This window comes from Photobacterium gaetbulicola, from assembly GCF_003025515.1.
Lineage (GTDB): Bacteria > Pseudomonadota > Gammaproteobacteria > Enterobacterales > Vibrionaceae > Photobacterium > Photobacterium gaetbulicola.
This window is the reverse complement of record NZ_PYME01000004.1, coordinates 223369-274098: the sequence shown is the minus strand read 5'-3', so window position 1 is coordinate 274098 and position 50730 is coordinate 223369. Positions and strand designations below refer to the sequence as shown.

Annotated in this window: 39 protein-coding genes, 1 tRNA gene, 4 pseudogenes and 2 riboswitches (1 of these 46 only partly in view); of the genes and pseudogenes, 27 read left to right on the top strand and 17 right to left on the bottom strand. The window is 52.0% G+C overall.

All coding sequences use genetic code 11. The features are described from left to right. The 9 genes and pseudogenes from C9J03_RS27155 to thiH form a co-directional block, all read left to right on the top strand. Positions 1-89, top strand: a pseudogene (locus C9J03_RS27155) (group II intron maturase-specific domain-containing protein); the annotation flags it as partial. A 233-nt stretch (positions 90-322) separates the two neighbouring features. Then, positions 323-399, top strand: a tRNA-Trp gene (locus tag C9J03_RS05460). 293 nt (positions 400-692) lie between these two features. Next, positions 693-756, top strand: a riboswitch (Fluoride riboswitch). 82 nt (positions 757-838) lie between these two features. Next, complete coding sequence (locus tag C9J03_RS05455; RefSeq protein WP_044622227.1) at positions 839-2206, top strand: voltage-gated chloride channel family protein; 1368 nt, start codon at positions 839-841, stop codon at positions 2204-2206. Between the two features lie 110 nt (positions 2207-2316). Beyond that, positions 2317-2414, top strand: a riboswitch (TPP riboswitch). A gap of 115 nt (positions 2415-2529) precedes the next feature. Beyond that, entirely contained in the window at positions 2530-4452 is a 1923-nt protein-coding gene (gene thiC / locus C9J03_RS05450) for a phosphomethylpyrimidine synthase ThiC (protein ID WP_044622228.1), read from the top strand. Beyond that, positions 4452-5681, top strand: a complete 1230-nt coding sequence (gene thiE / locus C9J03_RS05445) for a thiamine phosphate synthase (protein ID WP_044622229.1) — start codon at positions 4452-4454, stop codon at positions 5679-5681. Before thiC ends, thiE begins: the two co-directional genes overlap by 1 nt. Positions 5682-5691: 10 nt before the next feature. After that, positions 5692-6453: a HesA/MoeB/ThiF family protein gene (locus C9J03_RS05440; protein WP_044622230.1), complete on the top strand. Its 762-nt coding sequence runs from the start codon at positions 5692-5694 to the stop codon at positions 6451-6453. Between the two features lie 7 nt (positions 6454-6460). Further along, positions 6461-6679 (top strand): sulfur carrier protein ThiS, encoded by a 219-nt coding sequence (gene thiS, locus C9J03_RS05435; protein ID WP_044622231.1) that lies wholly within the window; start codon positions 6461-6463, stop codon positions 6677-6679. Next, positions 6680-7450 carry a thiazole synthase gene (locus C9J03_RS05430; protein WP_044622232.1) on the top strand — a complete coding sequence of 257 codons (771 nt, stop codon included), beginning with the start codon at positions 6680-6682 and terminating at the stop codon, positions 7448-7450. Between the two features lie 10 nt (positions 7451-7460). Further along, entirely contained in the window at positions 7461-8573 is a 1113-nt protein-coding gene (thiH, locus tag C9J03_RS05425; protein ID WP_044622233.1) for a 2-iminoacetate synthase ThiH, read from the top strand. A 139-nt stretch (positions 8574-8712) separates the two neighbouring features. Here the strand turns inward: thiH and C9J03_RS05420 are convergent, their stop codons facing one another. Together C9J03_RS05420 and C9J03_RS05415 are read right to left on the bottom strand one after the other, a co-directional pair. Next, positions 8713-10500 carry an aminopeptidase P family protein gene (locus C9J03_RS05420; protein WP_044622234.1) on the bottom strand — a complete coding sequence of 596 codons (1788 nt, stop codon included), beginning with the start codon at positions 10498-10500 and terminating at the stop codon, positions 8713-8715. A gap of 155 nt (positions 10501-10655) precedes the next feature. After that, a complete protein-coding gene (locus tag C9J03_RS05415; protein ID WP_044622235.1) occupies positions 10656-11603 on the bottom strand; it encodes a LysR substrate-binding domain-containing protein in 948 nt (315 codons plus the stop codon). 122 nt (positions 11604-11725) lie between these two features. On the opposite strand from C9J03_RS05415, the gene C9J03_RS05410 reads away from it, so the two are divergent. Then, entirely contained in the window at positions 11726-12922 is a 1197-nt protein-coding gene (locus C9J03_RS05410; protein WP_039465105.1) for a multidrug effflux MFS transporter, read from the top strand. Between the two features lie 120 nt (positions 12923-13042). On the opposite strand, the gene C9J03_RS05405 is transcribed toward C9J03_RS05410, so the two are convergent. Continuing rightward, positions 13043-13942 (bottom strand): DMT family transporter, encoded by a 900-nt coding sequence (locus tag C9J03_RS05405; protein WP_044622236.1) that lies wholly within the window; start codon positions 13940-13942, stop codon positions 13043-13045. A gap of 222 nt (positions 13943-14164) precedes the next feature. Here C9J03_RS05405 and rmuC point away from each other — a divergent pair, with 222 nt between their 5' ends. From rmuC to tatC, 7 genes are all read left to right on the top strand, one after another. Continuing rightward, positions 14165-15697 carry a DNA recombination protein RmuC gene (rmuC, locus tag C9J03_RS05400; protein ID WP_044622237.1) on the top strand — a complete coding sequence of 511 codons (1533 nt, stop codon included), beginning with the start codon at positions 14165-14167 and terminating at the stop codon, positions 15695-15697. 98 nt (positions 15698-15795) lie between these two features. After that, positions 15796-16551 carry a bifunctional demethylmenaquinone methyltransferase/2-methoxy-6-polyprenyl-1,4-benzoquinol methylase UbiE gene (gene ubiE, locus C9J03_RS05395; protein ID WP_044622238.1) on the top strand — a complete coding sequence of 252 codons (756 nt, stop codon included), beginning with the start codon at positions 15796-15798 and terminating at the stop codon, positions 16549-16551. Positions 16552-16558: 7 nt separating this feature from the next. After that, positions 16559-17170, top strand: coding sequence for a ubiquinone biosynthesis accessory factor UbiJ (locus C9J03_RS05390; RefSeq protein ID WP_044622239.1), 612 nt, complete (start codon positions 16559-16561; stop codon positions 17168-17170). Then, positions 17170-18804, top strand: coding sequence for a ubiquinone biosynthesis regulatory protein kinase UbiB (gene ubiB / locus C9J03_RS05385; protein WP_044624346.1), 1635 nt, complete (start codon positions 17170-17172; stop codon positions 18802-18804). The genes C9J03_RS05390 and ubiB overlap by 1 nt, the downstream gene beginning before the upstream one ends. 68 nt (positions 18805-18872) lie before the next feature. Beyond that, positions 18873-19121, top strand: a complete 249-nt coding sequence (gene tatA / locus C9J03_RS05380) for a Sec-independent protein translocase subunit TatA (protein WP_039465119.1) — start codon at positions 18873-18875, stop codon at positions 19119-19121. Between the two features lie 3 nt (positions 19122-19124). Then, positions 19125-19466, top strand: a complete 342-nt coding sequence (tatB, locus tag C9J03_RS05375; protein WP_039465123.1) for a Sec-independent protein translocase protein TatB — start codon at positions 19125-19127, stop codon at positions 19464-19466. Positions 19467-19477: 11 nt separating this feature from the next. Beyond that, a complete protein-coding gene (tatC, locus tag C9J03_RS05370) occupies positions 19478-20230 on the top strand; it encodes a Sec-independent protein translocase subunit TatC (protein WP_044622240.1) in 753 nt (250 codons plus the stop codon). 70 nt (positions 20231-20300) lie between these two features. Here tatC and C9J03_RS05365 read toward each other — a convergent pair whose 3' ends face one another. The 4 genes from C9J03_RS05365 to C9J03_RS05350 form a co-directional block, all read right to left on the bottom strand. Beyond that, a complete protein-coding gene (locus tag C9J03_RS05365) occupies positions 20301-21662 on the bottom strand; it encodes a hypothetical protein (RefSeq protein ID WP_044622241.1) in 1362 nt (453 codons plus the stop codon). Positions 21663-21966: 304 nt separating this feature from the next. Then, the gene (locus tag C9J03_RS05360; protein WP_044622242.1) at positions 21967-23331 is read right to left on the bottom strand and encodes a YjiH family protein; all 1365 of its coding nucleotides are present in this window, start codon (positions 23329-23331) and stop codon (positions 21967-21969) included. A 651-nt stretch (positions 23332-23982) separates the two neighbouring features. Next, positions 23983-24225, bottom strand: coding sequence for a hypothetical protein (locus tag C9J03_RS05355; RefSeq protein ID WP_044622243.1), 243 nt, complete (start codon positions 24223-24225; stop codon positions 23983-23985). An 872-nt stretch (positions 24226-25097) separates the two neighbouring features. Further along, the gene (locus tag C9J03_RS05350; protein WP_044622244.1) at positions 25098-27314 is read right to left on the bottom strand and encodes an AAA family ATPase; all 2217 of its coding nucleotides are present in this window, start codon (positions 27312-27314) and stop codon (positions 25098-25100) included. A gap of 563 nt (positions 27315-27877) precedes the next feature. On the opposite strand from C9J03_RS05350, the gene istA reads away from it, so the two are divergent. Continuing rightward, a complete protein-coding gene (istA, locus tag C9J03_RS05345; protein ID WP_044622245.1) occupies positions 27878-29410 on the top strand; it encodes an IS21 family transposase in 1533 nt (510 codons plus the stop codon). Positions 29411-29419: 9 nt separating this feature from the next. Continuing rightward, complete coding sequence (istB, locus tag C9J03_RS05340; RefSeq protein WP_044622246.1) at positions 29420-30160, top strand: IS21-like element helper ATPase IstB; 741 nt, start codon at positions 29420-29422, stop codon at positions 30158-30160. Between the two features lie 257 nt (positions 30161-30417). Here the strand turns inward: istB and C9J03_RS05335 are convergent, their stop codons facing one another. The 7 genes and pseudogenes from C9J03_RS05335 to C9J03_RS05305 all read right to left on the bottom strand — a co-directional run bounded on the left by C9J03_RS05335 (position 30418) and on the right by C9J03_RS05305 (position 38744). Continuing rightward, entirely contained in the window at positions 30418-30876 is a 459-nt protein-coding gene (locus C9J03_RS05335; RefSeq protein ID WP_044622247.1) for a hypothetical protein, read from the bottom strand. 76 nt (positions 30877-30952) lie between these two features. Continuing rightward, positions 30953-31159 (bottom strand): annotated as a pseudogene (locus C9J03_RS05330) (hypothetical protein); the annotation flags it as partial. Positions 31160-31161: 2 nt separating this feature from the next. Further along, complete coding sequence (locus C9J03_RS05325; protein ID WP_044622249.1) at positions 31162-33207, bottom strand: hypothetical protein; 2046 nt, start codon at positions 33205-33207, stop codon at positions 31162-31164. Further along, positions 33204-34955: a hypothetical protein gene (locus C9J03_RS05320; protein ID WP_044622250.1), complete on the bottom strand. Its 1752-nt coding sequence runs from the start codon at positions 34953-34955 to the stop codon at positions 33204-33206. The genes C9J03_RS05325 and C9J03_RS05320 overlap by 4 nt, the downstream gene beginning before the upstream one ends. Then, positions 34948-36273, bottom strand: coding sequence for a tyrosine-type recombinase/integrase (locus C9J03_RS05315; RefSeq protein WP_044622251.1), 1326 nt, complete (start codon positions 36271-36273; stop codon positions 34948-34950). Before C9J03_RS05315 ends, C9J03_RS05320 begins: the two co-directional genes overlap by 8 nt. Before the next feature lie 97 nt (positions 36274-36370). Continuing rightward, positions 36371-37729, bottom strand: coding sequence for a glutathione-disulfide reductase (gene gorA, locus C9J03_RS05310; RefSeq protein ID WP_044622252.1), 1359 nt, complete (start codon positions 37727-37729; stop codon positions 36371-36373). A gap of 175 nt (positions 37730-37904) precedes the next feature. Beyond that, positions 37905-38744: a 23S rRNA (adenine(2030)-N(6))-methyltransferase RlmJ gene (locus tag C9J03_RS05305; protein ID WP_044622253.1), complete on the bottom strand. Its 840-nt coding sequence runs from the start codon at positions 38742-38744 to the stop codon at positions 37905-37907. Between the two features lie 210 nt (positions 38745-38954). On the opposite strand from C9J03_RS05305, the gene prlC reads away from it, so the two are divergent. After that, on the top strand, positions 38955-40997 hold the full coding sequence (gene prlC / locus C9J03_RS05300; protein WP_044622254.1) for an oligopeptidase A: 2043 nt from the start codon (positions 38955-38957) through the stop codon (positions 40995-40997). Positions 40998-41192: 195 nt separating this feature from the next. Here the strand turns inward: prlC and gppA are convergent, their stop codons facing one another. Beyond that, the gene (gene gppA / locus C9J03_RS05295) at positions 41193-42683 is read right to left on the bottom strand and encodes a guanosine-5'-triphosphate,3'-diphosphate diphosphatase (protein ID WP_044622255.1); all 1491 of its coding nucleotides are present in this window, start codon (positions 42681-42683) and stop codon (positions 41193-41195) included. A 15-nt stretch (positions 42684-42698) separates the two neighbouring features. Next, complete coding sequence (rhlB, locus tag C9J03_RS05290) at positions 42699-44003, bottom strand: ATP-dependent RNA helicase RhlB (protein ID WP_044622256.1); 1305 nt, start codon at positions 44001-44003, stop codon at positions 42699-42701. A 113-nt stretch (positions 44004-44116) separates the two neighbouring features. Here rhlB and trxA point away from each other — a divergent pair, with 113 nt between their 5' ends. The 7 genes and pseudogenes from trxA to fre all read left to right on the top strand — a co-directional run bounded on the left by trxA (position 44117) and on the right by fre (position 50233). Next, the gene (trxA, locus tag C9J03_RS05285; RefSeq protein ID WP_039468439.1) at positions 44117-44443 is read left to right on the top strand and encodes a thioredoxin TrxA; all 327 of its coding nucleotides are present in this window, start codon (positions 44117-44119) and stop codon (positions 44441-44443) included. Between the two features lie 196 nt (positions 44444-44639). Next, positions 44640-45905 carry a transcription termination factor Rho gene (rho, locus tag C9J03_RS05280; RefSeq protein WP_039468437.1) on the top strand — a complete coding sequence of 422 codons (1266 nt, stop codon included), beginning with the start codon at positions 44640-44642 and terminating at the stop codon, positions 45903-45905. Between the two features lie 210 nt (positions 45906-46115). After that, on the top strand, positions 46116-47147 hold the full coding sequence (locus tag C9J03_RS05275) for a hypothetical protein (protein WP_231580697.1): 1032 nt from the start codon (positions 46116-46118) through the stop codon (positions 47145-47147). Between the two features lie 170 nt (positions 47148-47317). Then, positions 47318-48701 (top strand): annotated as a pseudogene (ubiD, locus tag C9J03_RS05270) (4-hydroxy-3-polyprenylbenzoate decarboxylase); the annotation flags it as partial. A 71-nt stretch (positions 48702-48772) separates the two neighbouring features. After that, a pseudogene (locus tag C9J03_RS27270) lies at positions 48773-49174 on the top strand (4-hydroxy-3-polyprenylbenzoate decarboxylase); the annotation flags it as partial. A 75-nt stretch (positions 49175-49249) separates the two neighbouring features. Further along, on the top strand, positions 49250-49513 hold the full coding sequence (locus C9J03_RS05265; protein WP_039468430.1) for a 2Fe-2S iron-sulfur cluster-binding protein: 264 nt from the start codon (positions 49250-49252) through the stop codon (positions 49511-49513). A 9-nt stretch (positions 49514-49522) separates the two neighbouring features. Then, a complete protein-coding gene (fre, locus tag C9J03_RS05260) occupies positions 49523-50233 on the top strand; it encodes an NAD(P)H-flavin reductase (RefSeq protein WP_044622259.1) in 711 nt (236 codons plus the stop codon). Positions 50234-50492: 259 nt separating this feature from the next. Here the strand turns inward: fre and C9J03_RS05255 are convergent, their stop codons facing one another. Then, a protein-coding gene (locus C9J03_RS05255; protein ID WP_044622260.1) for a carboxylate/amino acid/amine transporter crosses the window boundary here: on the bottom strand, positions 50493-50730 show its end. It continues 635 nt past the right edge of the window; the window shows 238 of its 873 coding nt (coding positions 636-873); its start codon lies off the right edge, out of view; its stop codon occupies positions 50493-50495.

Sequence of the window (50730 nt, the reverse complement as noted above, 5' to 3'; positions counted from 1 at the left end):
TGGGCATGTACTCATTGAGAGATGGGTATGAGTCACTGAAAATATATTCGGAACCGCCGTATGCGACCCACGCTTGTACGGTGGTGTGAGAGGACGGAGGCCGTGAGGCCTCCTCCTACTCGATTGTGCAATTGGCATAGCAGCGGATTCTGCCAATACCAAAACAGCGCGTGTTGGGAGTTGGATTTCCGCCAGCCCGCTTGAAGGCTAGTCCCACCGAATGTTGTAATTATTATTTTTCCTTTATCTATCAATACTGTGACTCGGTTTGAGAAAATCAGTTTGATCTGCCGTGATTTGTCAGTAGAATAATTAACACATTAGGGGTGTAGCTCCAATTGGCAGAGCAGCGGATTCCAAATCCGCGTGTTGGGAGTTCGAATCTCTCCACCCCTGCCATCTACGAAGCCTCAGCAGAAATGCTGGGGCTTTTTTGCGTCTGTTTCTTTTGCGAAGCAATGTTGGGAGGACTCGGCGTCCCCCTGACCCGCTAGCCTGCTTGTAGGTAAGTCCCCTGGAGCACCAACCTGGTCAAGTCTCCGGGATGCCGGCTCAATCTGCTCCTGCTCCCCTCAATATTCTATACTGCGTTCCCAGAAGCAGTGCGGAACTTTTTTCGTTCCTAATTGATTATTTCCACTTGTTGTCAGTAGGGATAAGCGATAGCATTTGGTCATTGTCATCGTCTTCGGGGGATGACGGGTGATGGAGTTCCACCTTTAACCGCTCAACCGAGATAATGACTCCTGCTGTAGTAGGATAGATCCGTCTATGGTGGGGCTTGTTATTTGCCATAGCACCTATCCTTGATAGTAATTCGAGATAAGATAGACATGGTATGGCGCATCCATTAAGTTCAAATCCCAAAATATTCGTTCAAATTCTCCGTTGGACGCTTCTCATTATTCCCGTTGCCGTTATTGTCGGCTCGCTCAATGCTTTTTTCCTCTGGATCCTCAGTGTCGCTACAGCGACCCGGATTGATAATCCTTGGCTGATTTATCTTTTACCGCTGGCCGGGATTGTGATTGTTTATTGCTACCGTAACCTAGGGAAAAACTCCGAGGGGGGCAACAATCTCATTATGGATGAGATCCATGAGCCCGGTGCCGGAATTCCTGCCCGTATGGCTCCCTTGGTATTGATAACAACAGTGATCACCCACCTATTCGGGGGATCGGCTGGCCGTGAAGGAACCGCAGTACAAATCGGTGGGGCATCGACTCACTGGCTGGCTCGCAAGTTCAGGCTCAATGAAGCGGATACCCGGTTGATTTTGATTGCCGGTGTGGCGGCAGGTTTTGGTGCCGTATTCGGTACGCCGCTAACAGGCGCAATCTTTGCCCTAGAAGTGCTGGCTATAGGACGCCTGCGCTATGATGCAATTATTCCTGCCTTGTTTGCTGCTATCTTGGCAGATGTCGTGTGTTCCGCTTGGGGAGTGCACCATACCCACTACCGGATAGATTTCCTCGAAACCATTACCCTGTTTGAACATGCTGTCAAAGTAGACCTGCTGATGATCGCCAAGATTGTGATTGCTGCCGTGGCTTTTGGTCTAGCGGGATACCTATTCGGAGAACTGACCCATGCCTTTAAAGATATCTTCAAAGCGACACTCAAAAACCCGTACCTGATAGTGGTTGTTGGTGGCTTGATTGTTATAGCGGCCGTGCAGCTGATCGGTAACTATGATTATATCGGTTTGGGGGTTTACTCGAGCAGGGAGGGAGGTGTCAGTATCTTAACGGCCTTTCAGGAGGGGGGAGCAGAGTGGTACAGCTGGCTACTCAAGTTGCTGCTAACGGCGATTACCCTAGCTGCCGGTTATAAGGGCGGGGAGGTCACACCGCTGTTCTTTGTCGGAGCAACATTGGGCAATACCATGGCATGGGTGCTGGGTGCACCGGTTGATTTGTTTGCTGCATTAGGCTTTCTAGCTGTATTTGCAGCTGCGACCAACACGCCGTTGGCCTGTACCATCATGGGCATCGAGTTATTTGGTGCCGAGCACATGCTGTATTTCGCCATTGCCTGTTATACCGCTTACTACTTCAGCGGACACACCGGGATCTACTCTTCGCAGCGAGTGGCGGTACCTAAGCTGTTTGATTTGGAGGGGGCACCCAAGATCCCCCATAAACTGGGTGAGTTGAGGGAAACCCATTCTTCTTTGCTGAAGACACTTGTGAAGCGTTTCAAATAAATTTGTCGTGCTAAACGGAGTTATGCAAAAGTAGCAAGGCTTTTGCCTTTTAAGTATTAATTTTTGGGGTTCTGCCTTGCCGAGGCGGAACCCCTTTCATATACTGCAAATTCAACTTGTCGGAGTGCCACTTGGCTGAGACCGCATTGCGGGATCCGTAGAACCTGATCAGGCTAATACCTGCGAAGGGAACAAGAGAGACCATCTGTATCACTGTATTCACAGTGGCTGTTTCAGACGACACTATACAGCCTACGTATAGCCTCTTGTTTACGCACCCATCCGCCAAGCAACTTCCCTGTTATGGACCAAAGGAAATTGCTATGTCGAATCGCAAACAAGCGAGATTGGACGCGAAACAATTTATCGACTCATTGACCACCCAGGCTTACCCGAACTCCCGGAAAGTCTATGTCACCGGGAGCCGCGAAGATATCCGCGTGCCAATGCGTGAGATTGCCCTGGCCGATAGCTTGGTCGGTGGAACCAGAGAAGCCCCTGTTTTTGAAACTAATGAACCGGTACGGGTCTATGATACCTCCGGTTTCTATACCGATCCTGAGCAGCCTGCAAATATCTACACTGGCCTGCCTAAGCTTCGTGAAGGCTGGATCGAGGAACGGGGGGACACCGAGTTGTTGGGCGAGCTGAGTTCTCAGTTTTCCAAAGAACGCCTGGCCGATGACACCCTTGATGAACTGAGGTTTGAGCAACAGGCGCGCATTCGCCGTGCCAAGCCAGGCAAAAATGTCACCCAGCTGCATTATGCCCGCCAGGGGATCATCACTCCTGAGATGGAGTTTATTGCCATTCGTGAAAACATGGGCCGGGCGAAATACCGTGATGAGGTACTAAACCAGCAGCACCCGGGCATGGCGTTTGGTGCCAACCTGCCAAAAGAAATCACCCCTGAATTTGTCCGCCAAGAAGTCGCTGAAGGCCGGGCAATTATCCCATCGAATATCAATCACCCTGAAACTGAGCCGATGATCATCGGCCGTAACTTCCTGGTCAAGGTCAACGCCAATATCGGTAACTCGTCTGTCAGTTCGTCGATTGAAGAGGAAGTGGAGAAGTTGGTGTGGTCGACCCGTTGGGGTGGCGATACCGTCATGGATCTCTCTACCGGTCGTAACATTCACGAAACCCGAGAATGGATCATCCGCAACAGCCCGGTGCCGATCGGCACAGTGCCTATGTATCAGGCTCTGGAAAAGGTCAACGGTATTGCTGAGAACCTCAACTGGGAGGTCTTTCGAGATACCTTGCTCGAGCAAGCTGAGCAGGGCGTGGATTATTTCACTATTCATGCCGGCGTGCTGCTGCGTTATGTCCCGATGACGGCGAAAAGGGTTACCGGCATTGTCTCGCGCGGTGGCTCTATAATGGCTAAGTGGTGTCTGGCCCATCACAAGGAAAGTTTCCTGTATGAGCATTTCCGGGAGATCTGTGAAATCTGTGCCCAGTATGATATCGCCTTGTCACTGGGAGATGGCCTGCGTCCTGGATCGGTGGCTGATGCCAATGATGAAGCGCAGTTCAGCGAGCTGCGTACCTTGGGTGAGCTGACCAAAGTTGCCTGGGAATATGATGTTCAGGTGATGATCGAAGGGCCGGGGCATGTACCGATGCACATGATCAAAGAGAACATGGAAGAGCAGCTCAAGCACTGCCATGAAGCACCGTTTTATACCTTGGGGCCTCTGACGACCGATATTGCACCGGGCTATGACCATATTACCTCCGGCATTGGTGCAGCCATGATAGGTTGGTATGGCTGTGCCATGCTGTGTTATGTCACACCAAAAGAACATTTGGGCCTACCGAATAAAGAAGATGTAAAGGTGGGGCTGATCACGTACAAGCTGTGTGCCCATGCGGCAGACTTAGCAAAAGGCCACCCCGGTGCTCAAGTGCGCGATAACGCCTTGTCGAAGGCTCGCTTTGAGTTCCGCTGGGAAGATCAATTTAACCTGGCTTTAGATCCTGAAACGGCTCGAGCCTACCATGATGAAACCCTCCCTCAGGAATCCGGCAAGATCGCCCATTTCTGCTCGATGTGCGGACCGAAATTCTGTTCGATGAAGATCTCGCAAGAAGTCCGTGACTACGCGAGCGGGCTGGAGAAAGCCGGTGATTTGGCCGTGCGGATGTTGGATGACCCCCTTGAGGGCATGCAGCAAAAAGCCGATGAGTTCCGGGCCAAGGGGAGTGAGTTATATCACCCAATCAAAGAGGAAAGTTAATGAACGCGTTGTGTTTACCCGATCACTTGGCGCCATTACTGATGCATATCGAGCCGTTGTTGGCAGCGGCTGATAAATACCAGCTTGGTGAAGCCGTCAGTATGGAGTGGAGCGGATCGGAGGTGGTAGACATTCACCTTGAAGGTGAAACCTTCTCGGTGGCGTTTAATCCGTCTGAAAGTGTGGCGAAGGGGTTGGAAGTGCGTGATCAGTGGCTCGCCCCTTATCCGACCTTGGCAGAGATGCAGCAAGAGGTCGCAAAGAATCCAGCTTTGGTGGTTTGCGGTCTGCCGACAGAGCGAGGCTGTGTCGATATCTGGCACCATCTCGGAGAAGCGCGGGGCGTATATTGCCATCATGCCGGGGCCAGTGAGCCGCAACGAGCCATGCTGCTGGCTGCGCTGGCATTGGACTACCCGCTGGAAGATGCGGTCACACTATCGCGTGCCCATGCCCGTGGTTACCTTGAAAGCCATGCTGATGGCTATGGCGAAACCGGATGGCCGATGGTGCGCGCCTTGTTTCCGCGCCCGCTGACGGCCAATCATCCTGAATGCAATGAGCTGGGCTGGGCCAGCAAAGAAGTGGCGGTGGCACCGTTTGCGACCGTAGAACGCGATAAGCTGGCGTTGTATCCGGTGGTCGATACCGCAGAGTGGGTTACTCGTTTGCTGGAGCTGGGGGTGAAGACGACCCAGCTTAGGATCAAAGATCCGTTTGAGCCCACTTTACCGGCGCAGATCAGCACTATCGTTGAGGCAGGTAAGCAGCATAATGCCCAGGTGTTTGTAAATGACTACTGGCAGTTGGCCATTGCTCACCAAGCTTATGGTGTTCACCTTGGGCAGGAAGATCTGGAAACGGCTGATCTGGCGGCGATCCAGCAAGCAGGACTGCGGCTAGGTCTCTCGACCCATGGCTACTACGAAATCCTGCGTGCCGCGGAGTTTGCCCCAAGCTATATCGCACTGGGTCATATCTTCCCGACAACCACTAAGGATATGCCATCAAAACCGCAGGGGCTTAACCGCTTGGCGCTTTATCAGAAGCTGATAGGTGACGCGTTCCCAACTGTGGCGATTGGCGGCATTGACTTGACCCGTGCCGAGCGTGTCTGGCGTACCGGGGTCAGCAGTGTGGCAGTTGTCCGCGCTGTCACCCAAGCCGACGACCCGGCGCAGGCTGTCACGGCATTTGGCGATATCTTAGTGCGTAACGCGGCCGAGTAGGAAGGCAACTATGCTCAGTGATCAGGAATTTCTCCGTTATAACCGTCAGATCATGCTGCCGCAGATCGGCGAATCTGGCCAGCAGTCACTGTCCGACGCCCAAGTTTTGCTGGTTGGTGCTGGCGGTTTGGGATCGGCTGCGGCTTTGTATCTTGCAGGTGCAGGAGTTGGCAACTTGGTGATTGCCGATGATGACACTGTCGATAGCTCCAACCTTCAGCGCCAGGTGGTCTATCGCGATAGCGATCAGGGCAAAGCCAAGGCACCGATGGCAGCGGAGCAGTTGCAGGCGTTAAATCCGCATATCCGTATCCGGGCGGTGAAAGCCCGGCTGGCTGATCAGCGGTTGGCGATGGAGGTATCGCTGGCTGACGTGGTGCTCGATTGCTCTGATAACTTAGCAACACGATACGCCGTCAATCACGCCTGCTTCAAGGCCAATAAGCCCTTGATATCTGGAGCGGCGATCCGCTGGCAGGGGCAGTTGATGGTTTTTGATTTCCGGCAGGGAAAAGGACCTTGCTATCACTGCTTGTTTCCGCGCCAGGCTGGGACGATTGATGAACCACAGAACTGCAGCAATTCCGGGATCGCCGGGCCGGTGGTCGGCACGGTCGGCAATTTGCAGGCATTGGAAACCATTAAATTATTGACCGGTGCTGGCGAGGTGGGCTTTGGCACGCTGCGCCAGTTCGATGGTCTGACGATGGGCTGGCAAGCCTTTCAATTACCAACAGATAGAGCGTGCCCGGTTTGCGGCACGGGAGAATAGAACCATTATGACGACATCGACGCTGATCCAGGTACGGGTCAATGATAAATCAGTCGAGGTTCCAGAAGGCCAGTCTCTCAGCGCATTGTTGACGCAGCTGGAGATGCCGGTGCAGGCCACGGCCGTAGCCTTGAACGAAGATATTGTCGCCCGCAGTGAGTGGGAAACAACATTACTAAGCGCCGGCGATCGCATCGCCTTGTTCCAAGCGATTGCAGGAGGATAAATGCTAACTATCGCTGATAAGACGTTCTCGTCACGCCTGTTTACCGGTACCGGTAAGTATGCCAACCGCCACACCATGGCTGAATCAATCATCGCTTCGGGCTCCGAGTTAGTGACCATGGCCCTTAAGCGCGTGGATATCGAAAACCGTGATGATGATATCCTGGCGCCGCTAATTGAGGCTGGGGTAAACCTGCTACCCAATACTTCTGGTGCTAAGAATGCCAAGGAGGCAGTGTTTGCGGCCAAGCTGGCTCGAGAAGCGCTGGGTACCAACTGGTTGAAATTGGAAATTCACCCGGACCCGAAGTACTTGATGCCTGATCCGATCGAGACGTTGGCGGCGGCGGAAGAGTTGGTCCGTGAAGGATTCATCGTGTTGCCATACTGTCACGCTGATCCTGTTTTATGTAAGCGCCTGGAAGAGGTGGGTTGTGCGGCGGTGATGCCGCTGGGTGCACCGATTGGCTCCAACAAGGGGTTGGCTTCGCGCGATTTCCTCGAAATCATCATCGATCAGGCCAAGGTACCGGTGATTGTCGATGCCGGTATTGGTGCGCCATCTCATGCCGCTGAGGCTATGGAGATGGGGGCGGATGCAGTGCTGGTAAATACGGCAATTGCAGCGGCAGCCGATCCTGTTGTGATGGGGCGTGCCTTCAAGCTGGCGGTAGAAGGTGGTCGTATGGCTTATGAGGCGGGTTTGGCGGGAACGGTCAACCATGCTATTGCCTCTAGTCCGCTAACGGCGTTCTTGGATCAGCCAGCTTAAGGAGCTTGCGATGAGTTTCGTTGATGAGTGGAAGCAGCTGGAATGGGATGATATCCGGATGTCCATCTATGGCAAGACGGCGGTGGATGTCGAGCGGGCGCTGCGCAAGCCCAAGCGTGATCTGGAGGATTTCAAAGCCTTGATCTCACCGGCGGCAGAGCCTTATCTCGAGCAGATGGCGCAGCAGTCGGCAGCATTGACCCGTAAGCGCTTCGGCCATACGGTGTCGTTTTATATCCCGCTATACCTGTCCAATTTGTGTGCCAATGCGTGTACCTACTGTGGGTTCTCGATGGAAAACCGCATCAAGCGTCGCACTTTGGATATGGCTGAGATTGAGCGCGAGTGCGAGGCGATCAAGGCCAAGCAGTTCGACAGCATTTTGCTGGTGACCGGTGAACATGAGCGCAAGGTCGGGATGGAATATTTCCGTGCAGCACTGCCGGCAATCAAATCCCATTTCAGTTATCTGGCAATGGAAGTTCAGCCGCTGGAGCAGGATGAGTATGCCGAGCTGAAGACCCTCGGCCTGGACGCGGTCATGGTCTACCAGGAAACCTATTGTGCACCGACTTATGCCCAGCATCACTTGCGCGGCAACAAGATGGACTTTGAATACCGGCTGGAAACGCCGGATCGTCTGGCCAAGGCTGGCATCGACAAGATTGGTATCGGGGCACTGATTGGCCTCGAGGAGTGGCGTACCGATAGCTTCTTTGTTGCCGCACATCTGGATTACCTGGAACGAACCTACTGGCAGACCCGTTATTCGATCTCTTTCCCGCGCCTGCGTCCTTGTGAGGGGGGGCTGCAGCCCAAATCGGTGATGAATGACCGTCAGCTGGTACAGCTGATCTGTGCCTACCGCCTGCTTAATCCTGAAGTAGAGCTATCGCTGTCGACCCGTGAATCGGCGCAGTTCCGTGATAATGTGCTGCCCTTGGGGATCACCACGATGTCGGCAGAGTCCAAGACCCAGCCGGGCGGCTATGCCGATGATGTGCCAGAGCTCGAGCAGTTTGCGATCAGTGATGAGCGCCCGGCTGCCGAAGTGGCCTCGGCGGTTAAGCAACGTGGTTTTGAAGTGGTGTGGAAGGACTGGCACCACGCCTATTCGGGTTAACAGACCGTAGTTATTTGGCGCTAAACCTGCAGGGTATAAATAACAAAACGCCCGCACAGCATCCCTGTGCGGGCGTTTTCTTTACATTGTTGGCATTGCAGCAGTTGGTGCTATGCGACCAACAGCAGTTAACTGACTATCACCGTGCTAGCGGGGCGGTTGCCTGCTCAAGCCAAGCTAGATCATCACCTTGCAGCGAAGGGCTCAGTACGTCGAACACGGTTTGATGGTAGTTGTTAAGCCAGTTTAGCTCGGCGTCTGTCATCAGAGACAAGTCAACCAGGCGACGGTCGATAGGCGCGCGGGTCAGTGACTCGAAGCCCATTACTGTCATGTCGCCGGCGGTTTCGACTTCGACAACCAGCTCTAGGTTTTCGATACGGATCCCGAAGGCATCTGCACGGTAGTAACCCGGTTCGTTCGACAACACCATACCCGGCAGCAGGGCGGTAGGGTTGTGCACTTTGGCAATGCGCTGCGGACCTTCGTGAACACTCAGGAAGTGGCCGACGCCATGGCCGGTACCGTGATCGTAATCGAAGCCGTGGGCCCAAAGATGCTGGCGGGCAAGGGCATCAAGCTGTGAGCCGGTGGTGCCTTTCGGGAAACGGGCAGAGGCCAGGCCAATATGGCCTTTAAGCACCAAGGTGAAGGTCTTTTTCACTTCATCGCCCGGCTTGCCGATGGCGATGGTTCGGGTGATGTCGGTAGTACCGTCCGGGTACTGGCCGCCTGAATCCACCAGGTAGACGTTGTCCATTTCCAGCACGCTAGGCTCTGGCTGGTTATTGTGGTTGTAGTGGCACATCGCCGCATTGCCGGCAGCGGCCGAAATGGTATCGAAGCTGACATCGGTGCAGCTACTGTCTTCGCTGCGGAACTGCCACAGCTTGTCCGACAGGGTTCCTTCGTCGAGCAAGTTGCCCTGGGCAACTTGGCTATCGACCCAAGCCAGGAATTTGCTCACGGCCACGCCGTCGCGGATATGGCAGGCCTTCATGCCGGCAATTTCTGTCGGGTTCTTGGCGGCTTTCGGTAGCAGGCAAGGGTCGGCAGCCTCTAGCAACGTGGCCTTGGCATCGCGCAGGGTTTGGCTGGCCCAGGCATTGCTGGTGGCTGGGTCAACCAATACGGTTTTGCCCGAAAGTTGCTTGAGGCCTGCTTCCAGCGCATCTGGCGCGTGGACGCGGACACCAGTGCCAACATGGTCGGCAAAGCCTTCTGGCAGGCGGCTTGGGTCAATGTAGAAATCCACGCTTTGATCGGCATGAAGCAGTGCGGTGGAGAGCAGCACTGGCAGGCTCGGCACATCGCTGCCGCGGATGTTGAGTAGCCAGGCAATACTGTCAAGTTGGGGCAGCAGTACTGCATCGGCTTTCTGCTTGGTGAGCTCGGCGGCAATTTGCTCGCGCTTGTCGCTGCTGCATTGGCCGACGAAGTCCAGTCCCATCAGTTTGGCCTGCGACAGCGTCGCCGCTGGGCGATCTGACCACAGTTGCTCGATTGGGTTGTCGCCAATACTGACGAGTTCCAATTCACCGGCTACTTGCTCTTGGGTACGAGTTAGCCACGCGGCACTGTGGAGGCGCGGGTCGATAGCGATTTTGCTGTTGGCCGCGAGGTTGTCCAATGCCCACTGGACCGGCGGCTCGTCAATCAGATGGCGGTATTCGTAAACGTCGCCCGGTACCTGCTTGCGGACCTGAACGACATAGCGGCCGTCGACGAACATCGCCGCCTTGTCGCGGGCAATCACAGCCATACCAGCAGAGCCGGTAAAGCCGGTCGCCCAGTGCAGGCGCTCGTTGTGGGCCGGGATATATTCGCCCAGATATTCATCTTCGTGCGGGATCAAAAGGGCGTCGAGCTGGTGGGCTTCCAGCCATTGGCGGATCTGCGCGACGCGCTGCGAGATAACTGCTTGCATGGGTGTCTTTTTCCTTTCACTGAGTCACCGTCCGTGTGACGGCTAAGAGGCCAGCCTGAATAACGAACACGCCTTGCCATTTGCATTCATGGTGAGGCCGTGTTGGCTGTTCAGGCTGATCTTCCTAAATTAGCGCTTTTGCGTAATAGCTGCAATTAGCTAACAGACAAATCACGGCAGCGCGAGGTGATAATTTGCCGTAACCAGCTATGGCCAGGGTCTTTTTCTTGATGTTGATGCCAGAACAAGGTGTAGGCCATAGGAGGAAGTGCTGACGGTAGCGGTAATACCGCCAAGTCCAGCTGGGCGCTGATGTAGTCGGCAAAGTGGCTCGGGGCGGTGAACACCAGATCGGTGTGGGTACACAGGCTGGCGGCACTGTTGAAGTCCGGAACATACATGGCGATATCCCGCTGCAGCCCGCGTTCGGCCAATTTGTAGTCGAGCAGCCAGCGATCATCATTGCCGCAGCGTACCTGGATATGTCGCTGCCGGAGGTAGCAGTCCTCATCCCATGGTTGCGACAGGATAGGGTGGCCCTTACGTACAAGGCAGCACTGGGTATCGCGGCATAGCTCGGTAAACACAATTCCTTTCGGCGGCATCAGGGTCAGCATCGCATCTTTGGGGTTGAGATCCTTGCCGGTGATCCCGAAGTCCACTTCGCCGTTGGTCAGCTTGTCGAAGGTGTTCGACTCCCAGGCCTGGGTATCGAGGATGATATTCGGGCCTTCGGCAAAAATATCCCCGAGGAACTGCGGCAAGAACAAGGGGTAGGCACTTTCGACCAGCGCCATGCGGAAGTGGCGGTCACTGGTGTGGGGCTCGAAACTGGCCGGGGCGGTTAGGTGCTCGATATCCCTAAGCAGTTGTTCGAGCATGGGCGTCAAGGCCATGGCGCGCGGGGTGGGTTTCATGCCATGGGCGGTACGGACAAACAAGGGATCGTCGAATTGCTCGCGTAGCCGGTTGAGGCTTTTGCTGACGGCAGATTGGCTCAGACATAGCCGCTTGGCGGCCAGGGTGACGCTGCCTTCTTCTAGTAAGACATGGAGACAGACCAAGAGGTTGAGATCCAACCTGGCGAGTTTTTCAAATGACACGGAACCATCCTCCCCGTAAAAGCCATGATATTCCTAAATGGAAAATCGGTGTTGAATATATACCATTTCTATTCATATCTCGAACGCCGTACACTGCCGCCATTGCTCAACAGGATAATACTATGCAACCGAAACACTCTGCGGACAAACGGCTGGTGGCCTTGATGGTGACCCTGGTGCTGTTCAGCCCGCTTGCCATTGATATCTATCTGCCGGCGCTGCCGGCGATGGCGGACACTTTTGCGGTCGATTTGACCCGGGTCCAAGATACCGTGACCTGGTTTATGTTCAGCCTTGGCCTTGGCCAGTTGCTGGCAGGCCCTTTGGCTGACCGCTTCGGCCGTCGTCCCATTGCCCTTGGCGGTATTGCGATTTACGGCGCGAGTGCGGCGCTGGCCTACGTCGCCCACACTCTGGATATGTTGTTGGTTGCCCGTCTGCTGCAGGGCTTCGGTGCCTGCGCAACCTCGGTGGCAGCTTTTGCCGCGGTACGTGATAGCTTCGGCCCGGAAAAAAGCGGCCGGATGATCAGCTACCTCAACGGGGCAATCTGCTTTATCCCGGCACTGGCTCCGCTGCTCGGGACATGGTTGACCCACCAGTTTGGCTGGCGCGCCAACTTCAGCTTCATGGCCGGATTCGCTCTGGTAGCAGGCTTGTTTATCTTGCTGTTGTTCCGCGAAACCCGTCCGGCAGATACCGATGTGTCAGGTTCGGCGATCAGCCTGTCGCGCTACTGGTCTGTCCTTAGGGAGCCGACTTTCTTGTACCATGCCAGCCTGTGCATGCTGGCGATGGCAGTGATCCTGGCTTACGTGACTTCCGCCCCGGCGTGGCTGATGGTCGAGCTTGGCCAGAGTATGAACCAGTTCACCCTGTGGTTTGGTATCAATGCCGCATTGAATATCTTGGCATGTATGGTGGCGCCGAAATATATCGACCGTTTCGGTTCGCGCAAGACACTCAGTACCGGACTGGTGATCTTGGTGCTGGCTGGCATGCTGATGCTGCTGGTGGGCCATATTGCCGAAGCTTGGGCCTTTATGGTGCCGATTTTCATGTCGTCGTTCGGCTTTGCCTTTGTGCTTGGCTCGGCGGCGGGCAAAGCGCTGGCTCCGTTTGGTGACCGTGCTGGTACCGCAGCGGCGCTGCTGGGCCTGTTCCAGATGAGTGGTGCCGGTGCCATGGTTAGCCTTACCCAGCGTTTGGGTTTGAGCTCACCGGATTTGATGGTATTGCAGATGTGGCTGCTGATCCCTGGCTTGTTCCTGTTGTGGACAAAGATGGGCCGCCGCTGGCACGCCCCGGTGACAGCCTAAAAGAAAACTCTCGATAATAAAAAGACGCCGTCCCTTTTAAGGCGCAGGGTCTCGACAACCCTTACTCACTAGTTCGCCTGCCACTCTGTGGCAGGCTTTTTTTATTCTGTTGGCAACAGATTATGCGGCCGATTGCGCTCGTTGCTTCTTGCTCTTCCACTGCTGGATCAGCAGGCCGCAGACAATCAACACCAGGCCGACCAGTGTCGATGAGTGGATTTCTTCGCCGATAATCGTTGCCAGCAGCATCAGTGAGATAAACGGCGAGATGAAGATCAGGTTGCTGATCCGTGCGGTATTGCGGGTGAGCTTGAGTGCATTGATCCACAGCACGAACGTTACCCCCATTTCGAACAACCCGACATAGCTCACCGCCGCCCAGCCTTGCCAAGGGATTGCCGTCCAGCCACCGGTGTAAAGGCTCAAACCGATAGAGAATGGCAGCGATACCAAAAAGCCAAGCAGAACGCCCAAGACCGCATCGGCCTGGTTCTTGGTATTGAGGATCCAGTACATCGCCCACAGCAGGGTCGACAGCAGTGCTAACGCGACACCGGTCGGGTTGTCGAAGTGCAAGGCCATCACATCGCCTTTGGTTGCAATCACCACCACACCCAGGTAGCCCAGCGCACACGCCGCCCAGTCTTGTTTGCGGATTTTCTGGCCGAGGAAGACTGCCGCCATCAGTGTCAGGGTGATTGCCCAGCTGTAGTTGAGCGGCTGGGCCTGGGAGGCGGGCAGCAGCTCGTAGGCTTTGAAGAGCACTAGGTAATAGGCAAAGGGGTTGATCAGGCCCAGCAGCAAATAGTAAAGCGGTCTTGCCATGAAAGTACGACCCAGCAGGTGCAGCTTGCCTTGGTAGAGCGCTATCCCGGTGAGGGCCATAGCGGATATCACGCTGGCCGCAACCAGCATTTGGATTGGGGTGAAGAATTCGAGGGTGATCTTAAAAGCGGTGGCAACGGTGGACCATAGCAGGACGGCCGCCAGGCCATACCCGAGCGCATAACGTTCGTTCATTGTTCATCCATAATCAATTGCTGCTTCGGCAAGGCAGCAGGGAAATCGGTTACGCGTCAGTGTATTCGATTGCACGGAAGCCGACCAGAAAATTGCGCCGCGGTGCACGGGCGGAAAACCGAGGGGCGGGAATAACGAGACTGGACATTTATCCAGTATCCTCTTAGCCTTATTGGCAAAAGCAGATCATTTGCTGGTTAATCAAAGAGTCAGGAAAAAAGCATGATGAATGAGTGGCTGTCGGGATACGGCTTGGCGATGGTGACCGGAGTGTCCGGCGCGGTATTGGCGGGGGCTATTGTGGCATGGTTGGTGAACAATCGCTGGCAACAGCAAATGCAACTGATGCGGCAGCAGGCAGAAGCCGAGCTGAGGCTGGCGCAGAGCAAGGAGCAGCACTACCAGGGCCAGCTCAGTGAACGCAATCAGGAGCTTGATGACATGGATATCGAGCGGGATCGGCTTACTGCCGAGTTGCGCCAGATGCATGGCCGGTTGGCTGCCGCACTGGAAAAGATGCGCCATTTCGAAGCGCTAAGGAACGAAAAGCAGTACCTGACCGAGCAGCTGGAAAACAGCCGGATGGCTAACGCCGGCCTCGAAGCCGATTTGCGTGAGCAGGAAGCCCGCCACTTCGAGGAGCAGAGAGCGGCGGATGACAAGATAGCCCTATTGGAAAATGCCGAAGAACGGCTGCGGGTTCAGTTCGAAAGCCTGGCCAACAAGATGTTCGAGCACAAGACCCGCACCGTCGATCAGCAGAACCGTATCAGTATGGAAGGCTTGCTCGGGCCGCTGCGCGAGCAGCTCGAAGGTTTCCGCAAGCAGGTCAATGACAACTTCAGCCAGGAAGCCCGCGAACGCCATACCCTGGTCCATGAAATCAACAACCTCAAGCAGCTCAATGAGCAGATGGCCCGAGAGGCGGTCAACCTGACTCAGGCGCTCAAGGGCGACAACAAGGCGCAGGGCAATTGGGGCGAAGTCGTGCTGGCGCGGGTACTGAGCGAGTCCGGCCTGCGGGAGGGGCACGAGTACCAAACCCAGATCAGCCTCGAGAACGAAGAGGGCAAGCGTTACCAGCCTGATGTGGTGGTGCACCTGCCGCAGAGCAAGGATGTGGTGATCGATGCCAAGATGTCGCTGATCGCCTACGAGCGCTTTTTCAACGCTGATACCGTTGCCGAGCAAGAGCTTGCCCTTGGCGAGCATGTCGCCTCGGTGCGTAGCCATATCCGCGGCTTGAGCCGCAAGGACTACCATCAGCTGCACGGCGTCGAAAGTCTCGACTATGTATTGATGTTTATCCCGGTCGAGCCGGCGTTCCAGGCGGCTATCGAAGCCGATCCGAGCCTGATACGCGATGCGATGGATCAGAACATCATGCTGGTCAGCCCGACCACCTTACTGGTGGCATTGCGTACCATCAATAACCTATGGCGCAATGAGCGCCAGAACCAGAATGCCAAGCAGATCGCCGAACGGGCCAGCAAGCTGTATGACAAGCTGCGCTTGTTTGTGACTGATATGGAAGCGATGGGCGCATCGCTGGAAAAGGCCAACCAGAGTTATCAGGGGGCGATGAACAAACTGGTGACGGGGCGTGGCAACGTGATCCGTCAGGCCGAAGGGTTCCGCCTCTTGGGGGTCGAGGTCAAGCGCGATATCAGCCCGGTACTGACCGAGCGGGCCATGCTGGGGGCGGCAGATGACGAGCCGCTGGCGGCGATTGGCGAGGATAGCCCGACAGCATAATTGTGCGGTGTGGACATAGATGCAGGTTGTGCTTTGAGCAAACCTCAACCATCAAGTACACTAGGGCGAAATGAAATGTTAACCATGACGGAAGTAGCATGACGGACACCACACTAGAGACGACCCATTTTGGCTACCGGACTGTAGCCAAGGAAGACAAGGCGGAAATGGTTGCTGAGGTATTCCACTCGGTAGCGGCTAAGTACGACATTATGAATGACTTGATGTCGATGGGGATCCACCGGGTGTGGAAGCGCTTTACCATTGATTGCAGTGGTGTTCGCCGTGGTCACAAGGTACTCGACTTGGGGGGCGGTACCGGAGATCTGACCGCCAAGTTCTCCCGCATAGTCGGTGATGACGGTCAGGTGATCCTGGCCGATATCAACAACTCGATGCTCAAGGTTGGCCGCAGCAAGCTGCGTGACAACGGCATTGTCGGCAACGTTGGCTATGTACAGGCCAATGCCGAAGAGCTACCTTTCCCGGATGACTATTTTGACTGTATTACGATCAGCTTCTGCCTGCGTAACGTGACCGACAAGGACAAGGCACTGCGCTCGATGTACCGCGTGCTCAAGCCGGGTGGCCGCTTGTTGGTATTGGAATTTTCCAAGCCGATTGTCGAGCCGCTGTCGAAAGTCTATGACGCTTATTCCTTCCACCTGTTGCCGAAAATGGGCGAAGTGATTGCCAACGATGCCGAAAGCTACCGCTACCTGGCCGAGTCTATCCGCATGCACCCGGACCAAGATACCCTGGAAGGGATGATGCAGAATGCGGGCTTTGAGCAGACCAACTACTACAACCTGACGGGTGGCATTGTTGCCTTGCACCGTGGCTACAAGTTCTGAGGAAACTATGCCTGTTGATGCGTTTGTAACCGGGGTGATCGAGACCTCGCTCAATGCCCTGCTGAAGGATGATGAAGCCAGCCAGCGTCGTCTCGCCCGCTTGAAGGGCAAGGTGATTGGCGTGACCATCAATGAATTTGGCAAGCAGCTGTATTTTATCTTCAGCCAGCAGATCGATGTCTTGGGTGCCTATGAGGGCGAGATTGACTGTGAACTGGCCCTCAACCTGTCCGTTTTGCCTGAGCTTCGCCAGCAAGCCAACCTGACTCAGCTGATCAAGGCTGACAAGCTATCGCTTGACGGCGATATCCAGCTGGCACAGCAGTTCTCGGCCTTGCTGAGCGGGCTAAAACCGGATTTCGAAGAAAAACTCTCGCAATATACCGGTGATATTGTTGCCCATACTCTAGTGAGTGGCGCCAAGCAGGGCGCACGTTTTATCCAGCAAGGGGTAGCTAAACGCCAGCGAGACCTGGCCGAGGTGATCACCGAAGAGTGGCGCCTGGCACCGCAGGCGCTGGAAATCGCCTACTTTGCCGATCAGGTCGATGATCTGAAGATGGATGTGGCACGTTGCGAAGCTCGCCTGAATCGTCTAATGGAGCAAGCGCCTCGATGATGGTGTTGTCAGAAGTTAAGCGCCTATACCAAATTACTGCTGTCCAGCTGCGCTACGGGCTGGACGAGCTGCTGCCCGAAGATCCGCGACTCAAGCTCCCTAAGGCAATGCGCAAATCCCTGTTCTGGCTGCGCAACGAGCATCCGGAAAAGCCATTGGGCGAGCGTCTGCGTCTGGCGTTGCAGGAGCTGGGTCCAGTGTGGATCAAGTTCGGCCAGATGATGTCGACTCGACGCGACTTGTTCCCGCCGCATATTGCTGACCAGTTAGCTTTGCTACAGGATCAGGTGGCGCCATTCGATGGCCGCTTGGCCAAGGAGCAGATGGAGAAAGCGCTGGGCGGCCCGCTCGACATCTGGTTCGATGATTTTGACGAGGTACCGCTGGCATCAGCGTCGATTGCCCAGGTCCATACCGCCACCTTGAAGGAAACCGGCAAGGAAGTGGTGCTCAAGGTGATCCGCCCGGATATCCTGCCGGTGATCAAGGCCGATATCACCCTGATGTACCGCATGGCCGGCTTGCTGGCCAAGGTGCTGCCGGATGCGCGCCGTCTGCGTCCGGTCGAGGTGGTACGCGAGTACGAGAAAACCTTGCTCGACGAGCTGAACCTGATGCGCGAAGCCGCCAACGGCATCCAGCTAAGGCGTAATTTCGAAGATAGCCATATGCTGTATGTACCTGAAGTGTATACCGATCTGAGCCGGGAAAACCTCCTGGTGATGGAGCGTATCTATGGCATCCAGGTCTCGGATATCGAGGCGCTGGTGGCCAACGGTACCGACATGAAACTGCTGTCGGAAAACGCGGTGACGATTTTCTTCACCCAGGTGTTCCGCGACAGCTTCTTCCATGCCGACATGCACCCGGGTAATATTTTCGTTGCGCGGGAAAATCCGGACAACCCGCAGTGGATCGCGCTCGACTGTGGTATCGTCGGCAGCTTGAACCGCGAAGACAAGCGATACCTGGCCGAAAACCTGTTGGCGTTTTTCAACCGTGACTACCGTAAGGTGGCCGAGTTGCACGTCGATTCCGGCTGGGTACCGGAAGATACCAATATCGATGAATTCGAGTTCGCGATCCGCACGGTGTGCGAGCCGATTTTCGAAAAGCCGCTGGCCGAGATCTCGTTTGGCCATGTGTTGCTGAACCTGTTCAATACCGCACGCCGTTTCAATATGGAAGTGCAGCCACAGTTGGTATTGCTGCAGAAAACCTTATTATATGTCGAGGGATTGGGGCGCCAGCTGTATCCGCAGCTTGATTTGTGGGATACCGCCAAGCCATTCCTGGAAGACTGGATGTCTCGTCAGGTCGGCCCGCAGGCTGTGATTGACGGGGTGAAAACCCGGGCGCCATTCTGGGCCGAGAAGTTGCCGGAGTTGCCGGAATTACTTTACGATAGTTTGCGCCAAGGCAATGCGCTGAACCAACGTATCGATAAACTCTACGACAATTTCATGGAGAGTCGACGTTACCAGGGCCAGGCAAGGTTCTACTTTGGCATTGGTGCAACCCTGGTTGTATGTTCTGCCATACTTTTTAGTAATCATATTGAAAACTATTCGGCTATCAGTGCTGCAATGGGGGTCACGTTTTGGTTACTTGGGTGGCGTGCTTGCCGCAAATAGGCGGTAAAGTATGCAGCCAACACATATACGATTCGTTATTAACCACAATTAGCTGAGGTAAAACAAGCATGGGTGGTATCAGTATCTGGCAATTGCTAATCATTGCACTAATCATTGTTCTGCTGTTCGGAACCAAGAAGTTGCGCACACTGGGCGGTGACTTGGGCTCTGCCGTGAAAGGTTTCAAGAAGGCGATCAGCGATGAGGAGCCAACTGCTGAGAAGAAAGACGCAGATGCGGATTTCGATCAGAAGAAACTGGCTGAACAGCAGGGTGATCAGGCTCAGAAGAGCCAGAAAGACAAAGAGCAGGTTTAACACGTGTTTGATATCGGGTTCTGGGAACTAATACTGATCTCCGTGGTGGGGTTGGTTGTACTGGGGCCGGAACGCCTGCCTGTCGCGATCCGTACGGTATCGCGCTGGATCGGGGCTGCACGTAATATGGCGAACTCGGTCAAGGATGAACTGAACCAGGAGCTCAAGCTCCAGGAACTTCAGGAAAACTTGAAAAAAGCCGAGCAAATGGGGATGAAAGATCTCTCGCCTGAGCTGAGGGATACTGTGGAGGAGCTCAAAAAAGCCGCCTCGGAAGTACAGCGCCCTTATGCCGACAACAAAGACGAGCAGCCCTCGGCGACGACCTCTCAAAAGCAGGATTAATATAAGTCACTATGTCTACTGTTGAAGATACGCAACCGTTATTCAGCCACTTGCTTGAGCTGCGTAACCGACTGTTGCGTTCCATCCTGAGTGTCATTGTGGTTTTTCTTGGCCTGGTGTGGTTTGCCAACGACATCTATGCCTTCTTGTCCGCCCCCTTGGTAGAGCGTCTGCCGGAAGGGGCGAGCATGATCGCAACGGATGTGGCATCGCCATTCTTCACGCCAATTAAGCTCACACTGGTGACCTCGGTATTTGTCGCCGTGCCGATGATCTTGTATCAGGTTTGGGCCTTCGTGGCACCGGGGCTATACAAGCATGAGCGCAAGTTGATCATGCCGCTGCTGTTTTCCAGCTCGCTGCTGTTCTATGCCGGCGTTGCCTTTGCCTACTTCGTGGTATTCCCCCTGGTGTTCAGTTTTTTCACCAGTGTGGCCCCGGAAGGGATCCAGGTGGCGACGGATATTGCCAGCTATCTGGACTTTGTTCTGGCGCTGTTCATGGCATTCGGTATTGCATTTGAAATCCCGGTAGCCATTATCCTGCTGTGCTGGACAGGCGCGACGGATCCGGAAAGCCTGCGTACCAAGCGGCCGTACATCATCGTTGGCGCCTTCGTGGTGGGTATGATGCTGACACCGCCGGATATGATTTCGCAGACGCTTCTGGCCATCCCGATGTGTTTGCTGTTTGAAGTCGGCTTGTTCTTCTCGCGCTTTTATGTCCGCGACCAAGAAGACGATGATGCGGCCGAAGAGCAGTAAGGCATCCGATAGCCTGTGTTACGGGCAAGAAAAAACCGGCCGAGGCCGGTTTTTTTATATCTGGAGCCAGTTAGATCTCTTCACCCCATTTCTCAACAATTGATTCAGCCAGTGCTTTGTCTTTCACTAGCAGGCTGAAGTGGTTTTTATTTTGCTCTTCACCACCGTCAACAATTGTTAGGATGTTGTTGTCCTTGGTAACCAACTTGATGTACATATCGTTGTCACCTTCAGGGAAATCAAGAATTAACTCATTATTCTCAATTCGCCAGCCAATGGTGAAGCCCTCCTCACCTTCTTCAGAGATAACAACGTTCTTGTCCTTGTTAAAGACCATCTTAGCCAGCATTGGATAAGGTTTGTGATCGGTAGAGTCATCAGAGAGGAAGTACCAGGTTTGATCGGCAATCATTGTTTGTGTGATCGCTGGGAACTCAAATTCCTCGCCAGAGATATCAACCTTTGTCCAGAAGTTGAGATCGTTCTGCGGGGTAACCGCTAGGCTAGTTTGCTCGGACACATAGATGAACTCTTCGATGCTCTCTTCACCGTCCTCAATATGGATAAGTGAATTGCCTTCGATGGTGTATGCTTCTGTCATCGACGCACCCGTGTCGTCAGCGACAGTTAGCGTACCGTCTTGCAAAGTGATTTTAAAAATTCCCTCGTCTTGTGCATAGTATTTATTCATGCTGACAAAGCTAAGGGTTTGACCTTCAAGGTAATCGCTTAGAGACGCAATGATCGGTTTGCTTTCAGCCGTGCCATCGTCATTGATTTCAATAACGATGTCATCGAGTTCGTCACCGTTATTGATGCTATCTTCGATAACTTTCGTGATGTCATCAGCTGACTCTGATAGCGCTTCAGTATCGTTGTCTGCCAAGCTTGGCGCCAGTTCATTGGTCAGGCTGCGTGCCATCAGGTGGGCTTTCTTCGCGGCTTCCGCGCTGCCATCTTGCGCTTTGGCTGCAACATAGTCACCGGCAACGACGGCGGAGTCGAGATTTAACTCTGTCGCCAATGCCTCAACGGTCTTGTTTTGCAGTTTGGCCATCGTGGTAAATGGTGTCACAACCTTGCTCTCGGCATGTGCAATCAGCTCATAGCTGTTACCTAACTTTCCTGCTTTATCGCTATCTGTCGTCTGGCCAGCAATCGCTCGGGCGATGACGGCGTATTTCGCATCTTCAGCCTTGATAGTGATAGTACCATTGCCGTCTGTAAGTCCGATAATCTCATTACTGTCACATGAGTCATTGCTATTTCGGTCCACACACACCTGCGCTTGAGAAAGGTAGCCGTCGATCACCTTGATTTGCTTTGCGGTTGGTTCGACAGGGGTCGATGGATCGGATGAATCACTGCCACAGCCCGTTAGCGATAGGGCGGCAATCATCGAAGCTGCAATAGCTGAGTATTTGAAATGCATTTTTTTTCCTTGGAATGCAAAAACGGAAATTGTTATTTGTTTTATTTATGACTCACACATTGATGAGTGCAGCGATATATAGTGACAATTGCATTTAATATCAATGGTTTAACTTTTGATGTGTGATGAGTGGCGCATTTTTGCTTTTAGTTTGGCTGCGAAATGTTGCTTTTGTGAATCATTAATAAAATTAATGGATAAAGTTCATGCTTTCGGTGGTTGGTGAAGAAGGCGTGCGGCGGGAGATTAGACACAAAAAAGCCAGCGGCTAGGCGCTGGCTTTGGGACAGGAGACGGCGGTCTGTTAGAAGAAAATATGCGCCATCATCGCGATAACCGGCAGGGTGACCAGGGTACGCAGGATGAAGATCATGAACAGCTCCCACGGCTTGACCGGGATTTTACTGCCGATCAGCAGGGCGCCGATTTCCGACATGTAGATCAGCTGGGTTACCGACATTGCCGCAATCACAAAGCGGGTCAGATCGCTCTCGATACCCGAGGCCAGGATCGACGGCAGGAACATATCGGCAAAGCCAACAACGATAGTCTCCGATGCCGCGGCTGCTTCAGGAATACGCAGTAGTTCCAGGAACGGAATGAATGGCTGGCCGAGCAGGCTAAATACCGGGGTGTTCTCGGCAATCACCAATGCAATGGTGCCGATCGCCATCACCACAGGCAGCACGCCGAAGATCATATCAATCGCGTTCTTCACCCCTTCAACCACCATGCTACGCAGGCTCTTCACCTGAGAGGCTTTCTCCAGTGCTTGCTCAAGGCCAAAACCCACCACGGTCTTGCCTTCTGGTAGGGCTTCGATATCGCCTTCCAGCGGCTGGCCGTCGATGTAGCGGTCTTTTTTCCACGATAGTGGTGGCAGGCGAGGAACAATCACAGCGGCCGCCAAGCCGGCCAGGCACACGGTCAGGTAGAACGGGGCAAACATGTGCTCCAGGTTCACCTGGGCAATCACCACAAGACTGAACGTGATAGAGACCGCCGTGAAGGTGGTACCGATAACGGCCGCTTCACGCTCGGTGTAGATTTTGCTCTCGTACTGTTTGCTGGTCATCAGCACGCCGACACTGCCGTCACCCAGCCAGGATGCAATACAGTTAACCGCCGAGCGGCCCGGTAGGTTAAACAGCGGACGCATTACCCGGGTGAACAGGGCACCGACGAACTCCAGCAGGCCGAAGTTAAGCAACAAGGGCAGCAGTAAACCGGCAAACAGGAAAACAGAAAAAAGCACTGGTAGCAGATCATTGAGCACCAGGCCGCCGGTGTCACCGTGGTGGATCATTTCAGGACCGATGCCGAAATAGGTCATCACTACAAAGATAGCGCCGAGCTGCTGGACCACGAACCAAGGCAGGGACGGGTTAAGCAATCCGCTGAGGAAACTGTTGTCGACAATTGCTTTTGGCTTAAGCAGCTTAGTCGCGATTGACGCGATCCCCGTAATGGCGATAACAAAGGTCACCATGGCTGGCAGCATGCCGTCGAAGATGGCCTGAACCGATTTGGCCAAAATGGCGATAGGAATTGTCAGCGAGTCCTGATAACTGATAGGTGCCATGAAAAGGAAGACACCGAGGAGCGACGGTAGGAGGAACATGAGCCATGGGCTCTTTTTACCGTTTTGGGAAATAACCTGATCCTGCATATTTGGCCTTTAACTGATTGATTAGTTAAGAGTAAATTAATGCTTTATTCTCTTGGGAATAAATATTCACTGATCTTCCATAATCAGGTCGGGCAAGATTACAGTTTTTCATCTGGAAATGGAATTATTTTCGCCAAAATCTGCGCTTTTATTCACTATTATTCGCTATCGAGCGATATTTATGGTGTAGGATCCTGTAAGTGCTCGTAAGGCCGTTGCATGATCTGCAATCCAGAGCAGAGTTTGCCAGCCACAAAAAAAGGAGCGGTGGCCGCTCCTTTTCTGATTTAGCTTTGTACCTGGGCACTGCCTTTAATGCCTAGTGTAACTAACGTGACTTAGCGCCATTTATCGCTATTAACGCATAGTCCTGAATTACCAACACAGGTGGGTTCTGAAATAAATCTGGAAAGGTACAACGGAAGAGGCATGTGAGCCTTTTCCAGAAAAATCGAATTTTGGAATGAATTTTCCTAAAAACGTTAGGTTCAATATACCACTTTCCAGAAAATTAACCACATTCAAGAACTCGGTTTATACATGCCCTAAATGAAGCAGTATGTTGTTCTTCTGGCTGAGCCTAACTTAGAAAAGTGGTTTTGCAGTGCGCGTAGGCTCGGAACCATCGCTGATACACGAACCTCTGTTCCATTAGGACAAGACGAACTTTAGTTCTCTAAACCCGATATCTTTTGCAGCGCTGATAGCTGCGTCGGCACTCCTGAAGGTTTTAGCTTCACTGCTGGCCCTTTGGCTTGACAGGCAGGTGTTATCAGATTTTTTCACACCAATGAGATGAAGGTTATACCCATCCTGCATTAAGGCTCTGGTCACTAATGCCTCCTTGTACACTCCGGCATCGAACAATAATTTCACTTCCTTTAACTGGAGCATATTTCCTCTTAATCATTTTTTAAATATGATTAATCATAGCGGCTTTTTGAAGTAACGGTCGGAACATAAGCTAGATAAAAGCACCACCCCTGAAGACCCTGCGCACAAGGACGGTATTGCTCTTTGCTCCAGATAGAGAAAAGCCCCGCTATCCAGTGAGTGCTACCAACACCTACCTTCATCTAACGAGGCCGCTCTGTACCAAGACGTTTCCATTGTAGCTTCGGCTACAACTGGCGTCTACTGACTCATTGTGGGCGGGGGATCTAGGTTTAAACTTAGCCCCATTTTTATCTATGTAATTCAATAGCTTAAAAGCTAAGCTGTGTATAGGTAATCATAGGGTGATGCTAAATAAATCAACAATAACAATGGTTTAACTTGTGAGCTTGAAAACTATCGCTCCATTGTGCTCTGATTGAACATGAGTTGTGGCAATTAAGTACGAGGCTACTGGTTTAACGACTTGATAGTCATATTAAGTTTGCAGGTAGTCAGCTTCGCAACTCATAATTGGATAGAAATGCGTTTGTTCTGTTCCCTATCCTAAATAACTCAGATTTGTGAGAGTAACTAAAATCTTCCTCACTCAGGCCACGTAAGCGATTTACACAAAAATCGAAGTATATTAAACTTGTTTCGTTACCACTTTGGTAATTCTCCAGCCTACTGAACCGAAGTAGCTTATTACATTGTGTGATGAGGCTGCCTGTGGCAAGCACAGGCACTCAGTGGAGATTTTGCCGATGAGACAGAAAATTGTTGATGTACGTCAGTACACTCGATTTCGTCTAGGCAAGCTTGAGGTAGTGTGTAAACACCGCCGATCGCTGCCAAGACGATAAGTTGATTGAATACCTCAGTGGTAACCACTATGACTCCATCATACAGTGGTAATGTTCCTCGTCTTGACTCTCTATAAATATAGACTTGAATCTTTCCAAGTACGCTTGAGGTTCAACTTCGACCATCAAACCAATGTTCGTTGGATCGGAGTGTGAACTCCTATTAATGTAGCGATAAAAAGCTTTATGTCCTTGCTCTGGCTCTTTTTCTGCTAATTCATTTAGGATGTCAGATAGCTTGTCTCTCTTGTGTACAAAACCGAAATAATACTCAATTATGTTTCTCATCACATTAGGTAAAACGACAGGATTGGCACTGCCCTCAATGACATCTTTGATTATTTGCCATAAAGACTGATAATCATTTTTTAGCTCACCTTTATTCATTGGTTGTACATTGGTGTATTGCTTTTTATTTAAGCGATATAGTGAGTATTTATCATTGAACCTATCATTGCCCTTTCTGTCTTTACCTTGTGGAGCTAGCTTCAATAGCTCTTGATAGAAAAACAAGCTATGGGTTAGCACAATGACCTTTTTGAACTTATTGCCTTTAATGATTTTGGTGTGAGTCAGAGAGGCTATGTCATAGATATAGTTCTGAGAGAGACTAGAAATCGGGTCATCAATAACGATCAGTTTTTCTTTATCAGCAATGTCTGAATCCTTACTCATACTGCCGTTGCATTTCTCGATAAAGTACAAGAAGGTTATCAGTGTTTTTTCTCCTTCACTGAGGGACTTAAACACTTCTTTTCCTTCAATGGTCTTTTCCCCTCGGCTAAGTACAAAGTAATTTTGTTGCTCTGGGTCAGTTGATGAGACAATTTCAAAGCTCGTTAGACCTAGACTCTTCAAATTTAAATTAATTCTTTCAATGGTATCGTCAATATTTGACGTTTTTGAGCGAAGATAACTGATTCTGCTAGCAACTTTTCGACCAACCTGTTTCACTCTTTTTAAGTCTGCATTTAGTTGATTGATATCACAGTCTTTTTCATCTCTCAAACGCTTTTCCAATGAGAAAATAGACTCAGTATGATATCTAACGGAATCCCACATTCTGTCTTGGATGTCTTTCTTGCTTTCGTTGAATTTTCTTGCCTTTGTTATTATCACTTTAACTGCTGCATTGATCTCTTCAGATATACTCACTAAAGGGGCTAATTTCTCCTTATGGTCAATGATTTCAATAGATAAGCTTGGTTTTTCTATTTTGGATTTAATCAGGTCTAGGTTGTCTTGATAGACACGCTCTAGTAGAGCAATAACTGGTTCAACCTTATGTACGTTTGGGTCATATAATGAGCAGCTGATAAACGCATCTTGGATGGATGCTATATAGTTAGTAACCGCATCGGCATAAGACTTCGAGATAGCCTCTACTTTTTGCACGTTGGCAACATATGTTTTGTCAAACAATGCAGCAAGCTCAGAGCGAAAGGTGTCATCAATCGTGTCTTTCTGACAAAAAGGGCATTTTGTTTGCTCTTCCGCTAAGTAGTTGTCTCTACCATCCTTAACCCAATTTTGGTTGTTGAGTTCAGTGATAAACTCTGTGAGCTGACTACTTGAAGAACCTACAATTGGCTCAGAAAGGATGTTTGCTTCTTCAATGTTTAGACTTGGTGGGGACGGTAGTTCAATTAGTGTCGGTAGTGCTTTATCAGATTGAGTTAGGGAATCATACTCAGCTTGAAGGCTTTCAATAGAGTCTTGGGATACCCCTTTTTGAGACTCTACTTGTTTGTAAAAATTACTTTTAGGTCTTTTAAACCCTTCAAGAAACGGCGCAAGGGATGTTTTCTCGATGATATATTTTTGTTTGAATACTTCTTCGATAGCAGAATCAGTCGCCTTTCCTTGAGCTATTTTGGCTTCTGATATCTTGGTTTTGATCCCTTTGTATAATTCTAAGAGCTTTTCCTTCAATTTTGACTTTTCAGCAATTCTAGCTTCAAGATCTGCATTGTCTTTGCTCAATGTGAATACACCTTCCTGCATTGAGCTTTTTACAAAGTGTTGCTCTACAAAGGCTTGGTTGTACACGATAGGGGTAAAACGCCCTTCAACATTGAGACTGCAACTATCGAATTTTTCTCTATCATACAAGTAATTAGAGATTGTGGACTTACCTGCTCCATTTAAGCCAAAAATCAACGTATTCTGTTTTGATATATCGATAATTTGTGGTGTGGTCGGGTGGTAGCTAGTAACCCCTTTTATGGTTATAGAATCGCTCACTTTTCCCTCGCTAGTTTGACTAAATACACCAATCTTTTAGTAGCTAATTTAAGCCCTAAATATTCAATTGATCACATAGTTATACATGAGAAAAACTTGGTCAAGTTGTGTCTGTATATAAGGTGGATTGGAACAACACTAACTCATAACGGGGCAAATCTGAGCTAACCCTCTTTAAACACATTTTTGAATATCTGCGTGATCTGAGAGAAATATGACACAAGTTCACCATGTAGTGGTGAATTCTGAATTCCAGTAACAACTAGCAAGAAGTTTGTTAATTTAATCATATGCTTAATAAATGCACTATCTTATAGTGGCTACATGATAGTGGGTTAAAATACATTGATTGAGTGCGTATTCCGGAGCATTGCGCCCCCTGATTCCGGGATTATCCGATCGCTCATTCCGGTTTAAACCGATCACCGATTCCGGGATTATCCGGCCAATTTTCACCTAACTCCGGAATCTATGATCGGAATCGCCGGAATCCATACTTTTTCTCTTTTAAATCAATAGCTCACTATCCTTGCTATACATCAGATGGTTGCAAGGAAGTGACAATGCCAAAAAAGAGAATACCGATGACCAAAATTAAAGAGGTGTTACGCCTGAAATTTGATTGCGGGCTGTCCAACCGCAACATCGCTTCCTGCCTGAAAATAGGTTGCTCCACCGTCTCTGAAATCCTCACGCGCTTCAAGCAGAGCCACATTGGCTGGCCGCTTCCCGAGGCTTGCTCAGACACTGAACTTACTCGGGCGCTCTATCACCCTAAGGGTGCAAGCCAATCCAAGGCTATACCTGACTTCGCCCAGTGTTTTGTCGAACTCAAACGCAAAGGTATGACCAAACTGCTCTTATGGCAGGAATATTATGAGCAGCACCAAGAGAGAGCTTACCGGTACAGTCAGTTCTGCGAGCACTACACCCGCTGGCTTAAAAAGCAAAAGCGCAGCATGAGACAAATCCATACCGCAGGCGACAAGCTCTTCATCGATTACTGCGGCCCAACAATCCCTGTTGTTAACCCTGATACCGGAGAAGTGCGCCAGGCTCAGGTTTTTGTTGCCACCTTAGGTGCATCTAACTACACCTATGTCGAAGCCTTCCCGGGACAGGGAAAGGTCTACTGGCTGGAAGCGCATGCCAATGCCTTCGAGCACTTCGGTGGCGTCCCCAGACTCATGGTGCCTGATAACCTGCGTTCCGCCGTCAGCAAGGCAGACCGCTATGCGCCAACGATCAATGACAGCTACCAAAAGCTGGCGCATCATTATCAAACCGCCATCATGCCTGCCCGCCCTTACAAACCCAAAGATAAGGCGAAGGCGGAAAACGCGGTGTTACTGGTTGAACGCTGGATCATGATGCGCCTGCGCCATCGAACCTTCCATACCTTCAAAGAGCTGAACCTGAGTATCAGGGAGCTCATGGATGAGCTCAACCAGCGAGAGATGAAGCAAGTTGGCGCCAGCAGGAAGGCCCTCTTCGAAACCCTGGACAAACCGGCATTAAAGCCACTTCCCATCCAGCGTTATCTCTACACCGAAACAAAACGGGCCAAGGTCGGCCCTGATTACCATATCGAGTACCAACGGCATTATTACTCGGTACCACACCAGTTAGTCGGCCAACATATAGAGTTGGAGGCCACTTCGAGGCTGGTGCAGATTTACTCTCAGGGGAGCCTTGTCGCGCAGCATGCCAGAAGCACGAAAGAAAGAGGGATGAGCACATATCCCGAACATATGCCCGAGAATCACCGACACCAAAAATGGTCTCCGGAACGCCTACTGCGCTGGGGTGGTCGCATCGGCAGTGCCACACGGGAGGTGGTGAACGCTCAACTGATGTCGAAGCCGCACCCAGAGCAGGCATACCGGAGTTGCCTTGGGTTGTTGAACTTAAGTCAGAAGCATGGTGAATGCCGCCTTGAGCAAGCCTGTAAAGACGCCCTTCTGGTTAACAAACCTTACTTCCAGTTCATCAAAAATCTGTTGGTTAATCATCGCGAAGGCCAGCTCAGCCACGACACGACAGTGACTCCAGAACTTGTTCACAGCAATGTGCGTGGCCCCGACTGTTACCACTAGGAGATAACGATGAACCAACTGAATGAACGACTTAAAGCCCTTCGCCTAAGCCATGCCGCCACCGCACTGGAGCAGCAACAAGAGCAACTCTCCACGTATGCTGAGCTGACGTTCGAGGAGCGCTTGGGCCTGCTGCTCGAAAGTGAGTTACTCAACCGCAGCCAAACCAAGATCCAACGCCTGAAACGCCAGGCAAAGTTAAGGCTGGATGCCCAGCCAAGCCAAATCCTGTACAAGGAAGGCCGCGGGCTCAAACGCCAGCAGGTCAGTGAACTACTGACCGGTGGCTATCTTCATAAACACCAGAACATCTTGGTGACAGGCCCGACAGGTGCAGGCAAGACCTATATCGCTTGCGCCCTTGCAACTCAGGCTTGCGAGCAGCAACACATGGTTCGCTACTATCGTCTGAGCCGTCTACTGGATGACCTGAGTACAGGTCGCTTGGATGGCACATACCAAAAACAGCTACAGACTCTGGCAAAAAAGCAGTTACTCATCCTTGATGACTGGGGGATGGAAAAACTGTCTCAAGATCATGCGGGGCACTTGCTGGAAGTGCTTGAAGATCGATACCAAGTAAGTAGCACTATCGTTGTCAGCCAGCTACCAGTAAAGGAGTGGTACAACATGATAGGCAATGCCACCGTTGCCGATGCACTGTTAGATCGTCTGATACACCACAGCCACCGAATCGAGCTGGGAGGAGAGTCTATGCGAAAACTGGTGCAATCCGATCACTTAGAGTAAAAATAAGGGTAGAGAAAAAGTAGGTAAAAGGGTGATCGGATAAAAACGGAATCCTAGATCACAATCGCCGGAATACGCAATTGAGGCAGTAATGAGCTAACCCTAACTTGAATAAGTTAAGCTAAAAATCATTAAGCTAATTTTTTTAGCTTAAGCATAATGGGGCAGTTCTGCGTTACGATGATCTACCCCGTTAGCACGGAGATGGACAGAAGCTTTTTTGTATTCAGCCAATCTACTCTTGAGCGGTGGTGGCACTACTTAATTGGCATTACCTTGCTCCTCTTCAGCTTGGCAAGCTGCTCTCGAAGCTCTGTATTCTCATACTCAAGTTCATCAATACGAGCCAGTGCCTTAACTAACTTATCGTTTAGGTGATGCTGCTGAGCCGCAAATAGGGTTAGCTTCTCTCGCTCTGTTTCATACTTTTCTTTGTAGTTACTTTTAATGCGCTTTTGCTCTTCGAGCTTACCCCGTACCGCTTCTATTTCTGGCTGAACGTATACACCTTTACCTTCTGCAATATCAACTTTGGTATCCTTTACCTTCTCAACAAACTCTGGGTAGTAATAGCCACTGCCATTGCCCAAGTTTGCTTCTTCCTCAACGGCTCTTACACTGAGTTTGCGATGAGTCGGTATACGCTTGGGTTTTCCTTGAGTAATTCGGCCTAAAGCGGCCTCTAGCGCAAGGAGTGTATTTTCACGTTTACCCATCCTTAAATCTCCCTCACGGTTAATTCTGCTTTAAAGGCCGTAAATGCCATCCCAAAGTCTCGCATCACGTTTTCTGCCGCCCTAATAAAATGTCTTTTTTGGTCTGCTTTACCTTCTCAACAAACTCTGGGTAGTAATAGCCACTGCCATTGCCCAAGTTTGCTTCTTCCTCAACGGCTCTTACACTGAGTTTGCGATGAGTCGGTATACGCTTGGGTTTTCCTTGAACAATTCGGCCTAAAGCGGCCTCTAGCGCAAGGAGTGTATTTTCATCTTTACCCATCCTTAAATCTCCCTCACGGTTAATTCTGCTTCAAAGGCCGTAAATGCCATCCCAAAGTCTCGCATCACGTTTTCTGCCGCCCTAATTTGAGTAATATAATGACTTCTATCTGTGACCGAGATGTCTTCACCCAACGCCATGTAAGCCGATAAACTGCGATGTTTCTTCTGCCACCACTTCGCCTGTTGTTCATCAATAATGCTGCTGCCAGAGTCGCAATCTACGCAAAATTGAGGGGCAATTACCCCATCCATATCGCAGTCATACCCGCTCTTGCAGTAGCTATGCATTGAACCATGAAGTGTTAATTTTCCATCTTTGACGGCTTTGTATATAACATCCCAAGAGCTGTAGATGGTCGGCACGTCGCCACGCATTTTCATAATCGCTTTTCCATGGGTGCCAGATAAGGTTGCGTCCGAATGCCATTGTTTGAAGATTTTATTGGCGGTGGTTTCAGCGTTAATCTCTTCGAGCGCTTGCTGTATTTTTGTATCCACCTTTAAATCGAGTAGGCTCGCCAGCTTACCTCCGTTGGTATACCACTCTGTCATTGAGAGATAGAGGTGCTTAAATTGCTGCTTGAGCGCAACCAATGTCCCTAAGCGGTTCTTCACACAATAAAACGCGAGGCTACGTCTAAATTGGTGAGTGCTCATAGGCCAAGGTTTACCGACAACAACCTGTTCCTTCGCTTTCTCTAAAGAGCGAGGATTGGAGGTTATGCATTCTTGATAATCGTCTTCAGTTACCACAAAAGCAAACTGCCGACAAAAACGCTGCAAGCGGTCATTCCAGTCGATGATTAATCTCGGTGGCACTGAGCGAGCGCCTTGGTTTACCCATAATGAATTGACGAACTTCTCATCGGGGTAAGTCACTTCGCTTCGCCAGCGTTTAGTGAGTACTGTCATTAAGTCTATGGCTGTTTTGGAAGAGGCTGCTGTCACCCACGTTTCGCGTTTTTCTCCGAGCTTAAAGGTATGAGATTGCAACATGTGGTGAACTCGCCCACTCAAGGTGTCTTTGTAATAACTGTTGGGCGTCAGCTTATCCAATTCTGAGTCTCGCATCCCACTGAACCCACCGCAGACAATATAGCTCGCGGTAATGAGTTGCCCTAAGTAGCGCTTAAATTCATCGGCATAGTTCAGCGGGATGTCAGGAAGTTTTTTTGCCAATGGGGCAATAATAGTACGAGGCTCATGGGGTAGGTTACCTGTAATCGCTGCCGTGTATTTGCGGTTATCAATACTCCCATCACCATTCATAAAGGTATAAGCGAGACCTTGTCGAACTTTGTTATCTAAAATTCTCCTACCTTCAATATAGTTGTCTTGAAGTGCACCTTCGGTATCGGCCAGCAGTTTGGCATGAGGCAACGCCTCTTCAATGAGCGCTATCGCTTTGCCGTAGATAGCGTGACATAACCGCTCAGGAATGACCAAGGTTTGCTGATTATCTTTATCACTCAGTTTTTGGGCTTCGATTTTTGACTTTATGGGTTCGATGCCCAGCGGTATGTTGTGCCAGCCTGAATCACCGATTACCCCATTGATAGCAACAAATGCCTGCTCAAGTGTACTTTTAACATAACCTTTCTCCTGAAGGTCGTCATTAAGCTTTGCCCTCAGTGGCGAAGAGGAGAGCGCAGCCAGTGATGTTTGATTCTGCTGCATTAACAATAAGTAAATTTTGTTGATGTCGCACAGCCGAGAATAAACGGCTGAAAACTTCGGTGCTTTTTTTCCTTTTGGGCAGGCGTTAAAAAGCCAACCAAAGGTAAATATCTTGAGTTCACGTTGCAGCTCAGGTGCGGCGTCAAAGTTTGAGAAGTTGAGGTTATTTCTCGCCTTCTTTCGCGAAAAAGGTGCGCAATCCCAATCACTTTGCCCAAACGTTGCCGTCACGTTGCCGTCTCTATCTTTGCAGATAACAACAGCATCCAACTCTTCAAATCGTCCTTCGTGATATAGCGATATAATGTCCACGACTTGCACCTTGTGCGCTTCGGGGAAGTCCGCAGTGTATAGGTGGCTGGTTTTCATGATGATAACTCCTGAGATAGCACAGGGATTAAGCCAAGAACAGAATCAGTATCGTCCCAATTAGGGTGATAGCCTTCATCATCAAGCTTGGCTTGCGCTTTTTTGAGTAGTTTTCTGGCAATGTGGGGTAAGATTTTTTCTTCTATGAACACTATGATATCTTCAAAGTTCTGGCGGTAGTGGCTGGCGTCGAGGTGTCGGTAGAGTGATTCCTCAATGCACGCCTTAAAACTAAGTAGGCACCAGATATCTGAGAGCGACTGAACGATGACCTGACTCGGACAGCCGAAACAACCGAGCAAATCAGCACAAGCCAATTTTTCCCCTTCACTTAGCAGCCCTTGTTTGAATGCTTTCCTTGTGTATTTTTCTGACTTCTCGCCAAAGGGAGTCGCGCAACTCGCCCCATTGGGCGTGCGACTTAAATCAGGCAGATTGATTTTGTTTTCTTCTTCTATGACCAAAACATCAATACCTAAATTGGTCTGCGCCTTTTTCGGGTTTACGCCACTTTTAATCTGCTCTTCTCGTATCGACATCGTATCTTGCATCATGGCATTGTTGGTTATTCGGTTTCCTTCGCTATAGCTTCTCTTTCTCGTGTTAGGGGTATTGCCTAGCATGATGTCATTCATCATTTCGCCTTGGTGATAGGCGGTAATCTGTGCGCCCGTTTCACGAAAACGGCTAATCGTCGGGCGTAGTCTACGCCCCGTTTGGTCTGTGAAGGTAAAATGCTTTTCAACCCAGCCCCTTAGGAAAGGCTGAAGAATAGGGCCTTTCATTGGTGTGGCTTGCTGCGCAGCGACGGTTTGAAGCAGTGTGGCGTTTTTATCGGTTGATATTAATCGTGACGCATTGAGTAAGTTGTCGAAGAAAGGCATGGCGTATTTCGGTATATCCAGCTCATGCTCACCCATCTCAACTTGAATGGTTTTGAACGCTCGGCGCTTAAATGCGGGCATGGTGTACCACGTTTCTCCTACTGACGTAGAGGCATTACTTGGCTGTGGTAACTGACATAAATCACTGGTGTTTGCGTAGGTGTAATAAGACAAAAGGTATGTGCCTGCGCACATCATTTTCGATATCGCAGCACATAGCTTATAGGTTTGACCTTTCCACGAGAAGGTCATGGTGGGTGTGTTTTTGTTAGCCTTGATATGCGTTTCGGGCGATTCAATAAATTGACGATAGGTTTGCTTGAACAGACTGCGAAGGAAGGGAAGCAGTTGGTTTAAATCACTGCGAGTATAGGCTTCGAAAGGTTCGCTATCACTTTTATCCATCACTGTTATCGCGCTGAAATAGCTTGATGGACAATCCAAATAATCCCGAAATAGCACCAACATAGCAGAGTGATATCTTAGATAAGTAGAACGTTTCACAGTCCCTTGCATAACCCTAACATGCTGATGAGACATATAACCTTCCAGTGATTCTTGGCTAAAAGCTAACGCATTATTTAGGTCGCACCACCGGAGATATTGAGACAGTTGACTGTAATGCGTATACAGAGTCTTATGACTCTCTCCTTCTTCTATCCTTTCACAAAAACGGTCTTTGATTTGGAGCACAAAGCCTTCACGGTCGGCATCTTCAAATTGACCGCCTTGCTGAAGTGTTTTCGTGGCAGGCCAGTGCTTCACTAGTAAGCGATTAAAATCAGCGAAATGATGACTTTCAGTATTTAGTTGAAAACAAAGCTCTGGTTTCCAGCCGTGGAGGTATGAAACATTATTACTCATCCTCACCACCTAGCGCTTCGTGCATAATGGCATCCAAGATGCCAAATTTAACCTTGAATACTTCTTTGCGCTTCAAGAAGCGCAGGTACTTCCAAGTTGTGCTTTCATCCTTATGCCCCATCCAACCCATAAGAAGCTCCATACAATCGACAACGGGTAATTTAGCCTCTAGCAGGTCACTTAAGCGATAGGTGCCATAAGTGGCACGTAAATCATGGAAACGATGGTTAAATGAAGGTTCTGCCTCTTTTATTTCTGCCCTGAACTCAACCCACCGAGCTTCAATGGACTTCCCCGTAGCAGGGTTACCTTGCTGGCTAATAAAAAGCGGTTCGTGGCGTTCACTGCGCTCTAGTATTTCAATGCTCTTCTGGGCAAAAGGAGGAGCGTCGCTATCCAACTGCTCAATTTTCTCGTTGAGCTTGGTGACACGCTTCAGGCGGCGCTCTGAAGTTCGATATTCATTTAGCGAGCGGAGCAGATCCGATGAAATCTCGACAGTCCGAGTTTTTAGGAACTTGGTTTGTACGCCTGTAGAGCGAGGGCATAACTGGATTTCTAGGCGATGTTGGCTCTCTGCAAGCGGTGTTGCGGTATCTAGTGCATCTAGCGTTAGGGTTGCCACTTCCTCAACTCGCATGCCTGTATCCATCGCAAGCAAGGCTTGCAGGCGCAGCTCTTCAGATGTTTGCAGGAGGTGTCCGGTCAAAATGCTCAGGGCATCACGGCTTAACGGGGATAGCGGTCTGATGTTCTTGCTATCCGCATCCCTCGGTACTTTTATGCGTAAATCACTGGTCTCAACAATGAAGGTTGGGGATATATGAGCAAGCATCCCCGTGTTCTGAACAGAGACAAACTCCATTTTGAAAGGGGCCTCTTTCTCATTTTTTATGCGTAGATAACCATCGTGCATCAACCATTTATAGTAATTGACGATTTGGTTCATACGAACGCTGGCTGTGCTATGAGCAAGCTCGCCTTGCTTTATTTGCTTGAGCAGGTGAGAGCGGAACAGATAAGTCGGTTTGAGTCGTTTGACAGGTGGGAATTTATCCCAATGTAACCCCTTGTCCTCAAGAAACTGGTAGTAGGCACGTAGAGCTTGTGCGCAGGGAGATAGGTCTTCCGCCTTCTTTACGGCCTTGAGGTAAAACAGGTAGCTGTTGGCTTCGTGATTGAATACGCCATCTTGCGAAAAGAGTGTGGGCAGTGAACCGATATTGTCAGTGGTGGGTTTGCAATGGAATGTTCCATCATCCAGCTTTTTTAGCTCAGTCTCTTTGAAAACATCGCTGGAGTGTACAAGGTACGTCATAAATTATCCTGAAAAATATCACTGTCCATATATACAGTATGGACAGTGATTGATTATTTTCCAGATTTATTTACGTGTGTAAGATGCTTTTCCTACACTAACCCCTCATGGTAACGAACTCTTCAGAGCCCGTAGGGTGGATAGCCACTACTGAGTCAAAGTCTGCTTTGGTCGCGCCCATCTTCATCGCAACGCCGAAGCCTTGGATCATCTCGTCGACGGTGTAGCCGATGCCGTGCAGGCCAACGACTTTCTCGTCAGGGCCGGCACAAACCAGTTTCATCTTGCATGGCTGGCGGTGTGAGGTCACAGCGGTGTACATGGCAGTAAAGCCAGATTTGTAGACCTTGACGTTTTCCTCGCCGTACTCGGCGATGGCTTCAGGCTCGCTCAGGCCGATCGTGCCGATTGGCGGGTGGCTGAACACCACGGTTGGCACCAGTTTGTAGTCCATCTTGGCTTCTGGCTTGTTGTTGAACAGGCGTTCAGACAGTTGGCGACCGGCCTTAACCGCCACAGGCGTTAGTTCGATACCACCTTCCATGATGTCACCAACACAGTAGATGCCATCGACATTGGTACGCTGGTACTCGTCAACCTTGATGTAGCCGCGATCGTTGGTCTCAACACCAGTCGCTGCTAGGTTGATCTTGTCAGTCGTTGGGTTACGGCCGATAGCCCAGATCAATACATCGGTGTTGTGCGATTCGCCGTTTTCGAAATGCAGGGTAACTGAGCCGTCAGCTTCTTTAACCACTTCTTTCGGTACGCTGTGGGTGTGCAGTGTTGGGCCTTCTTTGTCCATCACCTCAACCAAGGTCTCAATGATCATTGGGTCGAAGCTGCGAAGTGGTGACTCTTTACGCACGAACAGGTGGGTATCGGTACCCAGCGCGCTCAGTACGCCAGCGATCTCGACTGCAATGTAGCCAGCACCAACAACCGCCGTACGCTTAGGCTGCTCGTTTAGCTCGAAGAAGCCGTTAGAATCGATACCGTGCTCGGCACCCGGTACGTTCGGGATAGTTGGCTCACCACCTACGGCGATCAGGATGTGATCTGCAGTGTAGTGCTCGCCGTTGACTTCGATAGTCTTCGCGTCAACGAACTTGGCAAAACCGTTGATCACTTCAATTTTGTTATTGCCCAGCACGTTGTCGTAAGCGGTGTGGATACGGCTGATGTAAGCTTCGCGGCTCTCGACCAGCTTGCTCCAGTCAAAGCCTTTAACGTCAACGTCAAAACCGTAGTCTTTGGCGTAAAGGTGCATAGCTTCAGCAATTTGGGCACCGTGCCACATCACTTTCTTCGGCACGCAACCGACGTTGACACAGGTACCACCCAGTGCCTTGGCTTCGACCAGTGCCACCTTGGCACCGTACATAGCCGCACGGTTTGCCGAAGCAATACCGCCACTGCCGCCGCCGATACAGATGTAATCAAAATGCTTTGCCATGACTTTACTCCAATGTTTTTTTGATTTGGTTACAGCTCCAGCTGTGTTAGCCCTAGTGTAATCAAGAATGGGAAGAGTTACGAGAGGGGGAGTTAGAGAAAGTTGGAACAAAAAATATCAGCACAAAAAAGGCGGGAAATCCCCGCCTTACAAGTTGTTAGCGGAAAATCACCGCTTATTCCGGGACGATCCATTCTAGCTTGTAGTGACCGTGATTCGGCGCGATGGCCTCTTTTAGCCAAGGCAAAATCGCTTGCATCTGGCTTTCCAGTTTCCACGGCGGGTTGATCACGATCATCCCCGAGGCGGTCATGCCGCGCTCCTCGGTATCTGGCTCAACACCCAGTTCGATTTGCAGAATCTTGCGGATCCCCAGCTCTTCCAGCCCCTTGAGCATCTTGTCGATATTCTCGCGGTAAACCACCGGATACCAGATGGCGTAGGTACCGGTTGCCCAGCGTTTGTGGCTTTCTTTGATCGCTTTGACCACATCCATGTATTCATGCTTGAGCTCGTACGGTGGGTCGATCAGTACCACGCCGCGGCGCTCTTTCGGTGGCAGGCTGCCCTTGAGGCGGGCAAAGGCATCTTCTTTGTAGATGCGGACCTGGCGGTCACCGCGGAATTCCTGCAGCAGCAGCGGGAAGTCACTCGGGTGCAGTTCGGTCAATACCATGCGATCCTGCTCGCGGATCTGGGCGCGGGCGACCTTCGGTGAGCCTGGGTAGTAGCGCAGTTCGTCACCGTTGTTCAGTACCTTGATAGCATCGATATAGCTGGCAACCTCTGCCGGGATATCGTCACGCTGCCAGATCCGGGCAATACCTTGCTTGAATTCGCCGGTTTTTTCGCTGCGCTCATCCTGAAGGTCGTAACGGCCGACACCGGAGTGGGTATCGTGGTAAACGAAGGGCTTGTCCTTCTGTTTCAGGGCATCCAGGATCAGGCTCTGGACAATGTGCTTGACCACATCGGCATGGTTGCCGGCATGGAAACTATGGCGGTAGCTCAGCATGGCTGGGATCTCGACAGAATAGGGATAATTAGGGCCAGTATTATCGCCAATTGGCTGCGAATAGCCAGTAGGAGTGACGACTTTCCGTCGTCGGTGATGCGATCTAGTTTACTATTAGAAAGTAAGTTGACGATTTAGCATGATGAAAGGATTGAATTTAGCCTCCCCAAGACGCATTTATTAATGGATAACTAATTTAAGGAATTGCGCATGACTAACCCATTACTTTCGATGACGGGCCTGCCGCCGTTTTCGCTTATCAAGCCAGAGCATGTCAAACCTGCCGTTGAGCAGGCGATTGCCGACTGCCGCGCGGCTGTGGAGCAGGTGCTGGCAGCTGATATCGCACCAAGCTGGGAAACTATCTGCGTACCGCTGGCTGAAACGGACGATCGTTTGAGCCGCATCTGGTCGCCAGTCGGCCACCTCAACGCAGTGAAGAACAGCAACGAGCTGCGCGAAGCCTATGAGAGCTGCCTGCCGATGCTGTCGGATTACGGCACCTGGGTTGGTCAGCACAAGGGCCTGTATGAAGCATTCAAGGCGATCAAGGTCGATGACAGTTTTGCCAAGCTGAGTCAGGCCCAGCAAAAGTCGATCACCGATGCGCTTAAAGAGTTCGAGCTGTCGGGTATCGGCCTGCCAGCTAAAGAGCAGCATCGCTACGGGGAGATCAGCAAGCGCCTGTCAGAGCTGTCTTCCACGTTCAGCAATAACGTGCTGGATGCCACCATGGGCTGGAGCAAGCTGGTGAGCGATGAAGCCGAGCTGGACGGTTTGCCTGAGTCGGCCTTGCAGGCGGCCAAAGCAGCGGCAGAAGCCAAGGAGCAGGAAGGCTACCTGTTCACCTTAGATATTCCGTCTTACCTGCCGGTGATGACATACTGTGACAACCGTGAACTGCGCCAGGAGATGTACGAAGCGTTTGTCACCCGAGCCTCCGATCGCGGGCCGAATGCCGGCAAGTGGGACAACAGTGAAATTATCGCCGAGAAGCTTAAGCTGACCCATGAAATTGCCCGTCTGCTGGGCTTCAATACTTACAGCGAAAAATCTCTGGCGACCAAGATGGCGGAATCAACCGATCAGGTGCTGGGTTTCTTGAACGATCTGGCCAATCGCGCCAAGCCGCAGGGCGAGCGTGAAGTGGCCGAGCTGCGTGAGTATGCCAGCACCGAGTTTGGCGCCGAAGATCTGGAACCGTGGGATTTTGCTTTCTACGCCGAGAAGCTCAAGCAGCACCGCTACAGCATATCCGACGAGCAGTTGCGTCCGTATTTCCCGGAGCAGAAAGTGGTCGCCGGCCTGTTCGAAGTGCTCAAGCGTGTCTTCGGCATGGACGTCAAAGAGCGCAAGGGGGTGGATACCTGGCACGAGTCGGTCAAGTTCTACGATATCTTTGATGGCGAAGGGCTGCTGCGCGGTAGTTTCTACCTGGACTTGTATGCCCGCGAGCATAAACGAGGTGGTGCCTGGATGGACGAGTGCATGGTCCGCCGTACTCGTCAGGATGGCACTATGCAGATGCCAGTAGCTTACCTGACCTGCAACTTCAACAAGCCGGTGGGCGATAAGCCAGCATTGTTTACCCATGACGAGGTGGTCACCCTGTTCCACGAAACCGGCCACGGTATCCACCACATGCTGACCCAGGTCGAGGTGCCGGCGGTGTCGGGGATCAACGGCGTGCCTTGGGACGCGGTCGAGCTGCCGAGCCAGTTCCTGGAAAACTGGTGCTGGGAAGAAGAAGCATTGGCCTTTATCTCAGGCCATTACGAAACCGGTGAGCCGCTGCCAAAAGAGATGCTGGACAAGATGCTGGCAGCCAAGAACTTCCAGTCGGCGATGGGTATCCTGCGCCAGCTTGAGTTCGGCCTGTTCGACTTTAGTTTGTATACCGATTATGACCCAGAATCCGGTGCCAAGGTGCTGGAAACACTGGCAGAGATCAAGTCCCGCGTATCGGTGGTACCCAGCCCGGAGTGGGGCCGTTTCCCGCACAGCTTCAGCCATATCTTCGCTGGCGGCTACAGTGCCGGTTACTACAGCTACCTGTGGGCCGAAGTCCTGTCGGCAGATGCGTATTCGCGTTTCGAGGAAGAAGGGATTTTCAACACCCAGACCGGGGCTGACTTCCTGGACTGCATTCTTGAGCGTGGCGGCAGCGAGGAGCCGATGGACTTGTTCAAGCGCTTCCGTGGCCGTGAACCGCAGATCGATGCATTGCTACGCCATAGCGGTATCACCGGATAATGAACTGATTGGGCTGGTTACTTCTTCCCAGCCCTGCATCGGACATGCTCATTGATAATTATCAACTCCGCGTGTCCTCTTTGCTCTGGGATGAAGTTCCTTCGCCGAATCAGCCATTATGCATACATAAATATTTGTTAGCGATAGATAATAAAAAAGCACCCCGCGGGGTGCTTTTTTTATAGGTGGTACATGTTACTCGCTGGCGATGATAGCCAGTGGCCAGCCCATGTCACTTTGGCGGGTGGCTTCTTGCTGTAGCTCGGCATCGGTCAGCGGGTTGGCGGCCAGCCAGCTAGCCGGCAGAGTCAGGCTCAGGGCGTTGTCATCGGCCTTGAGCGTGAACGGCGGTTGGTGGCTGCTATCGCGGCGGTGGCACAAAATCACTGCCAGACGCAGCAGGCGCAGCAGGCGCGTGGCACTTTGCGCCGACAGGGCATGTTGCTCCGGCAGGCTGGTCAGGTTTTCGCGGTAACGGCGCAGCAGCTCAGCAATCAGGTGCTTCTGGGCGCGGGTAAAACCGGGCAGATCACTATGGTGGATCAGGTAAGCGGCATGCTCGCCGCTTTTCTTGAACTCAATCATGGTGCCGATTTCATGCAGGGCCGTACTGGCATCAAGCAGGTAGTGCGCTTGCGGCTCCAGGCTCCATGCAGATTGGCAGCTGCCCAGCAGGGCACGGGCGGTATCGCTGACATTGCCCGCATGGATGCTGTCGAGCTGGAAGCGGGTCTGCAGGCTCTGCAAGGTACGCTCACGGACATCATGATGGCGCATCTGGCTCATCATCTCATACACCATGCCTTCACGCAGGGCGCCGCCAGCCAGGGTCATCGATTCGATACCCAGTGATTCGAAAATCGCAATTAGGATCGACAACCCGCTCGGGAAGACCAGGGCGCGCTCCAGGGTCAAGCCTTCGATATCGAGATCTTCCAGCCGTTCGTATTGCATGGCCTGGCGCTGCATCCGCTTGAGTTTCTGCAGGGTGATGATCTCATCCATTCCTTGCGCCAGCATGATTTCCTGCAGGGCCTGGACGGTGCCGCTGGCTCCGACGCAGGTTTGCCAGCCAAGCGTCTGGTACTGCTCAACAATCGGAGCGATGGCGGTTTTGGCGGCCGAGATAGCAGCAGCAAAGTTGGCTTCGGTGAGGTAACGGTCTTTGAAGTAACGCTCAAGCCAGGTCACACAGCCAATCTTGAGGCTGGTCAGGGCACTGGTATCAAACCCCTCGCCAATGATCACTTCGGTACTGGCTCCGCCGATATCGACCACCAGGCGTTTGCCGCAACCGCCTGAGGTATGGGCAACCCCTTGGTAGATGATCCGGGCTTCTTCCTCGCCTGGAATAATATCGACCGGGTAGCCGAGGATTGTCTCGGCTTTGGAAAGAAAGGCCTCGGCATTGACAGCGGTACGCAGTGCGGCCGTTCCGACAATACGGATGTTGCTTGCTGGTAGATCCTGCAGGCGCTCGGCAAACAGGCTAAGGCAGTCCCACCCCCGTTGCATTGCCTCAATACTCAGCTTGTTTTCGCTGTTGAGGCCAGCGGCCAGGCGGACTTTGCGCTTGATCTTGGCCAGTGTCTGGACGGTGCCTGCAACCTCCCTGACGATCCACATGTGGAAGCTGTTGGAGCCAAGGTCAATGGCGGCATACAAGGGTGATACTGTTCTTTCCATAGGTATATCTACATGTTACTGCTGTTTGTTCTGCGGCGGACGGCGACGGCTGCGCTGGCGTGACTGGCCTTGGCGCTGTGAACCACCACTGCGGCGGTTGCCACCTTGGCGCGGTGAACGCGGTACGCTAACTGGCGGCGGTAGATCATCTAGCAGGGCATCCGAGTCATATTTTGACAGCGGGATAGCATGCTCGATGTAAGTTTCGATTGCCGGCAGGTTAATGGCGTATTGCTCACAGGCGAAGCTGATCGAATGGCCACTGGCGCCAGCACGGCCGGTACGGCCGATACGGTGCACATAATCTTCGGCATCGTCAGGTAGATCGTAGTTGAATACGTGGGTCACCTGAGGGATGTGCAGGCCACGGGCTGCGACATCGGTTGCCACCAGGATATCCACTTCACCCTGGGTGAATTGTTCTAGGATGCGAACCCGCTTTTTCTGCGGCACATCGCCGGTCAGCAAGCCTACGCGGTGCTTATCAGCGGCCAGGTGGGCCCAGATGTCTTCACAGCGGTGCTTAGTATTGGCAAAGATGATGGCGCGGTCAGGCCACTCTTCTTCGATCAAGCTCTGCAGCAGGCGCATCTTTTCTTGGTTCGACGGGTAGAACAGCTCTTCCTGGATGCGATGGCCGGTCTTCTGCTCTGGCTCGACAATCACGCTTTCAGGCGAGTTCATGTGCTCGAAAGCCAGCTCTTTCACACGGTAGGACAGCGTTGCCGAGAACAGCATGTTCAAACGCTCCTGAGGCACAGGCATGCGACGGAACAAGAAACGGATGTCCTTGATAAAGCCAAGGTCGAACATGCGGTCGGCTTCGTCCAGAACCACTGCCTGGATAGAGCGTAGATCGATCACGCGCTGCTTGTAGAAATCGATGATACGGCCACAGGTACCGATCAGGATATCGACACCGGCTTCGAGAGTCTTCTGTTGTTTCTCGTAGGCTTCGCCGCCGTAGGCAAGGCCTGCCGTCAGACCGGTGCTTTCCAGCAGTGGCTTGGCGTCGTTATAAATTTGGATCGCCAGCTCACGAGTTGGTGCCATAATAATGGCACGAGGATGGTTTTGCTTACGTTCCTCTTTGGCTGGGGTTAGCAGCAAGTGGTTGAAAGTCGCGGTCAGGAAAGCCAGGGTTTTCCCTGTGCCTGTTTGAGCCTGACCAGCAATGTCACGGCCGGAGAGCACTACCGGCAATGCCAGCGCCTGGATCGGCGTACAATTATGGAAACCTTTGGTTTCCAATCCTTGTAAAACCCGAGGTTCTAAACCCAGGTCGGCAAATTTTTGCTCTGTGATGTGAGTCGTCTTCATTCGTATAGAATATCAGCTTAGGGTTGCAATACGAAACGGATTCCATTCAAATAGGGCATCGATTTGCTGGTTAAAATCAAATCAGCTAACAAAATCAACCATTGGAGTGGAAGATGAGCGACAAGATTGTGCAGCTAACAGACGCAAGTTTCGACAGCGATGTTATTACTGCTGCAGGCCCGGTACTAGTCGATTTTTGGGCTGAATGGTGTGGTCCTTGCAAAATGATAGCCCCAATTCTTGATGAGATCGCGGACGAGTATGAAGGTAAGCTGACTATCGGTAAATTGAATATCGACCAAAATGCAGCAACGCCACCAAAATTCGGCATCCGTGGTATCCCAACGCTACTGCTGTTCAAGGACGGCGGTGTGGCGGCAACCAAGGTGGGTGCCCTGTCAAAGAGCCAGCTGAAAGAGTTCCTCGACGCGAACCTGTAAGCAACTCTGCCTCGAACCGTGCACAATTTCTCGTTGTGCATGGTTTGACTTGCGTCTATGCTAGACGGATGAGATCTTTAGTGCTAACTTATTGCACGTAAATTGTAATTTTGTTCATTCCTTGACCAGCCCCATTGGTCGACTTTATCTCAATTAACATAGAACCCCAATTTTGACTGACAAGAAACCCACCACTATGAATCTTACTGAACTAAAGAACCAACCTATTTCTAAGTTGGTTGCGCTTGGCGAAAGCTTAGGACTGGAAAACCTGGCGCGTTTGAGAAAACAAGACATTATCTTCGCGATTCTCAAACAGCATGCGAAAAGTGGTGAGGACATTTTTGGCGATGGTGTTCTAGAAATCCTTCAAGATGGCTTCGGCTTCCTCCGCTCTGCAGACAGTTCTTACCTCGCCGGTCCTGATGATATCTACGTTTCTCCTAGCCAAATCCGCCGTTTCAACCTTCGCACTGGTGATACTATCTCCGGCAAGATCCGCCCGCCGAAAGACGGTGAGCGCTACTTTGCGTTGCTGAAGGTTAACGAGGTTAACTACGACAAGCCTGATAACGCGCGTAACAAGATCCTGTTTGAAAACCTGACGCCGCTGCACGCCAACGAGCGTATGCGAATGGAGCGTGGTAACGGTTCGACCGAAGACATCACGGCCCGTGTACTGGACTTGGCTTCGCCAATCGGTAAAGGCCAGCGTGGTTTGATTGTTGCACCGCCGAAAGCGGGTAAAACCATGCTGCTGCAGAACATTGCCCAGAGCATTGCCTACAACCACCCAGAGTGTGAGCTGATGGTACTGCTGATCGACGAACGTCCGGAAGAAGTAACCGAGATGCAGCGCCTGGTTAAGGGTGAAGTGGTTGCATCGACCTTTGACGAGCCAGCATCACGCCACGTTCAGGTTGCTGAAATGGTGATTGAGAAGGCCAAGCGTCTGGTTGAGCACAAGAAAGACGTAGTTATCCTGCTTGACTCGATTACGCGTCTGGCCCGTGCCTACAACACCGTGATCCCGTCATCGGGCAAGGTACTGACCGGTGGTGTCGATGCCAACGCCCTGCACCGTCCGAAGCGCTTTTTCGGTGCGGCCCGTAACGTAGAGGAGGGCGGCAGCCTGACTATCATCGCTACTGCACTGGTCGATACTGGCTCTAAGATGGATGAAGTTATCTACGAAGAGTTCAAAGGTACCGGTAACATGGAACTGCACCTGTCTCGCAAGATCGCAGAAAAACGTGTCTTCCCGGCGATTGACTTCAACCGCTCAGGTACCCGTCGCGAAGAGCTACTGGCGAAAGCGGACGAACTGCAGAAGATGTGGATCCTGCGTAAGATTGTTCACCCAATGGGTGAAACCGATAGCATGGAGTTTTTGATCGACAAGCTATCGATGACCAAGACCAACGACGAGTTCTTCGACGCGATGCGTCGCCAGAAGTCCTAATTCGTCGCTTGACTCACAGTTTTGAAAAACGCCACAGCTTGTGGCGTTTTTTATTTTTGGTACACTAAAACTCTAATTGATCGTTGTTCGATTGCGGCTTTGCTGGTAATTGCCCCCGATAGTTCGATATACTGTGTTTGTTATCAACTTGTGACTATGGATCAGGATGATCCGGATAACCGACATATCTTTTTTCACCAAGGAGGTGACATGCGACTAGGAAAGTGCATGCAGATAGGTTTGCTGGCTGTAGGGATGATAGCAGCCCAGGCCACGGCCCAGATAGCCATTCAGCCAACCGAAATTTCCCAACAGGACGTTGAGCATATTCAGGCTTCCCTGCAAGTTAAAAACCGGGTATCGGCCCTGCGACAATACTATGACAGCAGTGATTTTGCCCTGTTGGAATCCCACCTGTCCCCATTGCCTCCCCTCCAGCAAGAAGCGGTGCGCAGCCAGTTGATTGATTATGCTATCGGCTATGCAGCAAAGCCCGATGGATTGGATCAGGCCAAGGCGGACTGGCTTGAGGCCCAGGCGGCTCGGATGCCGGTTTTCAATGTGGTCGAGCAGGGTGATGGCTACCTGGTGACCAAATCCGCCTTCCATTATGGCGCCAAGGCGCGCAGTCTGGTGATCCGCTGGCAGCAGCAGTTGCTGGCCCAGCAGATGCTGGAACAAGCCGAAGACGGGAAGCTGCAGCTGTCACAGTGGCTGGTCGGGGATATCCAGGCCCAGGCGTTCCGGCGTGATATTTTTCTGGCCCACCTGCCCGAATTGTCAGAGGCTGCCGTCGAGGTGCTGGCCGGGCAGTTTACCTCGGACAGCAAGCTGGTTTGGCTGCCAGATAACGCGGTGATTGCGGCCCTTGCCGCGGCGTCGGGGGATGAGGGGGTCTACCATTTGCTGTGGCGCCGCCGCAGCGATCAATACAGTCTGGCCGAGCTAAACCGATTGGCCGGTTTGGCACCGCAACCCGCCGCGACCAAGCAGCTGATGGCCGCAACCATCAACCCGACCCTGAAGCTTCAGGCCTACCGCGCGCTGATCACTCTCAAGCCGTTGCCCGTGGCTGCCAGGGACTTTCTCAGCGATAAGCTGAGCGAAGTGGATGACGGTGAGCTGGTGGCCACCGAGCTGGCCCGCAGCGGTTATCTCGAGTGGCTCGAGCAGTTGGCCTCGGCCAGCCGTAGCCAGGTGCTGCAGAAGAACTTCCGCTCGGCACTTGCCACGCTGCCCTGAATAGCCGGCTTTGGTCTGCCGGTAAGGTCGGGGCGGGATCGCAGTGGTCGGATTTTCCGCTGTCCTACCGTTAACAAGTCGTTATAATGTTTTGATAATGATTATTTGTACCCGGTGACTGAAGCCAGCACCGGGTGCTGGTGTATTTAGGATAGGTAACCGCGAAACCGATGAAGTTCAAGGATCTGCGAGAGTTTATTGACTATCTGGAGCAACAGGGTGAGCTCAAGCGCATCAAGCAGCCGGTTGACCCGGATCAGGAGATCACCGAAATCTGTGATCGCACCCTGCGTGCCGGCGGGCCAGCGCTGTTGTTCGAAAACCCGGTAGGCTACGACGTCCCGGTACTGGCGAATCTTTTCGGTACGCCGGGCCGGGTGGCAATGGGAATGGGGCGGACCGATGTCCGTGAACTGCGAGAGGTTGGTAAGTTGTTGGCTTACCTCAAGGAGCCCGAGCCGCCGAAAGGCTTCCGTGAAGCGCTGGATAAACTTCCGGTATTTAAGCAAGTGCTCAATATGCCGGTCAAGCGGCTGCGCAGTGCGCCGTGTCAGGACATCGTCTGGCAGGGTGATGAGGTCGATTTGGACAAAATTCCGGTGATGAGCTGTTGGCCTGGTGATGTGGCACCGCTGCTGACCTGGGGCCTGACCATTACTAAGGGACCGAACAAAAAGCGCCAGAACCTAGGGATTTACCGCCAGCAGAAAATTGGCAAGAACAAAATCATCATGCGCTGGTTGGCCCACCGTGGCGGGGCGCTGGATCTGCGCGACTGGATGGAAGCCCATCCGGGCAAGCCTTTCCCGGTGAGCGTGGCGTTCGGTGCCGATCCGGCAACGATTCTCGGTGCGGTGACCCCGATCCCCGATACCTTGTCCGAGTATGCTTTTGCTGGCCTGTTGCGCGGCCGCAAGAGCGAAGTGGTCAAGAGCCTGAGTAATGATCTGGAAGTACCAGCCAGTGCGGAGATCGTGCTGGAGGGCTATATCGACCCGAACGAGTTTGCCGACGAGGGGCCGTATGGCGACCATACCGGCTACTACAACGAGGTCGAACGCCACCATGTGTTCACCATTACCCACGTGACCATGCGCAAGGCGCCTATCTACCACAGTACCTATACCGGCCGTCCGCCTGACGAGCCCGCGGTGCTCGGGGTGGCGCTGAACGAAGTGTTCGTGCCTATTTTGCAAAAGCAGTTCCCGGAGATTGTCGATTTCTACCTGCCGCCTGAGGGCTGCTCTTACCGCATGGCTGTGGTGTCGATGAAGAAGCAGTACCCTGGCCATGCCAAACGGGTGATGATGGGCGTCTGGTCCTTCCTGCGCCAGTTCATGTACACCAAGTTTGTCATCGTGGTGGATGAAGATGTTGATACCCGTGACTGGGGCAGCGTGGTTGCCGCCATGAGCCGCGATATGGATCCGGTGCGAGACAGCCTGTTTATCGACCAGACCCCGATCGACTCGCTGGACTTCGCCTCGCCGGTGGTAGGACTTGGCTCCAAGATGGGCCTGGATGCAACCCGCAAGTGGGATGCGGAAACCGCCAATGCTGTGGCTTATCCCCGTCCGCAAGCCGAGCTGAATCACCACGCCTTGGAGCAGGAAATTAAGCAGCTCCCGGCGGTGATTGATTGTTACCTGCCGTCGACCGCAGAGTTTGCTGGCGTGGCGATTGTGACTATCAACAAGGACCAAGTGGGTCAGGCATTGCCGGTGATGGATAGCATCTGGACGGTGCTGGCTGGCAAAACCGACACCAAGTTCATCATTGTCTGCGACGGGGATGTGAATGCCCGCGACTGGAATGATGTGATCTGGGCGGTGACCACCCGGATGGATCCGAGCCGTGATACCCTGATGGTCAACCAAGGTGCAGAGCACGGTGCCAGAATTGGCCTCGATGCCACCAACAAACTGCCGGGCGAGGCTTCTCGAGAGTGGGGGACGCCTATCGTCAAGTCGCCAGAGGTGGTTGCCAAAGTCGATGCCATCTGGGACGAACTGGGGATCCTGGGTTAACCTGTGACTAAACTCAGCCGTAAACCAAGTTAGATCGCAAAGCTCGGCGCGTGAGCCGGGCATGAGAAAATAAATATGTACCAAGTCCGCCTGCTGCCTCATGATGTGACGTTTGCCACCGACGGCGAACAAACCGTGCTTGAGGCCGCGCTCAACGCAGGCATTGCCTTTCCCAACCGCTGCCAGGTTGGTGCCTGTGCCATGTGCATGTGCCGCAAGCAGCAGGGGGAGATCCGCTATCAGCTCGAGCCTATGCTCACCGAGAAGGAGCAGGCCGAAGGCTGGATCTTTGCGTGTCAGGCAATGGCAACGAGTGATTTGGTACTCCAGCTAGATTAGAGGAAGCAAATGTCCATCAAATGCGAAGTAATATCTGTCGAGCCGCTGGCGTGCAATACCCACCGTATTTTGCTACGTCCGGAAACCCCCATTGAATTCAAGGCTGGTCAGTACCTGCTGGCGGTGATGGGCGAGAAGGACAAGCGTCCGTTTTCGATTGCCAGCAGTCCGTGCCGGGAAAGGGAGCTGGAGCTGCACATTGGTGCTGCCGAGCATAACCCTTATGCCATCGAGGTGGTCGAGAACATGAAAGCCGCGCTGAAGGCGGGCACGCCGGTTGATATCGAAGCGCCGCACGGTGAGGCCTGGGTGCGCGAAGACAGTGACAAGCCGTTACTGCTGATTGCCGGCGGAACGGGCTTTTCCTATGTGCGTAGTATCCTGGATAACTGCCTGAGCCGCGGTGTTCACCAGCCGATCTTCGTGTACTGGGGCGGGCGCGATGAATGCCAGCTCTATGCCAACGACGAGCTTAAGGCCCTGGCTGCCAAGCATGGCAACCTGACCTATGTTCCGGTTGTTGAAACGGCGCCGGCTAACTGGCAGGGCAAGGTGGGCAACGTGCTTGAGGCTGTCTGCGATGATTTCGTCAGCCTGTCGGCCTATGACATCTATCTCTGCGGCCGGTTCGAAATGGCTGGCGCAGCGCGTGAGCTGTTCTCTGCCGAGAAAGGGGCCGAGCGCGATCGTATGTTTGCCGATGCGTTTTCATTCATCTAAGCGGCTCGATGGTTTAAGAGCGGCCCTATGGCCCTATGGGTTAAGACTTCAGTATAAAGTGATCACTAGCGATAAATTAGTGAATTATCTGGTTTGACAGTACCTTTGAGTTCTACGAGTTTTTTGTAGAACCACAGAACCACAGAACCACAGAACCACAGAACCACAGAACCACAGAACCACAGAACCAATAGTCAAAAGGCGAACCTACAGGGTTCGCCTTTGTTGTCTTTGAAACCGTCTTATCAGTCAGCGTGTTTTACGTCCGCGCCCTTTCCACCTTGCGTTTGACCCAGGTTTCGTTGAACCACAGTGAAGCGGCAATGATCCCTCCGCCAATCGATAACCGGAGCACGTCGACGTCCCGGTTCCAGATCAGGATATTGACGATCAGGCCCGCCGGTACCAGCGCATTGTTCATGATGGCCAGGGCACCGGCATTGACCAAGGTTGCTCCCTTATTCCAGAGGAAGTACCCCAGGCCAGAGGCGACGATA

Excerpts from the sequence above, each read along its gene's own strand:
- C9J03_RS05455 (WP_044622227.1), top strand. The coding sequence starts at position 839 with ATGGCGCATCCATTAAGTTCAAATCCCAAAATATTCGTTCAAATTCTC.
- thiC (WP_044622228.1), top strand. The coding sequence starts at position 2,530 with ATGTCGAATCGCAAACAAGCGAGATTGGACGCGAAACAATTTATCGAC.
- thiE (WP_044622229.1), top strand. The coding sequence starts at position 4,452 with ATGAACGCGTTGTGTTTACCCGATCACTTGGCGCCATTACTGATGCAT.
- C9J03_RS05440 (WP_044622230.1), top strand. The coding sequence starts at position 5,692 with ATGCTCAGTGATCAGGAATTTCTCCGTTATAACCGTCAGATCATGCTG.
- thiS (WP_044622231.1), top strand. The coding sequence starts at position 6,461 with ATGACGACATCGACGCTGATCCAGGTACGGGTCAATGATAAATCAGTC.
- C9J03_RS05430 (WP_044622232.1), top strand. The coding sequence starts at position 6,680 with ATGCTAACTATCGCTGATAAGACGTTCTCGTCACGCCTGTTTACCGGT.
- thiH (WP_044622233.1), top strand. The coding sequence starts at position 7,461 with ATGAGTTTCGTTGATGAGTGGAAGCAGCTGGAATGGGATGATATCCGG.
- C9J03_RS05420 (WP_044622234.1), bottom strand. The coding sequence starts at position 10,500 with ATGCAAGCAGTTATCTCGCAGCGCGTCGCGCAGATCCGCCAATGGCTG.
- C9J03_RS05410 (WP_039465105.1), top strand. The coding sequence starts at position 11,726 with ATGCAACCGAAACACTCTGCGGACAAACGGCTGGTGGCCTTGATGGTG.
- C9J03_RS05405 (WP_044622236.1), bottom strand. The coding sequence starts at position 13,942 with ATGAACGAACGTTATGCGCTCGGGTATGGCCTGGCGGCCGTCCTGCTA.
- rmuC (WP_044622237.1), top strand. The coding sequence starts at position 14,165 with ATGATGAATGAGTGGCTGTCGGGATACGGCTTGGCGATGGTGACCGGA.
- ubiE (WP_044622238.1), top strand. The coding sequence starts at position 15,796 with ATGACGGACACCACACTAGAGACGACCCATTTTGGCTACCGGACTGTA.
- C9J03_RS05390 (WP_044622239.1), top strand. The coding sequence starts at position 16,559 with ATGCCTGTTGATGCGTTTGTAACCGGGGTGATCGAGACCTCGCTCAAT.
- ubiB (WP_044624346.1), top strand. The coding sequence starts at position 17,170 with ATGGTGTTGTCAGAAGTTAAGCGCCTATACCAAATTACTGCTGTCCAG.
- tatA (WP_039465119.1), top strand. The coding sequence starts at position 18,873 with ATGGGTGGTATCAGTATCTGGCAATTGCTAATCATTGCACTAATCATT.
- tatC (WP_044622240.1), top strand. The coding sequence starts at position 19,478 with ATGTCTACTGTTGAAGATACGCAACCGTTATTCAGCCACTTGCTTGAG.
- C9J03_RS05365 (WP_044622241.1), bottom strand. The coding sequence starts at position 21,662 with ATGCATTTCAAATACTCAGCTATTGCAGCTTCGATGATTGCCGCCCTA.
- C9J03_RS05360 (WP_044622242.1), bottom strand. The coding sequence starts at position 23,331 with ATGCAGGATCAGGTTATTTCCCAAAACGGTAAAAAGAGCCCATGGCTC.
- C9J03_RS05355 (WP_044622243.1), bottom strand. The coding sequence starts at position 24,225 with ATGCTCCAGTTAAAGGAAGTGAAATTATTGTTCGATGCCGGAGTGTAC.
- istA (WP_044622245.1), top strand. The coding sequence starts at position 27,878 with ATGCCAAAAAAGAGAATACCGATGACCAAAATTAAAGAGGTGTTACGC.
- istB (WP_044622246.1), top strand. The coding sequence starts at position 29,420 with ATGAACCAACTGAATGAACGACTTAAAGCCCTTCGCCTAAGCCATGCC.
- C9J03_RS05335 (WP_044622247.1), bottom strand. The coding sequence starts at position 30,876 with ATGGGTAAACGTGAAAATACACTCCTTGCGCTAGAGGCCGCTTTAGGC.
- C9J03_RS05325 (WP_044622249.1), bottom strand. The coding sequence starts at position 33,207 with ATGAAAACCAGCCACCTATACACTGCGGACTTCCCCGAAGCGCACAAG.
- C9J03_RS05320 (WP_044622250.1), bottom strand. The coding sequence starts at position 34,955 with ATGAGTAATAATGTTTCATACCTCCACGGCTGGAAACCAGAGCTTTGT.
- C9J03_RS05315 (WP_044622251.1), bottom strand. The coding sequence starts at position 36,273 with ATGACGTACCTTGTACACTCCAGCGATGTTTTCAAAGAGACTGAGCTA.
- gorA (WP_044622252.1), bottom strand. The coding sequence starts at position 37,729 with ATGGCAAAGCATTTTGATTACATCTGTATCGGCGGCGGCAGTGGCGGT.
- C9J03_RS05305 (WP_044622253.1), bottom strand. The coding sequence starts at position 38,744 with ATGCTGAGCTACCGCCATAGTTTCCATGCCGGCAACCATGCCGATGTG.
- prlC (WP_044622254.1), top strand. The coding sequence starts at position 38,955 with ATGACTAACCCATTACTTTCGATGACGGGCCTGCCGCCGTTTTCGCTT.
- gppA (WP_044622255.1), bottom strand. The coding sequence starts at position 42,683 with ATGGAAAGAACAGTATCACCCTTGTATGCCGCCATTGACCTTGGCTCC.
- rhlB (WP_044622256.1), bottom strand. The coding sequence starts at position 44,003 with ATGAAGACGACTCACATCACAGAGCAAAAATTTGCCGACCTGGGTTTA.
- trxA (WP_039468439.1), top strand. The coding sequence starts at position 44,117 with ATGAGCGACAAGATTGTGCAGCTAACAGACGCAAGTTTCGACAGCGAT.
- rho (WP_039468437.1), top strand. The coding sequence starts at position 44,640 with ATGAATCTTACTGAACTAAAGAACCAACCTATTTCTAAGTTGGTTGCG.
- C9J03_RS05275 (WP_231580697.1), top strand. The coding sequence starts at position 46,116 with ATGCGACTAGGAAAGTGCATGCAGATAGGTTTGCTGGCTGTAGGGATG.
- C9J03_RS05265 (WP_039468430.1), top strand. The coding sequence starts at position 49,250 with ATGTACCAAGTCCGCCTGCTGCCTCATGATGTGACGTTTGCCACCGAC.
- fre (WP_044622259.1), top strand. The coding sequence starts at position 49,523 with ATGTCCATCAAATGCGAAGTAATATCTGTCGAGCCGCTGGCGTGCAAT.